Origin of the sequence: Halomonas sp. SS10-MC5, from assembly GCF_015992245.1 — a bacterium.
GTDB lineage: Bacteria > Pseudomonadota > Gammaproteobacteria > Pseudomonadales > Halomonadaceae > Halomonas > Halomonas sulfidoxydans.
Map to the genome: position 1 here is coordinate 2,255,487 of NZ_CP065435.1, position 55,162 is coordinate 2,310,648.

Consider the following 55,162-nt stretch of genomic DNA (forward strand, 5'->3'; position numbering starts at 1 on the left):
CCGATCACGGTGTCGTACAGCGGCTGGTTGCGGGCGAAGGGCGACTCCGCCTTGCCCAGCACGTAGGGCGCACGGGACATCGACTCCACGCCCCCGGCCAGGAACAGCTCGCCTTCACCGAGGCGGGTGGCGCGGGCCGCGTCGATCACCGCGGCGAGACCGCTGCCGCACAGCCGGTTGACCGTCTGCGCCGCCACCTCGACCGGCAACCCGGCCAGCAGCCCCGCGTGGCGCGCCACGTTGCGCGAGTCTTCACCGGCCTGGTTGGTGCAGCCGGCGAGTACCTCCTCATAAGCCTCGGCGGCGAAGGCGTTGCGCTCGACCAGCGCCTTGAGCACCAGGCCGAGCAGGTCGTCGGGGCGCACCGCGGCGAGGCTGCCGCCATGGCGGCCGAAGGGCGTGCGCAGCCCGTCGAAGATATAGGCGTCTTGCATGGCAAAGCTCCTTTGAGGCATCAGGCCGCGGTCAGCGGTAGGCCAAGGGTGGCGCGACGGCGCAGCCACGGGCTGGCGCGGTAGCGCGGATCGCCGGTGGCGGCCAGCAGGTTGTCGAGGATGGTGAGGATGCGGCGGCTGCCGTAATGGTCGCCCATGGCGAGAGGTCCATGGGGGTAGCCCAGGCCTAGCTCCACGGCACGATCGATGGTGGGCGGTTCGGCCACGCCCTGCTGGGCGATCTCGCTGCCCACGTTGACGATGCATGCCACCACCCGCTGCAGCACGAAGCCGTTGCTGTCGCCGATGGCGCTGACCGCGGTGCCGTCGTGGCCCAGCAGGGCCATCGCGGCATTGCGGTAATCCGTCTGGGTGGCCGGCGTGGTCATCAGGGTGCGGCGACGATCGAGGCCGGCCAGCAGATCCACGGCCACGCAGCGTTCTGCGGGCAGGCCCAGGCGTAGGGAGCAGGCAGTGGCATCCTCGCCCAGCGGGGCGACCAGGCAGAGCGCCTCGGCCGAGGGTGTCTCGCCGCTCTCCAGCGGCCAACCCGCTTCGTTTATCAGCTCGCTGAGCTGCCGGCGGGCCTCGTCGTCCTCGGCGCCGATCCATACCGGACGTGGCGCGGCCTGGGGCAGCGGCGGCTCATCGGGCAGCTGTGGCTTGCCTTCCACGTAGCGGTAGAAACCTTCGCCGCTCTTGCGCCCGAGCAGGCCGGCCGTCAGCCGCTGGCGGGTCAGCGGCGAGGGGCGGAAGCGCGGCTCTTCGTAGTACTGGTGGTAGATCGATTCCATCACCGCGTGGGAGACGTCGAGCCCGGTAAGATCGAGCAGGGTGAACGGCCCCATGCGGAAGCCGCCCTGGTCCACCAGGATGCGGTCGATGGTGGCGTGGTCGGTGACGCTCTCGCCAAGGATGCGCAGCGCCTCGGTGCCGAAGGCGCGTCCGGCGTGGTTGACCAGGAAACCCGGGGTGTCGGTGGCCCGGGCGGTGAAGTGTCCCATGGCCTGGCCCAGCGCCTCGACCCGTTCGGTCACTTCGGCGTCGGTGCGCAGCCCGGGGATGACCTCGACGATCTTCATCAGCGGTACCGGATTGAAGAAGTGAAAGCCGATGACGCGCTCGGGCCGACGGCAGGACGACGCAATGGCGGTCACCGACAGCGACGAGGTGTTGGTGGCCAGTACCGCCTGGTCGCTCAGGATGCCCTCGAGCTCGGCGAACAGCGCCTGCTTGGCGTCGAGCTTCTCGACGATGGCCTCTACCACGATGTCGCAGCCGGCCAGGTCGTCCAGTGTCGCCGCTTCTCTCAGGCTGGCCCGATAGCGCTCGGCCTCGGTTTCGCTGAGACGCTGTTTCTGCACGCCGCGCGACCACATGCCGCCGATGAAATCCCGCGCCTCACTGACGGCGCCTTCGCGCAGATCGTGGAGATAGACGGTCAGTCCGGCCTGGGCGGCGATCTGGGCAATGCCACGCCCCATGGCACCGGTACCGACGATACCCAGCGTCTGGAGAGAGGGGGTTGGCGTGTCGTTCGGCATGAGTCTATCCTCTTTATCACTTTTATTTCGCTTGGCGGAATGCTGTTCCGTATATTGACTGCCATCCTAGGCTATGCAACATTGCCTGACAACTTAATGCGGTTTTCCATTCTGCTATGCGAAATTAAGGCAGGTGAGACCTGTCATTTCAAGGGCTTCGTTGCTCTTGGTCATTCCGTAGCTCTTAACCAAAGTATCTGACAGCCAGCCGCCACCTGCGTGAGGACATGCCATGATTCGCGACCCCGAACTGCTCGATCAGCTCATCGATACCATTTCCCGCTTCGTGCGCGAGCGCTTGATTCCCAACGAGGCACGCCTGGCGGAAGAGGACGCGGTGCCGCAGGAACTGCTCGAGGAGATGAAAGAGATCGGCCTGTTCGGCCTGTCGATCCCCGAGGAGTACGGCGGGCTGGAGCTGACCATGGAGGAGGAGGCACTGGTGGCGATGGAGCTCGGCAAGACCTCGCCGGCCTTCCGCTCGGTGTTCGGTACCAACAACGGCATCGGCGCCCAGGGGATCCTGATCGATGGCACTCCGGAACAGAAGGCGAAGTACGTACCGCGCCTGGCCACCGGCGAACTGCTCAGTGCCTTCTGTCTCACCGAGCCCGATTCCGGCTCCGACGCGGCGAGTCTGCGGACCACCGCGATACGCGACGGCGACCACTACGTGCTCAACGGCACCAAGCGCTTCATCACCAACGGCCCCGAGGCCGATGTCTTCACCGTGATGGCACGTACCGATCCGAGCCACAAGGGCGCCGGAGGTATCACTGCCTTCATCGTCGAGGGCGACACGCCGGGGCTCAAGCGCGGACCGGCCGACAACAAGATGGGCCAGAAAGGGGCGCATACCTGCGACATCATCTTCGAGGACTGCCGGGTGCCGGCCGAGAATATCATCGGCGGTCGCGAGGGGCAGGGCTTCAAGACTGCGATGAAGGTGCTCGACCGTGGGCGCCTGCACATTTCGGCAGTGTGCGTGGGAGTGGCCGAACGCCTCGTCGAGGAGTCGCTCCACTACGCCATCGAACGCAAGCAGTTCGGCGTGCCGCTGGCCGAGCATCAGCTGGTGCAGGCGATGCTCGCCGACAGCAAGACCGAGGCCTACGCCGGCCGCACCATGGTGCTCGATGCGGCCCGGCGCAAGGATGCCGGCGAGAACGTTTCCACCCTGGCGTCGTGCTGCAAGCTGTTCTGCGCCGAGATGGTGGGCCGGGTAGCCGATCGCGCGGTTCAGGTCCACGGTGGCGCCGGCTACATGGCGGAATATGCGGTGGAACGTTTCTATCGCGACGTGCGGCTGTTCCGCATCTACGAGGGCACCACCCAGATCCAGCAGCTGGTGATCGCACGCAACATGGTGCGGGAGGTGACCTGATGGCGCTCGATGGCGAGCGGGGGGCTCACGCAACTGAGCGCCAATCCCTCTCGGTACCCCGCCAGGCACCCGATGAGACGATCTTCGGTCGCCAGGCGAGCGAGCTGGTGGCCGAGCTGCCCGAGCGCTTGAGTACCCGCGTGCTGGAGAACGCCGAGCGGCTGGCCGAATGGCCGGCGCTGGTCGACGGCGAAGTGCGCTGGCGCTATGCCGAGCTGGGCGGCGAGATACGCGCCGCCGCCGAGTGGCTCGATGCGCTGGGCATTCGCCCCGGCGATCGCATCATGACCGTGAGCGAGAACTGTCGGGCGCTGGTCGTGCTGCTGCTGGCGGCGAGCGAACGTGATGTCTGGGTGGCCATCGTCAACTCGCGGCTCTCGGCCCAGGAGATCGATGCCATTCGCGACAACTGCCAGCCGCGGCGGATCTTCTATACCAGCGAGGCGTCTCCCGACGCCGAAGCCCACGGTCGGCGCCACGGCGCCGAGCCGTTCGCGCACCCCTCACTGGGTCGGCTCGGGCTGTCACCGCTGGCCGAGGTCGAACCGGAGCCGGTCGCGACCGATGGCGCCGACCAGGTCGCCGCGATGATCTACACCTCGGGCACCACCGGCACGCCCAAGGGCGTGATGCTGACGCATCGCGGCATTCTCTACATCGCTGCGCTCTCCGGCGGCATGCGCCACCTGTGCGAAGGCGAGCGGGTCTACGGCGTGCTGCCGATGTCCCACGTGTTCGGCCTGTCGTCGGTGTGCATGGGCTCGCTCTACAACGGTGCCTGCCTCTACTGCGTGCCGCGCTTCGATGCTCCCGCCATGCTGGCGGCCCTGGAACAGGAGCGCATCACCGTGCTGCAGGGCGTACCGGCCATGTTCGCGCGCATGCTCGAGACGCTGCGTCGCGAGGGGCGCTCGCTCGCGGCCCCTGCGCTGCGCTACATCTCTGCCGGCGGTTCGCCGCTCGACGGCGACCTCAAGCGCCGGGTACAGGCGCTGTTCGGACTCACGCTGCACAACGGCTACGGCCTCACCGAGGCGAGTCCGACCATCAGCCAGACCCGCATCGACGACAGCTTCGACAGCAACACCGTGGGGCGCGTGCTGCCGCTGCTGGAGTATCGCCTCGAGCCGCTGGGCGATGCCGGCGAGGACGAGCCCGACCATGCCGGCGCCGGCGAGCTGTGGGTGCGCGGTCCCAACGTGATGAAGGGCTACTTCCGCCAGCCGGCGGCTACCCGTGCCTGCCTGACCGAGGACGGCTGGCTCAATACCGGCGATATCGCCCGCTTCGACGACGACGATCAGCTCTACATCGTCGGCCGCAGTAAGGAGCTGATCATCCGCTCCGGCTTCAACATCTATCCGCCCGACGTCGAGGCGGTGATCAACGAGCACCCCGACGTGACCCTCTCGGCGGTGGTGGGGCGCCAGGTGGAAGGCAACGAGGAGGTGGTCGCCTTCATCCAGTGCGAACCCGGTGCCAGGGCTGATGAAGAGGCGCTCAAGGCCTTCATCGCCGAGCGCCTGGCACCCTACAAGCGGCCGACGCGACTAGTACTGATGGACGCGCTGCCGGCCACCGCCAGCGGCAAGATCCTCAAGGGGCGTCTGCGCGAGCTGGCCAACCGAGAGGGGGCGGCATGAGCGAATCCAGCCAGTCGCCCCTGATGGGCTACCACGAGCTGCTCGGCCTGCGGGTGGTGGAGTGGTCGGAAGGGGTCGCCGTGGTCGAGCTGGTGGCCGATGAGCGCCACCTCAACCGCAGCGGCATCGTGCACGGCGGGGTGCTCACTTCGATGCTCGACAGCGCTCTGAGTCTCGCCGGGCTCTACTGCGAGCTGCCTGGCCGAGTAAGGCGCGGGATGACCCTGTCGCTCACGACCACCTTCGTCGGGCCTGCCGGTCCAGGCCTGCTGCGTGCCACCGGCAGGGTGCGCGGCGGCGGGCGCAAGGTCTACATGGCCAGTGGCGAGGTCACCGGCCGCGGGGGCGAGCTGGTGGCGATGGCCGAAGGTGCGTTTCGTCGGCGCGCTGGCAGCGAGTCGCCGGAGGGTGTCCCCGAGTGACACCGGCACGGCTGCGTGCCAGCCTGCTGGTGTTGGTGACCCTGGCGACCCTCGGCCACCTGGTATTCACCAGCGCCTGGCTGCAGGGCATCGCAGCATTGGCGCTGGCCCTCTATCTGGCCGGCGTGACCCGGCACCTGTCGTCCATGGCGCGCTGGCTGCTTGCCGCGGCCGCCGCGCTGAGCGTGGTCGTCCTATGGCGCAGCGATACTCCCGGTAGACTGCTGTTCGAGGCGGCCGGCCGCTTCGCCTTCTTTGCCACCTTCGTGGTGGCGCTCAGCCTGCTGCGCCTGCCCGCCTATCGCTCACGTCTGGTGCGGCGCTGCGGCGAGGCGATGCTGCTGCAGCCGCCGGGACGGCGCTACCCGATCCTCTCGGCCGGTTCGGCGCTGTTCGGCATCATCCTCAATATCGGCGTACTCAACCTGTTCGCCGGCATGATCGAGAAGAGCAATACCCTGGCGGCGGCCCAGGGCCGCGCCTGGGTGCGACAAGTACGCCAGCGACGGATGATGCTGGCCCTGCTGCGCGGCTTCTCGCTGGCCCCACTGATCTCGCCCATGGGCATCGGTGTAGCAGTGGTGCTCTCCAACCTGCCCGAGCTGCGTTGGCTCGACCTCGCCCCCTATGTGATCGGTGCCGCGCTGCTCATCTTCCTGGTGGGGTGGGGCGTCGATCATGTCACCGGCCCGCATCCCGCTCATGTCAGCGGTCCGGCCCCTGCCTCGCGACGCACGTCGCACCCGGCTCCCTCGGCGGCGCCGTTGGGGCAGTTCTGCCTGCTGCTGTTGGGTGTCGTCTCACTGGTGTTCCTGCTGGCCTGGGCGCTGCAGGTGCGGCTGCCCATCGCCGTGCTGATGGGCGCACCGCTTGCGGCGATCACCTGGCTCGCCTGGCAGAGGCGGCGGCTCGGCATGCTGGGCGCACCGGCGGCGCTGGCCAGCTTGCATCGTCAGTTGCCGTGGCTGCTGGCACCGAGTGCCAACGAGGTCGTGGTACTGGGGGCGGCAGGCTACCTGGGCCACCTGTGCGTGGCGCTGGTGCCGGTGGAGAGCCTCGGGCCGCTGCTGGCTTCGGTGCAGCCGCTGGGGGCGGCCAACGCCGTGCTGGCCATGTTGCTGGTGATGGGGCTGGCCCAGGTCGGCATCAATCCCATCGTCACCGTGACGCTGCTCGTGGGACTGGTGCCGACGCTGCCCATCGACGGGCTGCCGCCGGCACTGCTCGGGGCATCGCTGATGGTGGGCTGGGCGCTGGCGATGATGTCATCGCCGATGACGGCCTCGATGCTGATCCTGTCGCGCTTCACCGGGATCGCGTCGAGCCGCATCGGCTATCGCTGGAATGCGCGCTTCCTGCTCGCCTGTATCCCGCTGCTGGCCGGTTGGTTCCTGCTCGCGGCCTGGTAATGACTTGTGCTGCCTTTAGCCGTGCCGCTCTTCTACCGCCAAGCTGGCCTGTCGGTGTGGGCCGCCCAAATGGCGAGGGTAGCCCAGTGCCTCGATGGCGAGCAGGTCGATGTCGCTCGCGCGGTAGGCCCAGCCACGTTCGGCCAGCATCAGGCTCGCCGCTTCCATGGCGGCGTGAGGATTGGCGTCGTCGTCCCATGCGGCTTGCGCCAGGGTGGCGAGCAGGCTGCCCTGCCGGCTGACCGCCACTTCCTGGCGTAGCGCCTTGAGCAGATTGGCCACGGCCTGCTGGCGAGCGGCATCGGCGCGCAGTGCCACCAGCTCGGCCAGGCTGCCCTCGGCAGGTACGACCAGCGCCAGGTCGGCGTCGAGGCTGTCGAGATCGTGCGCCGCTTCCACATCGCGCAAGGCGATACGCAGGCAGTGGGCCGGGCAGGTCGCATCGGCTCCGGCAGCGATGAGACAGGCCTGGGTGGCGTCGTCTGCCCGCTCGTTGAGTTCGATACCGGCCCGCTCGGCCTTGTTCCTGAGTTTGTCGTACAGGGGATGTTCGCCGAGCAGGGCCAGGCGCGTCAGGGCGGAGGCCTCGCCCGCCTCTGGCACCTTGTGCGGCGCACGGGCGGCGAAGAAGGCGTGGATCAGGCCGGCGCGCTGGGGCGACTCCATGCAGGAAAGGAACAGCTCGCGCTCGCGGCGCAGCCCTTCGGCCAGGCTGCCCTCGCTGCTGGCGGCGATGGCCTCGAGGCAGCGGAAGGGGGAGTAGAGCTCCGGCACCTCGCTTTCCAGCTTGGCGCGGTAGCGTTCGATGACTTCGGGATCGGCCGCTGGCGGCGGCAGCTCGCCGGTGACTCGCGCCCTGCGCGTGCCTGACAGCACGTCGCGCGCCGCCGCCAGTCCCGCCTCCAAGGGGTCGTCGAGCTCGAGCACGGCGTCGACGATGCCCAGCGACAGGGCCTCGTCGGCGGGGGCGAAGCGTCCGCTGGTGATCAGGTCCAGGGCGGCTTCGACGCCGGCCAGTCGCGGCAGCCGCTGGGTACCGCCGGCACCGGGCAGCAGCCCCAGCTTGACCTCGGGCAGGCCCACCCTGGTGCCCGGCAGCGCCACGCGCAACTGGCAGCCCATCGCAACCTCCAGCCCGCCGCCCAGCGCCGTGCCGTGCAGCACGGCAACGATGGGCTTGGCGCTGGCCTCGAGATGGGCGATCACCTGCGGCAAGATCGGTGCCTGTGGGGGCTTGCCGAATTCGCGGATGTCGGCACCGGCGATGAAGGTGCGGCCGCGGGCGAGAAGCACCAGTACCTGAGCCTGGGGATCATCGTTGCCCTGACTGACGGCCTCCATCACTCCCTGTCGCACGGCCTGGCCCAGGGCGTTGACCGGCGGATTGTCGATGATGATCACGCCAATCTCGTCGTGGCGCTGGTAGGTGACGGGGGACGTCATGCGGTATGGCTCCCTATGTCAGGCATCGGTTCTAATGAATGGTACATGCACGCAACCTCAAGAATCGACGGGAGGTGCCATCTTCGCCATACGCGGTCCTGCGTGGCGCTGGCTCCAGCGCGCCAGCAGCACGGCAGGCAGCAGGGCGGCCATCGCACTGCCCAGCAGTTCGAACTGGCTGAGCGGCACCATGCCGCCGCCGGGCAGGGCGAACAGCAGGCCGGCCACCAGTACCAGGCCGCGGGCCGGGATTTCATGCAGGGCGCCGATGCCGAGCCTTCCCACGCCGATCAAATAGCCCTGCATGGCCGAGGCAAACAGCACGATGCCGATCACGGCCTGAACGAACACCAGGCCGATTTGCCATGCCTCTCCCTGCATGATCAAGGCGGGATTGAGCACGAACAGGAAGGGAATGAAATAGATCACGCTGCCCAGGCGCATGGCCTGGAGGCCCGTGGCCATGGGGCGAGCGCCGGCCACGGTGGCGGCGGCGAAGGCGCCCAGCGCCACCGGCGGGGTGATGAAGCTGAGCATGCCCCAATAGAGGATGAACATGTGCACCGCCATGGGATCGAGCCCACCCCCCTGGATCAGCGCCGGCGCCAGCGCCACGGCGAGGAAGATATAGGCCGCGGTGACGGTCATGCCGATACCGAGCACGAAGCTGGTCAGGGCGCCCATGATCAGCAGCAGCGGCACGCTGCCGCCGGCGATATGGATGAAGTCGTTGGCGATGGTGCCGGAGAGCCCGGTCATCGACAGCGCGCCGACCAGCATGCCGACGCCGGCCAGGATCGCGATCAGTTCGGCGAACAGCTTGGCCGCCGAGGAGAGCGATTCGCCCAGCTCGCGTAGCCCCCAGCGGTTGCGACGCGAGAACTGGTTGAGCACCAGCAGCAGTGCGGTGGCATAGAAGGGCGCCACGGCTTCGCGCTGCATCACCAGCAGCATCCACACCAGCAGGGCGAAGACGAAGATGAAGTACCAGCCTTGCTTGAGGGTCTGGGCGATCGAGGGCAGTTCCGCGGCGGGCAGGCCCTGGATGTCGTGGCGCGCCGCATAGGCATCGATCTGGATGAACAGACCGAGGAAATAGAGAATCGAGGGGATCACCGCAGCCAACGCCACGGCGGCATAGGGTACGTCGAGGAACATCGCCATGACGAAGGCGGTGGCGCCCATGACCGGCGGCATCAACACGCCGCCGGTGGAGGCGCAGGCCTCGACGCCGCCCGCGAACGAGCGGCCCATGCCGATGCGGCGCATGGCGGGGATCGACAGCACGCCGGTGGTCAGCACGTTGCTGATCACGCTGCCGCTCATCGAGCCCATCAGACCGCTGGAGAAGATCGACACCTTGGCCGGGCCGCCGCGCACGTGGCCCAGCAGGGCGAAGGCCAGGTCGATGAAGAACTTGCCGCCGCCGCTCTTCTGCAATACCACACCGAAGACGAGGAAGCCGATGACCAGACCGGCGAAGGCCTGCAGCGGTACGCCCATGATGCTCTCGGTGCTCATGGTGTGATACATGGCGGTTTCCTCCAGAGTGGAGGGAAACGCCTGGATCGGCCCGGGCACGATATCGGCTACCAGCGGGTAGAGCGAGAAGGTCGCCACGATCACCGCGATCGGCCAGCCGCCGGCACGCCGGGCGGCCTCGACAATCAGCAGCCACCAGGCATAGCTGGCCAGAATGGCCGTATCGGGGGCGGCAAAGGCCCAGCCGCGCTCGAGGATCGACTCGGCGTGATAGACGAAGTAGCCACCGACGATCAGGGTGACGGCGCTGAGCAGGTAGTCGTACCAGGGCACCGGGAGGTGCTGCCGCGAAGGCAAGGCCGGCCACAGCAGGTAGACCAGCGGCAGCAGCAGGGCCACCACGGCGTAGTAGAACTGCGTCTCCAGTCCGGTCACGAAGCGCAACCAGCCCAGGTTGAACAGGTAGTCCAGCGTCATGGCCATCAGCACGACCGTCACCGCGCCGGGTATCCAGCGCAGGGCGGTGGGCAGCGAGCGAACGTGGGTAATCTTTTCCTTGAGCTGGCGTGGCGACTCGGGGGGCGAAGTGGCGGTGGTCATGGCAGCATCCGTGAGGCGGCAAGGGGCGGCATGGCCGCCCCGGAATCAGTCGCTGGTGACGCGATCATTCGAAGACAGGATCGAAGCCGGCGTCGCGCAAGGCCGTGGCGCGCGCTTGCATCCAGGCGTCGCGGAACGCCTCTTCGTCCGAGGGCGCATCCTCGATGAAGGCGTTCCAGGTCTCGAGCAGCAGCTCCTGGCGTTCGACCAGCGAGTCCTGGTGTGCCTGCATGTCATCAGTCCATTCACCGATCTCCTTGTAGTACTCGACCACGGCGTCGTGGAACGGCAGCACCCAGGTCAGGTCCTGGTACTCCAGGGCGTAGCCCACCGCGCCGGGCGCGGCATCCTTGTAGTCGTCGTAGTTGTCCTGCAGCGCCTTGATCAGGCCGTAGGCGACGTTGTCATCGAGGTCCTGGTTGGCCACCACGATCGGGTACGGGTAGCTGGCGCTGGGCACGGGATTGTCGGCGCTGACGTCGCCGGCCCCGGCGGTGACCTCGTGGGGCTGGAAGTAGGGCGCTACCGCCAGCATGCGCTCCCAGCCCTCGGCGTCGTCGGGGTCGAGCACCGGCCAACTGATGCCGCGGGGGCTGCTGGCGAGCTGCTGGGCGGGCGGCGTGACGGTGGTGGTGAAGGAGGCATCGACGTCGCCGGCGATGATGCCGTCGAAGGAGCGCGCATAGCCGGGGTAGTCGACGCGCTCGACGTCGTCCCAGGTCAGCCCGCCGAAGGCCAGGTAGGCCTCGGTGCCCTTGTTGAGGGCGTCGTCACCACGGATATAGGCGATGCGCTTGCCGGCCAGGTCGGCCGGGGTTTCGACGTCGAGGTCGCCAGCCACCGCCAGCGACAGGCCGAAGGAGGCGGTGGAGGTCGTAAGCACCCGGATGGGCTGGGGGCCCCAGTCGCGGTCGGCGAACATCAATACACCCTCCGCGCCGTAGTAGCTGGCGATACCGCAGGCGCAGAGGTCGACGCGGCCCTGCTTGAGCGGCGTCATGCGCGAGACGTCATTGTCGCCGGGCAGGACGCGCACCGAGGTGCCGTAGTGGTTCTGCAGCATGTTGCCGATGGCCACGGCCTGGGCATAGCCGCTGGAATTGGTGCCGTAGGCGGTCCAGGCCATGGTGCGCGGCAATTCGACCTCGGCGGACTGGGCGACGCCGGCGCAGAGCAGCGAGAGCGGAAGGGCGATGAAGGCGAGCGGATGGGACAGCTGGCGCATGGGAGACTCCTGTGCCGTGGGCGATTGTTGTTTTGCTATGCGGTATTTAATTCCGAAACTGAGGTCGATACTAGAAAGGCACTGCGACGCTGTCAACGGATCCACGCCACTGCCTTTCCGCTAGGCGGAATGCCGCCGTGCGGTGTTTCGGGAAGGCTGGAAAAAGAAAGGCTTGGCAGGCTTTTTTTCGGACAGCGCAGCGCGCCCTACGACCAAGGTATAGGCGTGCAGACGGTGATCTGAGTGGGGGTGGCGGCGTTATTCCGATGGGCGCGACAGTTCCCGCCAGGCGGCGTAGCTACTGAGGAACACGCGTCCGGTCATGTCGTCGAGGAAATCGCTGCGCTTGAGCTGGTCCATCACCGGCCCCTTCACTTCGGCCAGGTGCAGGGTGACACGGGAGTCCTTGAGGCGAGCGTTGATGGCGTCCAGGCTCTCCAGCGCCGAGGCGTCGATCAGGTTGACCGCCGAGCAGATCAACACCACGTGCTCAAGTTCCGGTCGCGTCGCCACCAGGTCGTAGACGGTATCCTCCAGGTAGCGGGCATTGGCGAAGTAGAGGCTCTCGTCGATGCGCAGCAACGCCAGGTGACTGGCGGTCTCGGTGTCGTGCCGTTCGACGTTGCGGAAGTGCTCGGTACCGGCAATGCGCCCGACCAGAGCGCTGTGGGGGCGACTGGTGCGATAGAGGAACAGCGCGATGGAGAGCCCCACGCCGCCGAGGATACCGGCCTCGACCCCCTCGACCAGGGTCAGCAGGATGGTCGCGGCCATAGCCGAGAAGTCGCTGCGCGAGTAGCGCCAGGTCTGGCGGATCATGGACACGTCGACCAGCGTGATGATCGATACGGTGATGGTGGCGGCGAGGGTGGCGATGGGCAAATGGTGCAGTGCCGGGGTGAGGAACAGCGTCACCGCGCCGATGCCGAGCATGGCGAACATGCCGGCCAGCGGGGTTTGCGCCCCGGCGTCGTAGTTGATCACGGTGCGGGTCAGGCCGCCGCTGACCGGCATGCCGGCGGTGAAGGCCGCGGCGAGGTTGGTGCCACCCAAGGCGAGCAGCTCCTGGTTGGGCGAGATGCGCTCGCGCCGGCGTGCGGCGAGCATCTGGCCCATGGAGACGGACTCGACGAAGCCGACGATGCTGATCAACAGCGCCGGTACCAGCAGGGCCTGCCACGTTGCCGCATCGAAGCCGGGCAGGGTCAGCGGCGGCAGGCCCTGAGGGATGTCGCCGATCACCGCCACACCGCGCTGCTCCAGCCCCCAGTGCCAGGTCGCCAGTGTCGTGACCGCCACCGCCAAGACCGGGCCGGCCCGGGTCAGCAGGTCGGCCAGGGAGCGGGGCAGGCCGAGCCGGCGCAGGCTGGAGCGACCATACTGGCGCAGCCACAGCAGGAAGATGAGGGTTCCTGCGCCGATGACCAGGGTCGGCAGATGCAGGCCGGGCAGCTCCCGCACCAGCTCCACCACTCGCGGCAACAGGTCCCGCGCCGCGAGCTCGATCCCGAGCAGGTAACCCGCCTGGCTGGCGGCGATGAGAATGCCGGCGGCCGAGAGGAAACCGCCAATGACCGGATGGCTCAGGAAATTGGCGACGAAGCCCATGCGCAGCAGGCCCATGGCCACCAGGATGAGGCCCGACAGCAGCGACAGGATCAGCGCCGCCTCGACGTATTCCGGGGTGCCTGGCGCGGCTACCCCAGAGAGCGCCGCGCCAGTCATCAGCGCAATGATCGCCACCGGCCCCACGGCCAGCGTGCGACTGGTGCCGAGCAGGGTGTATGCCAGGCTCGGCAGCAGGCTGGCGTACAGGCCGACCACCGCCGGCAGGCCGGCCAGCACGGCGTAGGCCAGGGACTGGGGGATCACCATGACGGTGACGATGAGGCCTGCCAGCAGGTCGGCGCCGCCGAGGCGACGGTTGTAGTGGGGCAGCCAGGTAAGGACCGGAAGGTAGCGTCTGAGCATCCGTCTCTTCGTGTCAGGGTGGGGGGGGAATGCACAGACTAAACGATATTGGTGGATGGGTTGAGTCTTGGTTAGCATCGAGTGATATAGACGAAACCCCCTTTGACCATATAGGACACCTCATGAAGCCCGAAACCATCGCCCTGCACCACGGCTACGCCCCCGACGACCAGCACGCCGTGGCCGTGCCGATCCACCAGACCACCTCGTTCTCCTTCGACAGCGCCCAGCATGCCGCCGACCTCTTCGACCTCAAGGTCGAGGGCAACATCTACTCGCGCATCATGAATCCCACCTGCGCGGTGCTGGAGCAGCGCATCGCCGCGCTGGAGGGAGGCATCGCCGGCCTGGCGGTGGCCTCCGGCATGGCCGCGATCACCTACGCGATACAGACCATTGCCGAGGCTGGCGACAACATCGTTTCGATCAGCGAGCTGTACGGCGGCACCTACAATCTGTTCGCTCATACCCTGCCGCGGCAGGGCATCGAGGTGCGCTTCGCCGACAAGGACGATCTCGACGGCATCGAATCGCTGATCGATGCCCGCACCAAGGCGGTGTTCTGCGAAAGCGTGGGCAACCCCTCGGGCAGCGTGGTCGACATGGCCCGGCTGGCAGAGGTCGCCCACCGCCACGGCGTGCCGGTGATCGTCGACAACACCGTAGCCACGCCGTTCCTGTGGCGTCCGATCGAGCACGGGGCGGACATCGTCATTCACTCCGCCACCAAGTACATCGGCGGCCACGGCACCACCGTGGGGGGCGTCATCGTCGATTCCGGAAAGTTTCCGTGGGCTGACCATGCCCAGCGCTTCCCGCTGCTCAACGAGCCGGATGTCTCCTACCACGGGGTGAGCTATACCCGTGACGTGGGCGAGGCCGCCTTCATCGCTCGCGCGCGGGTGGTGCCGCTGCGCAACATGGGCGCAGCGCTCTCTGCCCAAGCGGCGTGGAATCTGCTGCAGGGGCTGGAGACGCTGGCGTTGCGCATCGAGCGCATCTGCGACAATGCCCAGCGCGTGGCCGAGTACCTGGAAGGGCATCCGGCGGTGACCTGGGTACAGTACGCCGGCCTGGCCGGCCACAAGGATCACGCCCTGGCCAAGCGCTACATGAACGGCCACGCCTCGGGCATCCTCAGCTTCGGCATCCAGGGTGGCCGCGAGGCGGGAGCCCGCTTCTACGATGCGCTGGGCATGATCCTGCGCCTGGTCAACATCGGCGACGCCAAGACCTGTTCGTCGATTCCGGCCTCGACCACCCACCGTCAGCTCAGCGACGACGAACTCGTCGCCGCCGGCGTGACGCCCGACATGGTGCGCCTCTCCATCGGCATCGAGCACGTCGACGACATCATCGCCGACCTGGAACAGGCGCTGGCCGCCAGCCAGGCTTGAGCCAGTCGGGCACGGGAGCGGGCCGTCTCGTACGAGGGGCCCGCAGCGGGTGCCAAAGCGTTGATATCGGCCGCGCGGAGCCCGACTTGAGTCGTGCTTTCGTCTGTCAGGCCAAAGTGGTGATGCGAATGCCGCTTACATGGCGTTAATCTCTGACAAATCCCAGTAACAAAGAGACGAGACGCCATGCGGATCCTGATGCTTCTACTGGCCGCGGTTTCGCTTGCCGGTGGACTTCTTCTTTCCTACCTGGAGGGGGCGGGCTGGCAGGCCTTCGCTGGGATCGGCCTCGGGCTGGTGAGCGGCCTTGCGCTGGCGCTGAGCGGCATGGCGGCGGTCTATCGCGCCGATGCCGACAGCCTCGCCAACGGCCGTATCGCATGGTTGCCCGTCACCCGCGACTACTTCTCGCTGCGTCGAATGGCCCATGGCCTTATTCGCCAGGCCAGCGCCACGGCTATCGCCTCTGCCGAAGTGTCCCACCACGCCGATCGCATGGACCAGCGCCTGGAACGGCAGGAGCAGACCGTGCGCGAGGCCTCGTCGAGCATGGCGGCGATCACTTCGGCGATCGAACAGGTGGCCGCCAGCGCTTCCAACGTGGCCACGCTCGCCAGTCGTTCGCGTGACGCCAGCCATGTGAGTCGCGAATCGCTGGGCCAGGTCATCGAGGAGATGCAGGCACTCGCCGAGCGCTCCGAAGAGGCGCTGGAGCTGCTCAACATGCTGAGCCAGAAGGCCGACAGCGTGCGCCACGTGACCTCGCTGATCGAGGAGATCGCCGAGCAGACCAACCTGCTCTCGCTCAACGCCTCGATCGAGGCCGCCCGGGCCGGCGAACATGGCCGCGGCTTCGCCGTGGTGGCCGGTGAGGTGCGCCAGCTTGCCGGCCGCACCGCCGATGCCACACGCAACGTCGAAGCCCTGGTCGGGGATATCGGCGACAGCAGCCATCGCGTGGTCGACACCATCGGCCACCTGATGCAGCGCGTTGGCGACCGTGCCAAGGAAATGAGCAAGGTGGGCGAGCAGCTCACCGAGATGACCGGCCACTTCGACCAGGTGGAGGGCGAGATTCGCTCCATCGCCGAGGCCATGGAGGACACCAACCGACACTCCCAGCGCGTGGCCGGTACCCTGGGTACGCTGGAAGAGGATGCCGAGCAGGGCAACCGCGACATGCATGGTCTGGCGAGCCAGGCGCGTGCCCTGATGGCGGGCGCCGAGGCGGTCGATGCGGCGCTCGCCCAGCAGCGCCTCGAAGGGCGCCACCAACAGGTCTTCGAAGCGGCGCGCCAGGCGGCGGCCAAGATCGGGGAGCTACTCGAATCGGCCATCAAGCGTGGCGAGCTGGACGAGCAGACCCTCTTCCATGCCCAGTACACGCCGATTCCCGGTACCAACCCCCAGCAGTATGAAACCGGATTCGTCGGCTACACGGACGAGAACTTTCCCTCCATCCAGGAACCGCTGCTCGAGCGGCTGGGTGTCGCTTACGCCATCGGCATCGACCGACGCGGCTACATCCCCACTCACAATGCGCAGAGCAGTCGCCCCCCCACCGGCGACTACGACCACGACCTCAAGTTCTGTCGCAACCGGCGAATCTACGAGGACACCACCGGCCAACGCTGCGGTACCCATGAGCAGACGCTGTTGCTGCAGACCTACAAGCGCGATACCGGCGAGGTGATGCACGATCTGTCGGTACCCATCTATGTCGGCGGCAAACACTGGGGCGGGTTCCGGGTCGGCTACAAGCCGGAAACCGCCTGAGCATACCCTCCTCGCAGTCAGGCTCGCTCTCCCTCCTGAAGGGTGCCGGCCGGCGCCAGGGGGGAGCGCGTACGACTGTTCCAGGCCGACCAGGAGTAGAGCGCCAGGCTGGCCCAGATCAGCAGGAAAGTGGCGAGCTGGACCAGCGACAGCGGCTCGCGGAACACCAGCAGGGCGATGAAGAACTGAATGGTGGGGTTGAGGTACATCAGGAAGCCCAGCGTGGCAAGGCGCAGGCGCCGAGCCGCGCCGGCGAAGGCCAGCAAGGGTAGGGCGGTGATGACGCCGCTGGCTACCAGTAGCAGCGTGATGCGAGGCCCGGTGAGGAAATGAGAGAGCTCGCCGGCGCTGAGCCAGGCGAGCGCCATCAGCCCCAGCGGCAGCAACAGCAGGGTTTCCACGAACAGTCCCGAGAGGCCGTCGAGGGGCACCTGCTTGCGCAGCAGGCCATAGGTGCCGAAGCTCAGCGCCAGGGTCAGGCTGATCCATGGCAGCTCGCCCAGCAGTACCAGCTGAATGGCTATGGCGATGCCCGCCAGCACGACGGCGACGCGCTGCAGCCCGGCCATGGCCTCGCGCAGTACCAGCATGCCCAGCGCAACGTTGACCAGCGGGGTGAGAAAATAGCCCAGGCTGGCCTGGAAGACCTGCCGGGTCTCCACCGCATAGATGTAGAGCCCCCAGTTGATGGCGATCAGCAGGGCGCAGCCGAGCACCCGTCCCAGGCGACGAGGTTCGGCGAGCGCCTTGCGGATGGGCCCCCATCGCTTGAGCAGCGTGACCAGCCCCACCAGGAACAGGCACGACCAGATGATGCGGTGGATCAGCACCTCGAAGGCCGGAACGCCATCGAACAGGGCAAAGAACAGCGGAAAGCAGCCCCACATGACGTAGGCGGCCAGGCCGAAGCCGACACCGCGTGCGGCTTCACTATCGCTCAGGGATTGCAGGGGCATGCCGGGGTCTCTGATGACGGAAAGCTACAATTTAGCAGCCTATTGAACTTGGCTCCATGATCCCGGGGTGTCTCGGCGAGGCAATGCCGCGGGCTGACGTCGCTGCCTGCCTGGGTTAGGCTGAAGCGATAGACGACACCGCAAGGGAGCCACCATGAGCGATTTGCGTACGACCCTGGTTCAGTGCGACCTGCGCTGGGAAGACCCCGAGGCCAACTGCCGCATGCTCGAGGAGCAGCTGGGAGAACTCGGTGGCGACGAGACCGATCTCATCGTGCTGCCCGAGATGTTCGCAACCGGCTTTACCATGAACTCCCGTGAAATGGCCGAGCCGATGGAGCAGAGCCGGGCCGTCGCCTGGCTGACAGAACAGGCTCGCGTGCGCAACTGCGTGATCACGGGCAGTGTCGCAATCGTCGAAGACGGCCACTACTACAATCGCCTCGTCTGGGCTCGGCCGGATGGCAGTCGGGTCTGTTACGACAAGCGCCACCTGTTCCGCATGGCCGGCGAGCATGAGCGCTACGCCATGGGCCACGACCGGGTGATCGTCACGCTCAAGGGCTTCCGTATCCTGCTCAGCGTCTGCTATGACCTGCGCTTCCCGGTGTGGCTGCGCCAGAGCCCGGGGCCGGGCGAACATTTCGAGTACGATGCGCTGCTGTGCGTGGCCAACTGGCCGGCGCCGCGACGGCATCCGTGGCGGATCCTGCTGCAGGCGCGGGCGATCGAGAATCTGTGTCCGGTCATCGGGGTCAATCGTGTCGGCGAGGACGCCAACGGCATGCACTATTCCGGCGATTCCATGCTGGTGGACTTCAAGGGCGAGGCGATCATCGACGAGCCGCGAGATACGGCCTTCATCAAGAGTGCGACACTTTCACGCGCGGACCTCGAGGCGTTTCGCGAGAAGTTTCCTGCCTGGCGCGATGCCGACCATTTCACGCTGGCCGACGGGGTAGGGTTCTGATGCGCCTGGACCGCTTCCTGGCGGAAACCACCGACCTGACCCGCAGCCTGGCCAAGAAGGCGCTGCATCGCGGCGAAGTCAGCGTCAACGGAACCGTGACCAAGCAGGCCGCCAGCCAGGTGGCCAGCACCGACCGCGTGGAGTGGGCCGGGCAACCGCTGACCCTCGTCGGCCTGCGCTATGTCATGCTGAACAAGCCGAGCGACGTAGAGTGCAGCGCCCGTCGCGGGCTCTATCCGCGCGCCGTCGACCTCATCGATCTGCCCAAGGCCGAACGCCTGCAGACGGTGGGGCGACTCGATGTCGATACCACCGGCCTGGTGCTGCTGACCGACGATGGGCAGTGGTCGCATCGGGTCAGCTCACCGCGCCGTCGCTGCGCCAAGGTCTATCGTGCCAGCCTGGCGGAGCCGCTTGCCGGCGATGCGCTGGCCGCCGCCGTGCGGCGCTTCGAGGAGGGCCTCCTGCTCGAGGGCGAAGAGAAACCGACGCTACCGGCAGCCCTGGTGATGCGAAGCCCCCACGAAGCCGAGCTGACTCTGCACGAGGGGCGCTACCATCAGGTCAAGCGCATGTTCGCCGCCATCGGCAACCGGGTCACGGCGCTGCATCGGGAATCGATAGGTCCGCTTTCGCTAGGCAATCTCGCCCTGGGGGAGTGGCGCGAGCTGAGCGACGACGAGGTGGCCGGGTTCGACTGAGTCAGGTGGAGGGGGCATAGGTTTCGCTACGGTCGCGGCCGCAATGCTTGGCCCGATAGAGAGCCATGTCAGCCAGGCGAACCAGCTCGGTCGGGTCGTCGGCATGGGTCGGGTAGCTGGCGATGCCGCAGGAGAGGCTGACGCAGCCGAGCGCTTCCCCGCCATGCAGGAAGGATTGCTCGCGCATCGAAGCCAGCAGTCGTTCGACGGCTTCACTGGCCTGCTGCGCCGTGGCGCCGGGCATGATCACGACGAACTCCTCGCCGCCCAGGCGGCACACCACGTCGGCCTCGCGGAAGTGCTCACCGATCAGCCGTGCCGTGGCTGTCAGCACCGCATCGCCGGCATCATGACCATAGAGGTCGTTGAAATGCTTGAAGTGATCGATATCGAGCATGACCAGCGTGAGCGCACCGCCGCGCCGGGCACTGGCCGCCTCGTGCGCGAAGACCTCGTCGAAATGGCGGCGATTCTTCAGGCCGGTCAGGGGGTCCTGGTAGGAGAACGCGCGTAGCTGCTCGACCATGTGCTGCAGGTCTTGGGTGCGATCGGCCACCTGCTGCTCGAGACGCTGGTTCAACCCGATCAGTTCGCGCTGGGTGAGGACGTAATGGCGCAGCGAGATTGCCACGATGGCGAGGCTGAAGCCCAGAGCCCCCAGGCTGACCGGGATGCGCTGCCATGGTAGCAGCCCATGGGCGACCGCCATGTCGAGCAGCAGCAGCAGGGCGAACAGGCCATAGGCGGCAATGACGAGCCGCTGCTCGCCGTTGAGCCGCTTCAGGTGCCCGGCAATCAGCGCGAACAGCACCGGCAGGCTGGTGGCCAGCAGGGCATCGAAGACCGGAAAGGTGCTGGAGAGATTGATGACGCCACTCAGCGCCAGCCCCAGTGCCAGGACCAGATATCCCAGGTGGAGCTGCCACAGCCGGCGAATCCAGCGCGAAAGACGATTCGTGAACCAGGGCTCGAGCAGCAGGCCGATGCCCACCGGAAGCGCGTAGTAACCTGCTGCCGCGAGGTAATCCCATAGCAGCGGTGTCGCCAGCAGCAGCTGGCTGGCCTGGGTTTCGGCCAGGATCATCACGCCCGAGGCGAGCGAGAAGAGTCCGATACCGGCAAAGGTCTGGCGTCGCTGATGAATCAGCGCGAAGCTGCCAGCCAACAGCGCCAGCAGCAGGCAGAAGGCGCTGACCACAAGGTCGGCCGCCGAGCGATTCAGGATCATGGCGAAGAACTCGGGGCGATCCATCAGGCGAACCTCGCCCCACAGGCCGATATCGGTGTAGTTCGAGTAGACCCGGAACGCCAGTTGCCGGCCGCCGAAGTCTTCGGGCAGGCTGATCACGTGCCACGGCCAGCCGATGAAGGGGCCTTGCCCCCGCGCATCGAAGTTGCCGTGCTGGTAGATCGGCTCGGTATCGAGGAAGGCCTGAGCGATCAGGTCGATGCTGTAAATGTAGAGTACCAGGTCTCGCCACTCACCATCAGGCAGGGTGATGCGAAACCAGGCGTGGTGATTGCCGTCCCGGCCGGGCGGGTTGGAAGGGAAGTCGATGGCCTGCCAGGCAGCTTCATCATCGGTGACAAGCCAGACAGGCGTACCGTCTTCGAGCGTGGGCGAATCCCCCCAGCGATACTCCCATCCGCTATCGAGATCCAGGGAGGACGTGGCCGCCGCCACGACAGGAAAGAAGAGCAGAACCAGTGGCGCGAACAACCGCAGCGGGAGGTCGAGGCAGCGCATGGGTGGCGTTTCCTGTGTTCCTGACGGCGCGAAGCCCCAGTATAAGGCATACCTGTCCAGTGAAGCGCGTTCGGCATACTTAGCCGAAGACAAGGCTTTATACCGTTATCATTTTTTCGCTAAATCACGGCTAATTCGCGAAAGTCATCATGTCATCAGACAGGTGGCGCCAGGCCTGCCGCCTGGACCAGCGCTCGCGTGTAGTCGCTGGTGGGCGCAGCGAGGAGGGTCTGGCATTCGCCCTGTTCCACCAGTTCGCCATCCTTCAACACCAGCACGCGGTGCGCCATCGCCCGCACTACGGCGAGGTCATGGCTGATGAAGAGGAAGCTCAACCCGCGGCGAGCCTGGAGATCGCGCAGCAGTTCGACCAGTTGCTTCTGCACGGTGCGATCCAGCGCCGAGGTGGGTTCGTCGAGCACCACGAGTGCCGGCTCGAGGATGAGCGCCCGGGCCACGGCGATGCGCTGCCGTTGGCCACCGGAGAACTCGTGGGGATAACGCGCCGCACAGTCGGCAGGCAGGCCGACTTCGCGAATGGCGGCGTGCACCCGCTCGTCCACCTCCTCATCGCTGAGCTCGGGATAGTGAAAGCGCAGGCCCTCGCTGATGATGTCCGAGACCGGCATGCGTGGCGAGAGCGAACCGTAGGGGTCCTGGAAGACCACCTGGATGCGCCGCCGCCGCTTGCGCAGCGCATTGCCGGTGAGCTGGTCGAGACGCTCGCCGTCCAGCTCGATCTCGCCACGACTCTCCACCAGCCTCAACAGTGCCATGGCCAGGGTGGTCTTGCCGGAGCCGGATTCCCCGACGATACCCAGGGTCTCGCCCGGTGCCAGGTGCAGGTCGATCGGCTTTACCGCCTCGAAGGCGGGAGGGCGCTTGGCGAACAGCCGCTTGGGACGCTGAAAACTCACCGTCACGCCGCGCGCCGCTAGCAATACCGCGCTGGAGGCGACGGGGGCCGGGCGTCCGGTCGGCTCGGCATCCAGCAGGCTTCGCGTATAGGTGCTGCGTGGCGCTGCAAAGACCTCGCCGACGGGACCCGTTTCCTGCTCGTGGCCGTCGTAGAGCACGCAGATGCGATCGGCGTGGCGTCGCACCAGGTTGAGGTCGTGGGTGATGAAGAGCATGCCCATGCCATGCCGGTCGCGCAGCTCGGCGAGCAGCGCCAGGATCTCCTGCTGCACGGTGACGTCGAGCGCCGTGGTCGGCTCGTCGGCAATCAGCAGCTCGGGATCGTTGGCGATGGCCATGGCGATCATCACCCGCTGACGCTGTCCACCCGAGAGCTGGTGCGGCCAGGCATCGAGCAGCTCGTCGGGGCGCGGCAGCTTGACCTGCTCCAGCAGCTTGCGGGTACGCCCACGGGCCTCACGCCCCGACAGGCCCTGATGCAGCCGCAGGGTTTCGCCGATCTGCTTGGCCACGGTGTGCAGAGGGTTGAGCGAGGTCATCGGCTCCTGGAAGACGAAGCCGACGCGCCCACCGCGAAGCGCCTGCCAGTCCCGCTTCCCCAGGGTGGTAAGGTCGGTGTCGCCCAGCCGACGGCCGCCGGACACCTGGGCGTTGGCTGGCAGCAGGTTCATGGCGCCGAGAGCCGACACGGACTTGCCCGAGCCCGACTCGCCGACCAGGGCAAGGGTTTCGCCGCGACGGACCTCGAGCGTCAGTTCGTTGAGGACCGGCTTGCCGTCGAAGGCAATCGACAGCCTGTCGAGTCGTAGCAGGGGTTGCGAGCGAGTGTCAGGCATTGGCTTGGGTCCTGGTCAACGGCGTAGCGCTGGCGGCATGCTGAATGTGGCGCGGATCGAAGGCGTCGCGCAGCCCCTCGCCGATGAAGACCAGCAGCGAAAGCATGAGCGACAGACTGACGAAGGCGGTGATGCCGAGCCAGGGCGCATGCAGGTTGTTCTTGCCCTGGGCCACGAGCTCGCCCAGCGAGGGCGAGCCTGGGGGTAGACCGAAGCCGAGGAAATCGAGCGCCGTCAGGGTGGTGATGGCGCCGGTGAACAGGAACGGGATGAAGGTCAGGGTGGCCACCATGGCGTTGGGCAGCACGTGACGCCACATGATCAGCCGTGACGGCAAACCCATGGCCTTGGCGGCACGCACGTACTCGAGGTTGCGGGCACGCAGGAATTCGGCGCGCACCACGTCCACCAGGCCGAGCCAGGAGAACAGCAGCATGATGCCGAGCAGCCACCAGAACCCCGGCTGGACGAAGCTGGCCAGGATGATCAGCAGGAACAGCACCGGCAGCCCCGACCAGATCTCGGTCAGGCGCTGGCCGATCAGGTCGGTCTTGCCGCCGAAATAGCCCTGCATGCCGCCGATAATCACCCCCATCACCAGCGAGCCCGCCGTCAGCACCAGGGCGAAGGCCACCGATAGGCGAAAGCCGTAGATCACGCGCGCCAGGACGTCGCGACCCTGGTCGTCGGTGCCCAGCCAATGTCGCGAATCGGGCGGGGAAGGCGAGGGGCGCATCATCTGCATGTCCAGGGTCTGGTAGGAGAACGGAATCAACGGCCAGACGGCCGAGGCATGCGCCTCGATCTGCTCGCGAATGAAAGGGTCGTGGTAGTCGGTACGCGTCGGCAGGAAGCCGCCGAACTCGGTTTCGGGATAGTCCACCAGCAGCGGCACGTACCACTGGCCGTCGTAGCGCATGACCAGGGGCTTGTCGTTGGCGATCAGCTCAGCGCCGAGGCTCACCACGAACAGGACAAGGAAGATCCACAGCGAGACCCGGGCACGGCGGTTGCGGCGGAAGACCTCGATGCGCCGGCGTGCGATCGGCGAGAGCTTGAAGGTGAACGCAAGTGACATCGGCTCAGGACTCCCGTGTCTCGAAATCGATGCGCGGATCCACCCACACGTAGGTGAGGTCGGACACCAGCTTGAGGATCAGCCCTATCAGGGTGTAGAGGAACAGCGTGCCGAAGATCACCGGATAGTCGCGCTGCATTACCGCTTCGAAGCCGAGCAGGCCGAGCCCCTCCAGCGAGAAGATCACCTCGATGAGCAGCGACCCGGTGAAGAAGATCGTCACCAGGGCGCCGGGCAGGCCGGCAATGATGATCAGCATCGCATTGCGAAACACGTGGCCGTAGAGGGTTCGGCGGTCGCTCGCGCCCTTGGCGCGCGCCGTCAGGACGTACTGCTTGTGGATCTCGTCGAGGAAGCTGTTCTTGGTCAGCATGGTCAGCGTGGCGAAGCTGCCGATGGTCATGGCGGTGACCGGCAGGGTGATGTGCCAGAAGTAGTCCTTGATCTTGCCCCAGGTGGAGAGCGCCTCGAAGTCGGGCGACGTGAGGCCGCGCAGGGGGAAGAGATCCCAGTAGCTGCCGCCGGCGAACAGCACGATCAGCAGGATGGCGAAGAGAAACCCGGGGATGGCATAGCCGACAATCACCAGCCCCGACGACCAGACGTCGAAACGCGAGCCATGATGGAGCGCCTTGCGAATCCCCAGCGGGATCGAGATCAGGTAGACCAGCAGGGTGGTCCACAACCCCAGCGAGACCGAGACCGGCAGGCGCTCGATCATCAGCTCGACGACGGGGCGGTCGCGGAAGAAGCTGTTGCCGAAATCGAAGGTGGCATAGTCGCGCATCATGCCGAGGAAACGCTCGTGGGCGGGCTTGTCGAAGCCGAACTGCTGCTCGAGCTGCTCGATGAAACGCGGGTCGATGCCGCGGGCGCCGCGGGACTCGTCGCGCACGACCACGTCGCCACCGCCGGCGTCCAGGCGCGTGCTGACCATGCTGTCGACGCCCTCGAAGCGGGCCAGCATCTGGTCGATGGGGCCGCCGGGGGCGGCCTGGACGATGATGAAGTTGAGCAGCATGATGCCCACCAGGGTGGGAATCATCAGCAGCAATCGGCGCAGGATGTAGCGGCTCACGTCAGGTCATCCTCATGGCGGTGGCCTAGCGGCGGCGCAGGCGCTGGTTGATCTCGGCTTCGCGCTCGGCATCGACCCACCAGGCAGCGAGGTCGAGCCCGTACTCGGGGAAGGGCTCGGGATAGCCGAACTTGTCCCAGACCGCGATCCGTGTCTCGCCGGAGTGGTACTGAGGAATGGTGATGAATTCCCAGCGCAGCACCCGGTCCAGCGCGCGGGCCACGGTATTGAGCTCTTCGCGGCTGTCGGCCCGGATAAGCTGCGCCACCAGGGTGTCCACGGCGGGATGCTCGAGCCCCATCAGGTTGCGGCTCTGGGGGCTGTCGGCGAATTCGCTGGTCCAGTACTCGCGCTGCTCGTTGCCCGGGTTGTTGGACTGAGGGAACTGGCCGACGATGATGTCGAAATCGAAACTGCGCAGGCGGTTGAGATACTGGTTGATGTCGACGATGCGCAGGGTACCGTGAATCCCCAGGCGTGACATGTTGCGCAGCATCGGCTGGACCACGCGCTCCATGCCGCTGTCGAAGAGCATCACTTCGACCGCGAGCGGGCGGCCGCTCTCGGCGTCGACCAGGGTGTCGTCACGCACCTCGTAGCCGGCCTCGATCAGCAGGTCGTAGGCCAGGCGCAGCCGTTCGCGCAGGTCGTCGGGATGGTCGATGGGCAGTGCTTCGTCGAAGACCCGCGCCGGCAGAACATCACGAAAGGGCTCTAGCAGCTCGAGCTCGGCATCGCTTGGCTTTCCCTCGGCGGCCATGTCCGAGTTCTGGAAATAGCTCTCGGTGCGCCGGTAGGTATCGTAGAAAATGTTGGCGTTGAGCCAGGGGAAGTCGAAGGTGAGGTTGAGCGCTTCACGCACCCGAGGGTCCTGGAACTTGTCCCGGCGGAGGTTGAAGACGAAGGCCTGCATTCGAGATGGCTGGCCATCCGGCACGGTGATGCGCTTGACCAGCCCCTCGCGATAGGCGGGGAAATCATAGCCGATGGCCCAGGTGGCGGCACGTGCATCGATACGGTAGTCCATCACGCCGGCCTTGAACGCCTCCCAGGCGATGTCGCGGTCGCGGTAGTAGTCGTAGATCAGGCGATCGATGTTGTGGCGACCCACGTTGACCGGCAAGTCTCGGCCCCAGTAGTCGTCGACGCGCTCGTACACGATGCGCCGGCCGGGGTCCACCTCGGCGATGCGATAGGGTCCCGAGCCGGGGTGCCGGGCGAGCGTGGGGCTCGAGAAGTCACGCTCTTCCCAGTAGTGCTTGGGCAGGATCGGCAGCTGGCCGACGATCAGCGGCAGCTCGCGGGAGTGGTTGGCGGCGAACTCGAAGCGCACGGTATGGGGGTCGAGCGCCTCGACGCTCTCCACGTCGGCATAGTAACCGCGGTAGAAGGGATTGCCCTCGTCACGCAGCAGATGAAAGCTATAGACCACGTCCTCGGCGGTTACCGGCTCGCCATCGTGAAAGCGCGCCGCGGGGTGCAGGTCGAACTCGATCCAGTAGCGATCCGGGTCCAGGCGAATGCCCTCGGCCAGCAGGCCGTAGGCACTGAACGGTTCGCCGGGGTTCTCCACCAGCAGCGTATCGTAGATCTCGCCGATGCCGATCGCCGGCGTGCCGCGAATGATGAAGGGATTGGTCGAATCGAAGCTGCTGCCCACGGCCGCCTGGGTCATGCTGCCGCCTTTGGGGGCATCCGGTACGACATGGGGAAAGTGGCTGAAGCCGCCGGGCAGGGCCGGCTCGTCGTAGAGCGCCAGGCCATGCACGGTGGGCACCTCGTCCGCCTCGGCGGCGAATGACGACGCTCCCCAGCCAAGCAACAGGCAACCGACGAGAGAGGCACGCAAGACGAACCGCATCAATGACATCCTTGGTGGAGGCTGGCCCGGCAGTCCGGGCGATACCGCCATAAGGTGTCAGGCCATCCGTCACTTGTAAACCTCGACGTGGCGGATGGTCCTCGCCTCATTCAACGTGCCGCTAGGCTGCGGCGGGGGATCTCGAGACGCTGACCGGCATGAATGACGTCGCCGGCGAGAGCATTGTGGCGGCGCAGTTCGGCCACGCTGATGCCGTGACGGCTGGCAATGGCGGAGAGGCTATCGCCACGCTGGACGAGGTAGCGCTCGCCGTCGGCGGGCGTCGACGACGCCGGCGCGCTCAGCTCCGCCAGTATCGTCTCTTCCGCTTCGACGGGCACCAGCACCACGTCGACCGTGGCAGGGCTGGCACTGCCATTGGTCAGCCCGGGATTCAGCGCCGCGAGCTCGTCCTGGTCCACACCGGCCACGCTGGCCAGCTGGGACAAGTTGATGGGCGCATTGACCGGCACCTTGGCAAAGGCAGGGGCATCATCGATCTCGGGCAGGGCGACGCCGTAGGCATCGGGATCGTCGATGATGGCGGCGATGGCATTGAGCTTGGGCAGGTAGTTCATCGTCTCGCCGGGCAACTGGAGGTGCCAGTAGCCATCGGGAGCCCCACTTGCCGCTGCCGCGTGTCGAGCCCGGTTGACCGTGCCGGCACCGGCATTGTAGGCCGCCAGCGAGAGCTCGATATCCCCTTCGTACCACTGCTCGGCCTGAAGCTCGATGTAGTCCAGCGCCGCCTGCGTCGAGGCGATGACGTCGAGGCGCGCGTCATAGCCGCGCTGACGGGACAGACCCAGGGCGTCGGCGGTGCCGGGCATGAACTGCCACAGCCCGGCGGCGCCACGATGGCTGCGGGCGAGTGGGTCGTAGGAGCTCTCCACGAAGGGGATCAGGCCGACTTCGCCGGGCAGGCCCCGCAGTTCGACCTGCTCGGTGATCCAGGCCATCCACGGCCGGGCGCGCTCGATGATTTCGGCGATATTGTGAGGATTGGAACGATAATGTTCGATCCACTGCTGCACGCGAGCGTCCTGGCGGCGATCGTGCCATTCCATGTTGTCGCGCAACCGCTCCCAAGCGTCCCCGGGTACGAAGTCGAGATTCAGGTCGTCCCAGAAATGGTGGGAGGGATGGATCGGCGCAGCTCCGGGATGCGGGCTTGCCAGCAGCGTCGGGCTGGTGGTCGACAGCGCACCGATCATGGCGATGCCGCCGGCAAGGGCCAAGGTCCACTGCCGCGTCGTTCGATAGGTCATGCGTTCTCCTTCAGGGCACGTGTCGCTCTGCTGCCCATGGGATGCGTCGATTCTCAGAAGTTGTCTTTCCAGGCCCGCAGCGTGGTGAAAGTGGCCTGGTCGGTATCGGTACTGCCATGCCGGGCAGCCGTGGCGCGCACATCGGGATCGGCACAACGCAAGAAGGGATTGATGCGCTTCTCCCGGGCCAGGTGGCTGGGCAGGGTGGGGCGGTCAAGATTGCGGGCACGCTGGGCCTCGACAAGCGCATCGGCAACGTCCCGGTTGTGCGGATCGGCCGCCTGGGCAAACCTGAGGTTGGCGAGGGTGTATTCGTGAGCAGCGAACACCAGCGTATCGTCCGGCAGGGCGGCCAGGGTCTGCAGCGAGCGGTACATCTCCTCGGGAGTACCCTCGAACAAGCGGCCGCAGCCGGCGGAGAACAGCGTATCGCCGCAGAACAGCAGCGGCGGAATGCCGGCGGTGAAGAAGGCAATGTGATCGCGGGTGTGTCCCGGCACCTCGTGCACATCGAAGCGTCGCCCCATGACCCGGCACGTGTCGCCCTTGCCGACACGCTCCGTCAGGCCTTCGATGCCTGGGTTGTCAGGTCCTATCACCTGGGGGGAGTAGCGCTCGATGAGTTGCGGCAGCCCCCCGGTATGATCGGGGTGATGGTGGGTAACGAGGATGGTCCCGAGGGTAAGACCCTCCTGCTCGAGCACACGGAGGACCGGTTCGGCGTCACCGGGATCCACGACACAGACTTCAGGGCTCGTATCCTGGCGCATGAGCCAGATATAGTTGTCGCTTAAAGCGGGAATCGGTGTCACGCTCAGCATAGGCGGTCTTTCCTTCGTCGCGTCGTCTACCGAAGTGAGTGGCGGTCGTTGGTCCGTTCCTCGCACCCGGCGTGCGGCCGAGCGCCACCGTGGGCGCTCACTCGACCGAGGGCCGTGCACGGCAAAAATGCCGGAAATGCCTGCAAAACCGGTGATCATGGAGGTAATGGTCAGCAATGTCAAACCCGCATGAAGCGCTCGCCCTGGCACGGCTGTATCGGGAAGGGCACCGCTACTGGTCCAGCGATGACGGCCAGGCGCATTGGCGCGCCGAACGGGCCTGCCTGGGACCGCTCTGCGAGAGCCTGCATGGCGGCCATAGTCTGGAGCTCGGCATGGGGCCCTCGCTTACCGATATGTCTCCCATTCGCCACAACATTCGCTGGGCACCGACGACCGAACTGTGCGAGGGCGCCTCCGCCCTGGTGTGTCCACTGGATGCGCTCGCGCTGCCCGATGAGTGCCTCCACCTGGTCATCGTTCATCATCTGCTGGAGGTCGTCGACGAGCCTCATCGATTGCTCCAGGAAGCCGCGCGGGTCACGGCGGACGATGGCTGCCTGGTCGTGCTTGGCTGGACGCCGATGGGCCTGGGCGGCCTCGCGCGCCTCACGCCGGGGCGCCGCCGCCGCATGCCCTGGCGCGGACATTGGCGCTCGCCATCCAAGCTCGGCGACTGGCTGGCGTTTGTCGACTTCCGCGTCGAGCGGGTAGACTACTGCGGCTTTCACCTGCCCGGCAGCCCGCCTGGCAATGCCGCGCTGGAAACGCTGGGGCGGCGCCATAACGTACCGCTGGGTGACAGCTACATCATTCACGCCCGCCGCCGAAGCCGGCTCGCCCAGAGGCAACGCCCCAGGTTGAGGCTGCAGGGTACCCTCGGCGGCGGTGCGCTGGGCCATGCCACGCGCGTCGGCAGTGCCGCGCCGGAACCGAGCAGAAGGACAGCCGAAGTTGAGTGCCAGTGATCCCGACAAACCGCTCCCCCGTGTCACCATACATACCGATGGCGCCTGCCGTGGCAACCCGGGGCCGGGCGGATGGGGGGCTGTGCTGAGCAGCGGCCGGCACGAAAAGACCCTGAACGGCTTCGAGGCGACCACCACCAACAACCGCATGGAGCTGATGGCCGCGATCATGGCGCTGCGAACGCTCAAGCAGGCCTGTGAAGTGGAGCTGTGGACCGATTCGGAGTACCTGCGCCGCGGCATCACCGAGTGGATTCACGGCTGGATGAAGCGCAACTGGAAGACGGCAGCCAAGCAGCCGGTCAAGAATGCCGAGCTATGGCGGGAGCTGCTGGAGGAGACCCAGCGCCACCGTATCCACTGGCACTGGGTCAAGGGGCACAGCGGCCACCCCGGCAATGAGCGAGCCGATGCGCTGGCCAATGCCGCCATCGACGCTCACTGGAGCCGAGGCATGTCGCAAACCACCCAATCTGAGTCCTAGATCATGCGTCAGATCGTTCTGGATACCGAAACCACCGGCATCGACCCCCGCGAGGGCCACCGCCTGATCGAGATCGGCGCCGTGGAACTCGTCAACCGGCGCCTGACCGGCAACACCTACCACCAGTACATCAACCCCCAGCGCGAGGTCGAGGCCGAGGCCATCGCGGTGCACGGCATCACCAACGAATTCCTTGTCGACAAGCCGCTCTTCGCCGAAGTGGCCGATACCTTCTGGGAGTTCATCCGCGGTGCGGAGCTGGTGATCCACAACGCCGCGTTCGACGTCGGCTTCATCGATCACGAATTCAGCCTGCTGCTGGGCGCTCGGGGCGAGCCACGCCTGGGCCCGGTGGCGGAGCACTGCCGAATCCTCGATACGCTGCAACTGGCCCGGGAGCGCCACCCGGGGCAGCGCAACAACCTCGATGCGCTGTGCAAGCGCTACGAGATCGACAACGGCCACCGCGTGCTGCACGGCGCCCTGCTCGACGCCGAGATCCTGGCCGACGTCTACCTGGCCATGACCGGCGGGCAGACGGCGCTGTCGCTGGATGCCGAGGAGCGCAGCGACAGGCAGGCCATGACCAGCGGCCTGTCGATCAGGCGCATGACGCTGCCTGCCGGCAGCCTGCGCGTGCTACGCCCCGGCGACGCTGAGCTCGCGGCACACCGGGCCAAGCTCGAGCAGATTCGCCAGGCGGCGGGCAGCTGCCAGTGGGATGCGCTGACGGAACAGCCCCGGGGGAGCGGCGATGCTGCGCCGTGAGCTGCCACTGACGGCCAGCCACGGCAGGCTCATCCGGGTCGCCGCGGGGCGCATCGCACCCGGAGCGGACGGCGGCCCCCTCCAGCAGGCGCAGCCCTGGCCAGATAGCGTGCAACCGCTGGCGTACTGGCACGACGAACCGATCGCGCTGTCGGTGGAAGAGCATGCCGGCGAGCACTGGCCCGATGGCCGTCAATGGCTCGCCCGCCTTCCCGAGTCCTGGTTTCCGCTGCTCTCCACAGCCCTGCAGGTCGCCGCCTGGCTTCGCGATCACCGCTTCTGCGGTCGCTGCGGCGCGCCAGCCGCTCGGCTCGACGCCGAGTTCGCCATGCATTGCGAGCAATGCGGGCATCGCAACTACCCGCGCATCTCGCCATGCATCATTACCCTGGTCACCCACGGCGACGCCATGCTGCTGGCCCGCAGCCCGCGCTTCCCACCGGGGCGCTACTCCACCTTGGCAGGCTTCATCGAACCGGGGGAGTCCGCCGAGGAGGCGGTTCATCGGGAGATTCACGAGGAGGTGGGCGTCAGCGTGGGGCGGATTCGCTACTACCGCAGCCAGGCCTGGCCGTTCCCCCACGCGCTGATGCTGGGCTTCTTTGCCGAGGCAGCCAGTCGTCGCATTCGCATCGACGGCATCGAGATTGCCGACGCCGCCTGGTTCCACCCCAAGCGGCTTCCGCAGCTGCCGCCTCCCTATTCCATCTCGCGGGCACTGATCGAGACCCACCTTGCCGAGGTGGCCGACGGCTTGAAATGAAACGGGTCGCCAGCCGGCGACCCGTCACCTTCCTTACCCCTTCGCTCAGCGATTCGGAAACAGGCTCGTCAGCTTGGTCGCCAGCATCACGTTGCCGGTGGCCTTGAGCTTGCCGGTCATGAACGCCGTCATGCCATTGACCTCCCCGGTCATGATGCCCTTCAACGTCTCGCTGCTCATGGAGAGCGATACGGAGGGATCGTCATGCTCGCCTTCCTCGATCGACAGGGTACCGTCCTTGACCACCAGGTAGTGGCTGCCATTGTCACTGAAGTGGAACTGGAAGACATCGTTCATGCCCTGGGCAGCCTGTGGGTCGAAGCGCTCTTGCAGTTTGTCTAGTGTCGAGGTGGACATGGAGATCCTTCCTTTGTGAGTGAAGAGGGTCGGGGTGCCCGTAGGGCAGAGGTTATTTCAAACGATTGTTTCAATCAAGTCCGTTGTCAGGAACGTGCCAGCGGGTCACGATGAGTGAAACTACGCGAAAACGGAGAGGCGACGTGAATGAATGGTTGATGGACATGGGGCGTTTCGTCGTGCAGGTGTCGGTTCTGACGCTGCTGGTCGTGGTGACGGTCGTGGTGATCGCCCGGATCAAGAGCGAGGCGGGTGAACGCGTACGCCTGCGGGTCGATGAGCTGAACAATCGTCTCGAATACCGGCGTCGCCGGCTTGCTCTGGCCGCCACCGAGCCGAGCGCTCGCAAGCGCTTGGCCAAGGCTTTCCGGCGCGACGACAAGAGCCGCTCCCGTGCTGGCCGCAGGCAAGCCGACGAGCCTCGCGGCACGGTGTGGGTACTGGACTTCCACGGCGACCTCCGGGCGACGGGAGCCGCCCGCTTCGCCGAAGAGATTTCCGCCGTCACCGCGGCGGCCAGCGAAGGGGACGAAGTCGTGATTCGCCTGGAGTCGGCGGGCGGCCTGGTGCACGCCTACGGCCTGGCGGCCGCCCAGGTCGATCGACTGCGCGAGGCGGGGCTCGACACCACGGTATGCGTGGACAAGGTGGCGGCCAGCGGCGGCTATCTCATGGCGTGTGCCGCGAATCAGCTGCGTGCCGCACCGTTTGCCGTTCTGGGCTCGATCGGCGTCGTGGCCCAACTGCCCAATGTCCACCGACTGCTCAAGCGCCACGACGTCGACGTCGAACTGCTCACGGCAGGCGAGTACAAGCGAACGCTGACCGTATTCGGCGAGAACACCGAAGAGGGACGGGAGAAGTTCCAGTCGGACCTCGAGCACATACATGAGCTGTTCAAGCGGCACGTGGCCGAGCGCCGCCCGACGCTGGACGTCGAAGCGGTGGCGACGGGGGAGGTGTGGTACGGGCGCGATGCGCTCGAGAAGGGCCTGGTGGACGCCTTGGGTACCAGTGAGGCCTATCTCCTGGCGCGCATGGAAGAGGCACGAGTCGTCAGCGTACGCCTGGAAGCCCGACATCCAATGGGAAAACGGCTCGGCCTGGCCGTCAGGGAAGGCATTGAGGCCGGCGTCGAACGGGTGCTGGAACGGCTCGATGCCAGCCGCTGGGAAAAGCGGTGAGTCATTCAGCCGGGCTCGTCACGCCTCCTGCAGCCTGACGAGCGCTCCGATCATCTCACGCGCCTGCTTTCCCTGCAGCGAATAGTAGATGGTCTGGGACGCGCGTCGCGTCGACACCAGGCCTTCGCGCCTGAGGATCGCCAGGTGCTGGGACAGCGCCGACTGGCTCAGCGCCAGCCGTTGGTTGAGCTCCGTCACCGACAGCTCGGAGCCATCCAGCAGACACAGGATGCGCAGTCGATTGTCGTTCGCCAGAGCCTTCAGAAGCGCAGTAGCCTGGTCGATGGCCGGATTGCCGGCCTGGAGAAGGCGGGATGCAGCGCTGTGCGAGGTGCTCATGGTGATCTCCCCCGTGTTGCTGCCCGGTCCACGCACTGGCTCCGGGCAGGCGGCTTCGGGCGGCTACCTCGCCCACGACAGAGAGCGCAAACCACCTGTCGCAGACGATGCGATCCGGCAGTGCCCAAGTTTGGTTATGGCATTGCTGATTTAGTCATCATTGATAGTGACTCCGCGACTGTCAAACGAAGAATCAACCCAACAGGACATTCAGGAGACGAGCTCGTCACATTGTCAACAATTATGTAGCGGAAATATGCCTTGAATCGCTTTTTCGGTTTGACTAGCCGATGGTATGAAGGAAATCTTGGAAAAAACCTCTAGAGTGTCAACAATCCAAGTTCACAGCGATGCCGGACAGGACCCTCATGACAACCTACAATGCCGAGTACCAGCGCTCCATCGACCAGCCTGAAGGCTTCTGGTCCGACCAGGCGAAACGTATCCCCTGGTTCACGCCACCGCGCACCATTCTCGAGTATGACGAGCAGGGCCATGCGAGATGGTACGTCGACGGCGAGATGAACCTCTGCCATGCCGCCCTGGACCATCACGTGGCCCAGGGGCGTGGTGACCAACCGGCTGTCTACTGGGATTCGCCCGTCACCGGCGCCAAGCGCACCCTGACCTATCGCGAGATGCGCGACGAGGTAGCACTGTTCGCCGGGGCCCTGAAGGACCTCGGCGTAGAAAAGGGCGACCGGGTCGTCATCTACATGCCCATGGTGCCGGAGGCGCTGGTGGCCATGTACGCTTGCGCGCGCCTGGGAGCAGTGCATTCCGTGGTCTTCGGCGGCTTCGCGCCGCACGAGCTCGCCGTGCGCATCGACGACGCCCGACCCAAGGTCGTGGTGGCGGCCTCCTGCGGCATCGAGATCGAGCGGGTGATTCCCTATCAGCCCAACATTCAGGCGGCTATCGAGCAGAGCGAGCACAAGCCCGACGCTTGCGTCTACCTGCAGCGTGAGCAGCAGCGTGCCGCACTCGGTCCGTGCGACCACGACTGGGCAGAGCTGCTGAAGCGTGCCACTCCGGCCGATTGCGTGCCGGTCAAGGGCAGCGACCCGCTCTACGTACTGTATACCTCGGGCACCACGGGCAAGCCCAAGGGCGTCGTACGTGATACGGCGGGCTATGCGGTGGCGTTGCACTACTCGATGGAGACCATTTACGACGTGGCGCCGGGCGACGTGTTCTTTTCCGCCTCCGATGTCGGCTGGGTGGTGGGGCATTCCTATATCGTCTATGCGCCGCTGCTGCGCGGCTGTACCACGGTCGTCTACGAGGGCAAGCCGGTCAGGACGCCGGACGCCGGGGCCTTCTGGCGCGTCATCAGCCAGTACCGGGTCAAGAGCTTCTTCACCGCGCCCACGGCCTTCCGGGCCATCAAGAAGGAAGACCCGGACGGCACGCTGCTGCAGCAGTACGATATCTCCTGTCTGAAGGCGCTCTACCTCGCCGGCGAGCGCCTCGACCCGCCGACCTTCCACTGGCTCGACGACTTGCTCGAAGTACCGGTGATCGACCACTGGTGGCAGACCGAGACCGGCTGGCCGATCGCGGCCAACCTGCAGGGGCTGGAGCCGCTGCCCACCAAGGCCGGCAGCGCCACCGTGCCGGTACCCGGCTTCAACGTGCAGATCCTCAACCGGGAGGGCGAGCAGGCCGGGGCGATGGAGCAGGGCAGCGTGGTCATCAAGCAGCCCATGCCGCCTGGCTGCCTGGTGGGGATATGGGGCGATCCACAGCGCTTCCATAGCGCCTACATGGCGGCGTATCCGGGTTACTACCTGACCGGTGACGGCGGCTACTTCGACGAGGATGGCTATCTGTTCATCATGGGCCGCACCGATGACGTCATCAACGTGGCGGGGCACCGTCTCTCGACCGGTGAGATGGAGGAAGTCGTCGGTGCGCACAAGGCCGTCGCCGAGTGTGCCGTGATCGGTATCCACGATGCCCTCAAGGGGCAGATCCCGGTCGGCCTGGTGATCCCCAAGGACGGCTTCGATGGCGACGAGGTTGCGCTCGAGAGCGAGCTCATCGCCCTGGTGCGCGACAGGATCGGCCCGGTCGCCTGCTTCAAGCAGGTTCTGGTGGTCAACCGGCTGCCCAAGACCCGCTCCGGCAAGATCCTGCGCAAGCTGTTGCGTAACATCGCCGATGGCAAGGAGTACGGCGTCCCCTCGACCATCGACGATCCCGCCAGCCTGCAGGACGTGCACGAGGCCATGAAGGCGCGTGACGTCGGCGCCGCCCATGAGGCCCGCCAGGTCTGACCTCCGTCACGGCCAGCCCATCGCGCCGCCCTGCAGGGCGGCGCAGCTGCCAGCGCCGGCATTGGCCAGCGCCGCACCTGCCACGTATAATCTCCGCCGCATTCCGGTAACCGTTCTCGACGGGTGCCGGCGAGGGTTCCCTCACCCCTCGTCCGTTCGACAGGCCACACCAAGGCCGCCAAAAAGGATTCATGCATGTTCGTACTGTCGCAAGCGCAGCAACGCCGCTGCCTGCTGCTGCTGGTGTCATTCCATATCCTGGTGATCGCGGCCAGCAATTATCTCGTGCAGTTGCCCTTCACGCTGTTCGGGTTTCATACCACCTGGGGGGCGTTCAGTTTTCCCTTCATTTTCCTCGCCACCGATCTCACGGTGAGGCTGTTCGGCAAGGAGCCGGCCCGGGCCATCATCATGCGGGTCATGCTCCCCGCGCTACTCGTCTCCTATGTCGTCTCGGTGGTCTTTCCCCGCGGCACCTTCATCGGCTTCGCCGCGCTCGGGGAGTGGAACCTGTTCGTGGCTCGCATCGCACTGGCGAGCTTCATGGCCTACGTGCTGGGCCAGCTTCTCGACGTTCAGGTCTTCGACCGCCTGCGCACCCTGCGCGCCTGGTGGATAGCGCCGGCGGTTTCCACCGTGCTGGGCAACCTCGCCGATACCGCGGCCTTCTTCGCCATGGCGTTCCATCGCAGCCCCGACCCCTTCATGGCCTCGAACTGGGTCGAGATCGCCACCGCCGACTACGTGATCAAGCTTGCCATCAGCCTGCTGTTCTTCCTGCCGCTGTATGGCGTGCTGCTGGCATGGCTGAGCCGGAGGCTGGTGTCGCTCACCGGACAGCAGGATCTCGCGCCGCAACATCTGTGATCGCCGAATCACGATGCATCGCCAAGACAACCTCGGGGAGGAGCAATGAGCGTCGAACTCAACTACCACGACACCGGAGGAGAGGGCACGCCGCTGGTCGTGGTCCACGGCCTGCTGGGCAGCGCCGACAACTGGCGTTCGCACGTCAGGCAGTGGCAGGCTCGCCGACGGGTGGTGGCTGTCGACCTGCGCAACCATGGCCGCTCGCCGCATGCCGAGGGCATGAGCTATCGCGAGATGGCGGCCGACGTGCTGGCCCTGATGGATCGCCTGCGCATCGACAAGGCGCACCTGCTCGGCCACTCCATGGGCGGCAAGGTCGTCATCAGCCTGGCGCGACAGGCGCCTGAGCGCGTGGCATCACTGATCGTGGCGGATATCGCGCCGCAGGCCTATGGCCATGACCACGACGCCGTCTTCGCCGGGCTCCGGCACCTCGAGCGAGGCAAGCCGGAGAATCGGCGTGAGGCCGACGCCTTGCTGGCCGAACATGTCGCCGAGCGTGCCACTCGGCTGTTCCTGGCCACCAACCTGGAGCGTGGGGAGCATGGCGGGCTGAGGCTGCGAGTCGGCCTCGACCAGATCGAGGCCGGCTATCGCGACATCATGCAGGCCCCGGCCGGTGAGGGCGCCTTCGAGGGGCCGACGCTGGTGCTGCGAGGCGGGAAGTCGCACTACGTCCCGGATACGGCGCTGGCGAACCTGCGCGAGGTGCTCCCCAACTCGCGCCTGGTGACCCTCGAGGAGGCTGGCCACTGGTTGCACGCCGAGCAACCCGAGGCGTTCCAGTCGGCGGTCGAGGAGTTCCTGGATTCATTGCCAGACTGAGGTGCTCAGGGAGCGGTCGTGCCGAGATCGACGGCGAGCCGCTCCAGCGGCGTTGCGGTCTCGACCACGCCCGCCTCGAGCAGGAACTGCTCGAACCGCAGGTAGCGCCCGCGATCCACGGCCGCAGGCTGCAACGCAAGGCGAGGAACGATATCGTTCCAGGCGTCGCGCCCGGTGTGGTCGGCAAGTGCGGGCTCGGCCGTCTCCAACAGCTGCCAGGCCTCATGCGGATGGTTGACAATCCACAGGGCGGCCTCCTCCAACGCCGAGACCAGTCGGCGCACGGCATCACGCTTGCCATTGAGCCGGTCACGATTGGCCATCAAAATCAGTCCATCGTGGGCAGGCAAGCCGTACGCCTCGCTCGGCAACGTTCGTGTCATCACGCCTTCGTCCGCCAGCTGTCGTGGCAGCAGGAAGCGATGATGCATCACCAACCCGTCGACTCGCTGCTCGCGCATGGCCGCCAGGGCAGAGTAGCCGACCTCCTCGAGCTCCACCAGCTCGAGCCCCATGGCCGTGCCCAGCAGCTCCGTGAGCATGCTGGCCAGCACCACATCACGGCCGTCGCCGTCGGTGACACCGATGCGCAGCCCCTCGAGAGGGATCTCACCGCTGTCGCTTCCGAGCGCATCGCTCACTAGCAGGCCGGAAACGGGAGCCGCGATCAGCGTGGCCACGCGCACCACCGGCATCCCCTTGTCGACCAGCAGGTGCAGTTGAGGTTGGCGCCCGAGTGCCAGGTCGGTGCGTCCCGCCGCCAGCAGCTTGGCAGGCACGCTGGGATCCGCTGGCGCGATCAGCGCCACATCCAGCCCGCGGCGTGCAAACATGCCTCGTTCACGTGCCACGAGCAGGGCGGCATGCTGGGGGTTGAGGTACCAGTCCAGGGTGACGGTGAGGCGGGTCGTAGGCGGTGGCACGATCGGTTCGGCAGGCACACTGACCATCGAGGGCACCTCCGCGGCAGGCTCGGCCCGAGGCTCCTGCTGGCCGGATGGCTCGTCCTCCAGCAGTGGCGCGAGGACACCCCGGCCCTCGACCGCCGGAGGCACCTCGACCACTGCCGCAGCTTCGCTTGGCGCCAGGGTCTCCGTGTCGCGCAGCTCGGGAGGAACCTTGACGATGCTCTCGAGCTCAAGCTCGAGCGGAGGGGCTGGCAGGGCGGCTTCCCGGTCGGCATCGGCCACGAGCTGAAGGGAAAGCGATACGGCCAGGATTGCGATCGTTCCAGCCAGGGCGCGAGCCATGCAGCGTCGATGGGGCTTGGCCATGGATGGACGTCTCCAGGCAATTCGTAAGCGTCGGTAAGCAGTTAGTTTATCGTTGTCGTGCCAGTCATGGCTAGCCGAGGCAGCGCCTGCCCCGCCTGGGCACTCGTGGCATAATGGGGCATCCCGGCTCGAGGTCATGCATGGACACCATCAATACGCTTTTCCTGCTTTCCGGCTTTCTGATCGCCCTCAGCGTCGTGGCCAGTCGTATCTCTTCCATGGTGGGGCTGCCCTTGCTGTTGATCTTCCTGGGCCTGGGGATGCTGGCGGGCGAGGAGGGGATCCTTGGCATCCAGTTCGACGACTACTCGCTGGCGTTTCTGATTGGTCACCTTGCGTTGGCCATGATCCTGCTGGATGGCGGGCTGCGCACCCGCCTCAAGACCTTTCGTGTCGGCTTCAAGCCCGCGCTGTCGCTGGCCACGCTCGGCGTGTTCGTCACCAGCGGCGTGGTGGGGGTATTCGCCATGTGGGTGTTCGACCTCACCCTGGTCCAGGGGCTGCTGGTGGGAGCCATCGTCGGCTCGACGGACGCCGCGGCGGTGTTCTCGATGCTCAGCGGGCGTGGCGTCCATCTCAACGAGCGCGTCAGTGCCACGCTCGAGATCGAATCCGGCACCAACGATCCGATGGCCATCTTCCTGACCCTGCTGCTGGTCGAACTGTTGGTGGGCGACATCCGCGGCCCGCTCGAGACCGCGATGTTCATGGTGCTGCAGTTCGGTCTCGCCACGTTGATCGGCCTGGGCGGCGGCTGGCTGAGCGCCAAGTTGCTGCGTTGGCTCGATCTCGCCCCCGGGCTGTACTCGCTGCTGGCCCTGGGCCTGGGCTTCTGTGTCTTCGGTGCCACCAGTTTTCTCGGCGGAAGCGGCTTCCTGGCGATCTACCTGACCGGGCTGATGATCGGTAACCAGCCGGGGCGTCACCTCAACTTCATCCTTCCCGTACATGACGGCCTGGCATGGCTGAGCCAGATCGGCCTGTTCTTGATCCTGGGCCTGCTGGTCAATCCATCCGGGCTGCTCGAGTTCGCCTTGCCGGCCGCGCTGGTGGCCCTGGCCTTGATCTTCGTCGCCCGACCGCTGGCGGTGCTGCTCACGGTGAAGCCCTTCTTCCGCTTTCGCTGGCGTGAGATCGGCTTCATCTCGTGGGTGGGATTGCGCGGGGCGGTCCCCATCGTGCTCGCCATCTTCCCCGTCATCGGCGGGGTGGAGAATGCCGCGCTCTATTTCAACGTCGCATTCGCCGTGGTGCTGTTGTCGCTGTTGATCCAGGGCGGCACCTTGCCGTTGATGGCGCGCTGGACGAAGGTGGAGGTTCCCCTGGGAGTCACCCCGGACCACCGTGGACCGCTAGGGATCCTGCCCGAGAACGACTACGAGATGTTCGTCTATAAGGTGGACAACCAGGACCTCGACGATGTCCCCATTCGCCTGCTGCGCTTCCCCTCCGGCGCGGTGATCTCGGCACTCTTCCGTCAGCATGCCATGCTGCATCCCAAGGGCAGCACCCGACTCAAGCCCGGCGACGTCATCTGCGTCATCGGGCGCAGCGAGGATCTGCCGGCCCTCAATCGGCTCTTCAGTGGGGATGCCAAGCTCAAGCGCGAGCGCGCCTTCTTCGGCACCTTCACCTTCGACGGCGATGCGTTGATGAAGGACATCGCCGGAGTCTACGGCCTGACCCTCAGCCCCGGGGAGAGCGAGATGACGCTCGCCGAGTTCGTTTCACTGCGCGTGGGCGGCCACCCCGTAGTGGGCGACGACATCGACTGGCATGGCATTCATTGGGTCATCAGCGAGATGGACGGCAACCGTGTGACTCGCGTCGGCCTGCGCCTCTATTGACTGCCCGCCGTGCAGCCTGATGACACCGCGATTGTCCTGCAGCCTGGCAGGGAGCGGTGTCGGCCGCCTCGCTTGTCGCCCCCGTCGAGGGCAGCTATCTTCCTCGATACCATCACGTTCAACAGGATTTGACGGAGGTAGTCATGACTCGAGGACTCGGAGGTCGCTCACCTGCCAACATCACGCACCATCTGCAGGGCGTGGATTTTCCCGCCCGGCGCGATGACCTGATCGCTCAGGCCCAGGCCAATGGCGCGGAGGACGAGGTCATGGAGGTCGTTCGGCGTTTGCCGGAACAGGAATACGAGAGCATGGCCGATGTCACCAAGGGCGTCGGTGAGGTCGAATAAGGCGCACTTCACTCCCGCAAGGAGAGCGGCATGCTCAAGTTTCTGGCAAGTACCGTCGGCATTATCTTTCTCATCGGGCTGGCCGTGGTCATTGGCCTGCTGATGCTCATCTTCTGACGTCACTCATTGCCAGGGCAGCGCCGCTGCCCTGGTACGGCAAGCCTGCACTCTTCGCAAGAACCTGCCTCCCTTCGCTAGTATGTGGGTACGCTAAAAGAAGTTGACGGGAGCTTGCGATGTTGCTTTCGCATCGACAGTGGTTCGTGCTGGTAGCAGGTCACGCGATCGGCACTTTCCTGTTCGTGATCCTGGGCTGGCCCCCCGATGCCAACCATGACCTCTTCCTGGCCTTTGGCGGCATGCTGGTGCCGACGCTGCTGGCCTTCTTCGGCGCGCTGCTGGGACGTATCCACAGCCGGCAGGGCGCAAGCGTGGGAATGGTCATCGGCTATGTCATCTTCTTCGCCCCGGCCGGCGTGGTGATGCTGGGCAGATGAGCGGCCAAGCAAAGCGCCCGGCCGAAGCCGGGCGCATGGATAAGGCGTGGGACGTTCAACCGGAGATGGCAAAACTCGCCGCGTTGAGCCAGAGGTGGGCGGCCACGCTGGCGGCATAGCCCACTGCAATGGCGGGTGCCCAGCGCAAGTGCCCAAGGAAGGTATAGCTGCCGCGCGCCTGGCCCATCAGCGCGACGCCGGCGGCGGAGCCGATCGACAGCAGGCTGCCGCCGACACCGGCCGTCAGGGTGATCAGCAGCCAATGTCCGTGCGACATGTCGGGCTCCATGGTGAGCACGGCAAACATCACCGGGATGTTGTCGACCACGGCGGAAACCACACCCAGCACGATATTGGCCCAGGTGGCGTCCCAGCCCGCGTAGAGCGCCTCGGAAAGCAGGCCGAGATAGCCCAGGAAGCCGAGACCGCCGACGGCGACTACCACGCCGTAGAAGAACAGCAGGGTATCCCACTCCGCGCGTGCCACGCGGTTGAAGACATCGAAGGGAACCACGCTGCCCAACTGACGCAGCTTGCGCTCGTCACCGCGACGGGTATAGCGGATGCGCTTCTTCTCCAGCGAACGCGGCAGCGTCATGCGCAGGAAGTAACCGAAGAACTGCAGGTAGCCAAGACCGGTCATCATCCCCAGCACCGGCGGCAGGTGCAGCAGGGTATGGCAGGCCACGGCGGTCGTGATGGTCAGCAGGAACAGCAGAATGATGCGGCGCGCGCCACGCTTGAGCCAGACATCCTCATAGACGCCTTCCGGCTTGCGGTTGTTGATGAAGAAGGTCATCAGCACGGCCGGGATGAGGAAATTCACCAGCGAAGGCACCAGCAAGGTGAAGAATTCGTAGAACTGGACAATTCCCGCCTGCCAGACCATCAGGGTGGTGATATCGCCGAAGGGGCTGAAGGCACCGCCGGCATTGGCGGCCACGACGATGTTGATGCAGGCCAGGTTGATGAAGCGCTTGTCACCCTCGGCCACTTTGGTGACGACAGCACACATCAGCATGGCCGTCGTGAGGTTGTCGGCGATGGGCGAGATGATGAAGGAGAGGGAGCCGGTCAGCCAGAACAGCTGCTTGTAGCTGAACCCCTTGCGAATCATCCAGGAGCGCAGGGCATCGAAGACGCGCCGCTCGTCCATGGCATTGATGTAGGTCATCGCCACCAGCAGGAACAGCATCAGCTCGGCGAATTCGAGCAGTGTCTCGCGAAAGGCGTGCTCGGCCTCGGTGGGCATGCCAGACTGCACGTAGACCCAGCCGATCATGACCCAGATCAGACCGGCCGCCACCAGCACCGGCTTGGACTTGCGCATGTGCAATTTTTCTTCGCCCATCACCAGCGCATAGGCGAGCACGAAGATGGCGACAGCCACATAACCGACGGTCGAATCGGTCAGATCAAGGCTGCCAGTCACCGCCAGAGCGGCAGGGCTGAACAGCAGGATGCCGAAAGCAAGCAATAGGGCACTCGGCCAACGGAGCGATTTCCGTAGCCTGGTTTGTGAACAGCAACCAGTTGGCATGGAGGGTAATCCTGTTTGTTAAGGTTTTCAGGGAGAGGTGAAAAAAGCGCCTGAATTTTATCATGCCCTGTTGCGGTGCAACAGTTATCCGGAAGGGGTAGAGGGGGTTTGGGACTAGACATTAGTCAATAAAAAACCCCTGACTCGGCAGGGGTTTTTTAAAGAATCAAGGTGGCGGAGGGACAGGGATTCGAACCCTGGAAGGGCGTTAACCCTTGCCGGTTTTCAAGACCGGTGCATTCAACCGCTCTGCCATCCCTCCGGCTCACGGGGGCGAATATTACCAGTTACGTTCATAAGGTCAAGTGGGATTCAGCAAAGTGCATCGAGGGGAGGGCGAAGGTGGCCGGAGATGACACGATGAAGGTGAGGCCGGCCCCGGCGGTTGCGGCAGCCGTGGTGGATCGGGGCAAGGTGTTGATGGTTCGCCGGCGTCACCCACCCAATGCCGATATGCTCGCGCTGCCGGGAGGGCGCGTCGAGCCGGGCGAGACGCTGTTCGAGGCCGCCGTGCGCGAGTTGTGCGAGGAGACCGGTGTCGACGCCGAAGCGCAGCGCGTGCTGACCGCCATCGATCAGATCCAGTGCGATGAGGCGGGTCGCTTGCTCAGCCACTTCGTCATCGTGGTAGTGGAATGCCGCTGGACGGGAGGGCGCGCGATGGCAGGTGACGACGCGAGCGATGCCCGCTGGCTGGATGCGGTACAGCTCAGGGAGGATGCCGAACTGTGCGCCAGCGCACGCCAGGTCGCGCTCGAGCTGCTGACAGTCGCGGAGTTTCGATGAAGAGGCGTTGAGTCTTGCAGAACTAAGGACTTGCGTCGGGAACCAAGCAACGGCATCCTTGGTCCACTGCAGAGATCAACCAAGATCAATCACAGGGAGCTCTGGATCAATGGCCTATCACGACACACATGTGGCACAGCACTCGTCGCAGGCCGTCAGTGCCAGCAAGGTGCTGCGCAATACCTATGCGCTGCTGGCGATGACGCTGCTGTTCTCCGCCATCACAGCGGGTGCCGCCATGGCCATGGGCGTCGAGCGGATGAACATCCTGGTCTTCTTCATCGGCGCATACGGCTTGATGTTCCTGGTGCACAAGACCGCCAACTCGGCCGCCGGCCTGCTGGCGACCTTCGCCTTCACCGGCTTCATGGGCTTTACCCTCGGCCCGATTCTCAGTGCCTACCTGGCGCTGCCCAACGGGGCCGCGCTGATCATGAACGCCCTGGCCATGACCGGGTTGACTTTCATCGGTCTCTCCGCGGTGGCGCTGATCACGAAGAAGGATTTCAGTTTCCTGGGCAACTTCCTGATGGCCGGTGCCATCGTGCTGATCCTGGCCATGGTGGCGGGCCTGGTCTTTCAAATCCCCACCCTGATGCTGATGGTGTCGGCTGGCTTCGTGCTGTTCGCCTCGGCCGCCATCCTCTTCCAGACCAGCGAAATCGTACATCGCGCCGGCGAGACCAATTACATCCTCGCCACCATCACCCTGTACGTCTCGATCTACAACCTCTTCGTCAGCCTGCTGTCTCTGCTCGGCATCATGAGCAACGACTGAAGCCAGCGGTCAACGGTTGCCAGGCCCCGCCACTGCGGGGCCTGCGTGTTTACGAAGACAGGAACAGCCCATGCGCTATGGTCTACTCGTCGAGGGAGCGCCCTACAGCAGCCAGGCATCCCACTCTGCGCTACGTTTTGCCATGGCGCTGATCGCCAGAGGACATCGGGTGGAAAGCGTCTTCTTCTACCATGATGGGGTCTACAATGCCTCTCGCCTTGCCGCACCGCCCCAGGACGAACCGCATCTTCACGATGCCTGGTGCTCACTCCATGCCGAGCACGCTACCCGGCTACAGGTCTGTATCGCCGCCGCCTTGCGCCGCGGGCTGCTCGATTCGCGCGAAGCCGATCGGCATGGCAAGTCGGGGCACAGCGTCGAACCTCCCTTCGAGCTGACGGGGCTTGGCCAACTGGTCGATCTGGGGCACTCGGTCGACCGGCTGGTGACCTTCGCCCCCTGAGGAGAACCAACGATGCCAACATGCCCCCCGGTCACCGGAGACGTGCTGGTCATCCTGCGGCATGCACCGCATGGCAGCAGTTGGCTGCGCGAAGGCCTCGACGCCGCGCTGGTGGCCGCCGCCTTCGGTCAGTCGGTAACCCTGCTGTTCCAGGGCGACGGCGTGCTGGCCCTGGCCAAGGGGCAGCAGGGCGGCCCGCTCGGCCAGAAGGGCACTGCAGCGACCCTCGATATGCTGGCCATGTACGATATCGAGTCGGTCCACTTCGATCCGGAGGCGCTCGAGCGCTTCGGGCTTGCCCAGCAGGATCTGCAGCTCCCTGCCACGGCAGTCGACGCCGGCTCGCTCCCGCCAATGATTGCCGGGCATCGGCTGGTCCTGACATTCTGATGACCTTGACGCCGGAACGAGGACGCCCATGATCCTGCATATTCTCAATCGACCGCCCAGTTCGAGCCTGGTCTACCGCGACGCGCTCGCTGCGATGGGGGGCACGGATCGACTGCTGCTGATCGAGGACGGCGTGCTGGGCGCCATGACGGCGCAGGTTCGCCACTTCCAGGCGATCGACGGGCGCCTTTTCGCGCTGCGCGAGGATCTCAGCGCGCGCGGTCTCGAGGGCCAGTGCGATGCCAGCGTCCAGGTCGTCGACGTGGATGGCTTCGTCACCCTGACCGAAGAGGCCGACAAGACAGTGAGCTGGTTCTGATGGCTTCCTCCGAGATCGATCGTTACCTGCAGGTCGGCGACGAGCGCATCGCCCTCGACCCCGAGGGCTATCTTGTCGACCTCTCGGCCTGGACCCCGGCCGTGGCCGAAGCCCTGGCCGCCGAGGAGGGGCGCGAGCTGACGACGGAGCACTGGGAGGTGATCGAGGTGCTGCGCCGCTTCTATGAGCGCTATGAAGCAGCGCCGGCCATGCGCCCGCTGGTCAAGGCGGTGAACCAGTCGCTGGGACCGGAGAAGGGGCGCTCGTTGCACCTGATGAAACTCTTTCCCGACAGCCCCGCCAAGGTGGCGGCACGCCTTGCCGGGCTGCCGAAGCCCGCCAACTGTCTCTGACGGCAGCAACATGAACTTCCTGGCCCATGCCTGGCTTGCCCGCGGCGGCAGCGACGACTTCCTCTACGGCAACCTGATCGCCGACGGCGTGAAGGGCCGCGACCTCACCGCCTGGCCCGCCGAAGTGGCCAACGGTATTCGCCACCACCGTCGCGTCGACGCCTTCGTCGACGCGCACCCGGTGGTGCTCGCGGCCCGCCGACGTGCGCCCCCAGAGTATCGGCGCTACGCAGGGATCGCCCTCGATCTGGTGTGGGACCATTTCGTGGCACAGGAACTCGCGCTGGATCAGCGGCCGTCTCGCCTGGTCCAGCGCAGCTACCGGGTGCTGAGTCACCGACCTGCGCCGGCGCGCCTGGAGCGGATGATTCCGGCCCTGGTCGCCCAGGACTGGCTGCACCGCTACGCCGACTTCGCCTTTACCTGCGATGCGGTGCGCGGGATCGGCCAGCGCCTCTCCGGCCCGAACCGCCTGGCGGCACTGGTGCCCTGGTTGGAGGAGGACTACGTCGCCCTGGAGTACGACTTCCGCCGGCTGTGGCCGGCAGTGGCGATGGCGCTCGAAGTAGCCCCCGGCAGCGAACGCCTCAGCCGCCCCTAAGCCACAGGCACTCGACCGTGTCGCCCACTTCGATACGTGAATCGGCCGGGATCGCGGCCAGCGCATCGGCTCTCACACAGGAGGAGAGCACCGCCGAGCCCTGATCCGCGAAGGCATGGGCCGTGATGCCGTGCTCGCTCATGCCCAGGCTGACCCGCATGTAGTGCCGCCGTGGCCCAGTGCGAGTGGCAAAGTCGGCGCGTGCGCTGAGCCTGGGCAGACTGGCAAGGCCGGGGCAGTCGAGCAGGGCGCCCATCAAGGGGCGCAGGAAGAGCCAGGCGGCGACGAAACCGGAGACGGGATTGCCGGGCAGGCCAACGAAGCGCACCTCGCGCCCGTCGCTGGCGGCAAGCCTGCCCAGTGCCAGCGGCTTGCCGGGCTTGAGCGCCAGGCGCCACAGGTCGAGCCGACCGATCGCCTCGATGGCGGACTTGACGTGATCTTCCTCGCCGACGCTAACACCACCGGTGCTCACCACCACATCGACCTGCTCGGCAGCCAGTGCCAGCATGGCGCGGGTGCCGGCGGCATCGTCGGGCATCGAGGCAATGAAGGTGACCTCGGCGCCGAAACTTTCCAGCAGCTCCTTCAGCATGGGGCGGTTGCTGTTGTAGATCTGACCCGGGAGAAGCGGCCGGCCCGGCTCGACGATCTCGTCGCCGCTGGCGAGCAGGGCGACGCGGGGGCGACGGCGTACCGCGACCTCGACGATGCCTTGGCTCGCCAGATGCCCCAGCGCGGCGGCATCCAGGCGATGGCCGGCCTCGAGCAGCACCGCGCCGGCGGCGACGTCGCTGCCGCGGTGGCGCACGTTATTGTTCGCAGGCACCTGGCCTGGTATCGCCACGACGTCACCAGCGAATTCGACCTTCTCCTGCATCACCACGCAGTCGGCGCCGGGGGGGAGCGGGGCGCCGGTGAAGATGCGTGCGCAGCTGCCCCGCTCCAGCGGCTGCGGCTCGCTTCCCGCGGCGATGCGCTGGGCGATGGGCAACCGCTTGCCGGCGTCCTCGTGGTGCAGGGCATAGCCGTCCATGGCGCTGTTGTCGAACGGTGGCACGTCGAGGCGGGCGATGACCTCTTCGGCCAGCACGCGACGCCCGGCCAGTTCGCAGGAAACGGTCTCCGCCTCGACGGGGGAGACCTCCTTCAACAGGGCGGCAAGCGCCGCCTCGACGGACTGTAGCTCAGACATGCTGGCCTCGTTCGGGGATGACCAGGTTGGCGAAGTTGCACGGTTTGTGGCGGCTGTCGAGCTGTTCGAGCAGCAGCCCATCCCAGGCCGTGCGACAGGCGCCGCTCGAGCCCGGCAGGCAGAAGATCGCGGTGGCGTTGGCCAGGCCACCGAGACAGCGGCTCTGGATAGTCGAGCTGCCGATCTCCTGCCAGGAGAGCTGGCGGAACTGCTCGCCGAAGCCCTCGATGCGCTTGTCGAGCAGTACCGCCACCGCTTCGGGCGTGGAGTCGCGGCCGGTGAAGCCGGTCCCGCCGGTGGTGAGGATCACCTGGATCCCAGGGTCTGCGATCCACTCGGAGACCACGGCACGAATGCGGTAGACGTCGTCGATGACGATGCGGCGGTCGGCCAGGCGATGCCCGGCCTCGGCGAGCCGCTCGGCGAGCAGGGCGCCACTGCGGTCGCTGTTGAAGTCGCGGGTATCGGAGATGGTCAGAACCGCGATGCTGAGCGGGATCATCGCCTCGCTCATGACCGGGGTTCCCGCTTGCGGGCCTGACGCGCCTCGAAGGCGGCCTGCTGCTCCGGCGTGGCCTCCTGCTGGTACTTCACCTTCCACTCGGCGTAGGGCATGCCGTAGACGTACTCGCGCGCGGCCTCATAGTCGAGCTCGGCGCCCTGTTCGTCGGCGGCGGCCACCAGCCACTTGGAAAGACAGTTGCGGCAGAAGTCGGCGAGAATCATCAGGTCGATGTTCTGCACGTCCTTGTTGGCATCCAGATGCTGGAGCAGGCGACGGAAGGCGGCCGCCTCCAGCTGGGTGCGTGTGGCGTCGTCGAGATGCTGCATGACGTTGGCTCCTGGTTCAGGTCGCCTCAGGATAACAAATGGCGGCGGGCCTGACGTCTACCGCTCAGGTCGTATCGCCGCGGGTGCAGACCGAGAGCACCACCGCATCGTCGTCGCTGACCGAGACCAGTGCATGGCCCATGTCGCTGTCGAAGTAGATGCTGTCGCCGCGCGACAGCAGCAGCGGCTCGTAGAACTCGGTGTAGAGCTGGATCTCGCCCTCCAGCACCATCAGAAACTCCTCGCCGTCATGGCGCACCCACTCGTTGAACTCGTCGAAGCTGCGTGCGCGGACGATGGTCTTGAACGGAATCATGCGCTTCTGGGCCAGCTCACAGCTGAGCAGCTCGTGCTCGTAGGTAGGCGTCGGGTGGCGCTGCCCTTCGCCCTGTCGGGTCAGATCGCGGCGCCCCATGGTGCGCGGCTGCACCTTGGGCGGCGTGAGCAACTGCGGCAGGTCGATGCCCAGGCCGTTGATCAGTTTCTGTACGGCGGTGAACGTCGGCGAGATCTGGTCGTTCTCGATCTTGGACAGGGTGGAGCGGGCCAGGCCGGTGCGCTGGCTGACGTCCTCCAGGGTCCACTGGTTGGCCAGGCGGATTTCCTTGAGTCGTTCGCCGAGGCGCAACGGTTCGACGAAGGGTTTGCGTCCCGAGGCGATGCGTAGCGCGGCCTGCTGGTCGGTGTTGGCGGGCATGAATGAGTTCACTATCGGAAACAGAGTTTCCCGAAGCGTACCACAGATGTGCCGCTTGCACCGGTCGCATGGCGCCACCCCCATGCGCGTTCCCGACACAGCCGGGCGGCTCAGGTCTCGAAGGGCAAGCCTAGCAGGGCCTTGAGGTGGGCCTCGGCGCTGCGCCCCAGCGAATCCAGGTCGTAGCCGCCCTCGAGCACCGACACCAGGCGCCCCTCGGCATACAGCGCGGCGACATCCAGGGCCAGGCGAGTGACCCAGTAGTAATCCTCGTCCTCCAGGCACAATTCCGCCAAGGGGTCGTCGCGATGCGCGTCGAAGCCGGCCGAAACCAGCACCAGCTCGGGCTTGAAGGCGTGCAACGCCGGCAACCAGTCGTCCTCGATCGCGCGGCGGAAGGCGGCGCTGCCGGTGCCGGCCTCCAGCGGCGTGTTCACCACGTTCTGCCACTCGCTGCGCAGGTAGCGCCAGGGGTAGAAGGGGAACTGGAAGCTGGAGCAGATCAGGACATCCGGGTCGTCCTTGAAGATATCGATGGTGCCGTTGCACTGGTGCACATCGAAGTCGAGGATCGCAATGCGCCGCGCCCCGTAGCGGGCGCGGGCGTGAGCCGCGCCGACGGCGACGTTGTTGTAGAAGCAGAAGCCCATGGCATCGGTGGCCTCGGCGTGGTGGCCGGGGGGGCGCACGGCACAGAACACGTTGTCGGCCTGGCCGCGATAGACCTGGTCGACGCCGCGGATCACCGCGCCCGCGGCCACGCGGGCGGCGTCCAGGCTGTCCGGATTCATCAGCGTGTCACCGTCCAGGCTGACGATGCCCGACTCGGGAACACACTTGTCGAGCGCTTGGAGGTGACGCAGCGGATGCACCCGGGCGAGTTCCTCTTCGCTGGCGGGTCGCGCCTCCGATTGCATGGTCTGCTGCAGCAGGCCGCTGAGGGCCAGACGGGCGCGGATGGCCTCGAGGCGCAGGGGGCTTTCGGGGTGCTCCGGGCCCATATGGTGAAGGTCGCAGTCCGGGTGCGAGATGAACGCCGTGATCATATGGAACTCCAGAGTGACTGAAGTCACCTTAATGCGCGCAAGCCCTTGCACAACAGTGTCAATAAGTCGTACACAAGGAGGCATCCACTGCTCTGCTGAGGTGACGTCTTGAGCACCCGATTCCTGCGCCACTTCTTCGAACCTCGTACCATCGCGGTCATTGGCGCCTCGGAAAAGCCCCACTCCATCGGCGGCATCGTGATTCGCAACCTGCAGGAGGCCGGCTTCCCCGGGGCAGTGTGGGCCGTCAACCGCAAGGGCTACGAGACGGTTTTCGACCGGCCGTGCGTCTCGCGGGTGAGCGAGCTGCCCGAAACGCCCGATCTTGCCGTGGTCTGCACGCCCGCGGCGACCCTGCCCAAGGTGATTTCCCGGCTGGGGCGGATCGGCGTGAAGGCGGCCCTGGTGCTCTCCGGCGGCGCACATCTCGACGACCCGGAGGAAGGCCGCGGCTCGATCCGCGAGCGCATGCTGTCGGCGGCGCGCGAATCGGGTATCCGCGTGCTGGGGCCGGAGTGCATGGGACTGATCGTGCCGGGCCGACGCATCAACGCCTCCTACTCCAGCCAGCCGGTAAAGCCGGGCAAGGTCGCCTACCTCGGGCAATCGGGCATGCTCGGCAACGCCATGATCGACTGGGCGGCAGGCCGCGGCATCGGTTTCTCGCACCTGATCACGGTGGGCGACAGCGTCGACGTGATGCTTCCCGATCTGATCGACTACATCAACCAGTACGCGCCGACCCAGGCCATCCTGCTCCACCTGGAGCGCATCCAGGATTCCCTGCATTTCATGACCGCGCTGCGCGATGCCTCGCGCCATCGCCTGGTGCTGGCGATCAAGAGCGGCCGAACGCCGCAGTCCGATCTCTCCGGCATGCCGCCGACCCCGGGCATCGCCAATCGCGACGTGGTCTTCGAAGCCGCCTTCTCGCGTGCCGGCGTGGTGCGGGTCAACGATTCCGACGAACTGTTCGATGCGCTGATGACCCTGTCGCAGATGCGCCCGCTCAAGGGCGATCGCCTGGCCATCGTCTCCAACGGGCTGGGACCGGCCATGCTGGCCATCGACAAGCTGATCAGCGCGGGAGGCGCCCTGGCGAGCTTCAGCGCGGAGACGCGCCAAGCGCTGCGCGAGGGTGAGTTCGACATGAGCAAGCCCGGCGAGAACCCGGTGGACCTGGGGGGCGATGCCACGCCGGAGCGCTTCGTCGCGGCGCTGGAGATCGTCGCCGCGGACCCCGGCGTGGACGCCGTACTGGTGGTACACGCTCCCACGCGGCTGGCCCCGTCAAAGACCACCGCCCAGGCACTCATCGCCAATCGCAAGCGCTTCAGGCGCAACCTGCTGACCAGTTGGATGGGGCTGGAGGGCGCCCTCTATGCCCGCCACGAATGCAGCATGGCGGGCATCCCCACCTATGTCTCGCCGGAAAAAGCGGTCAAGGCGTTCATGCACATGGTCGATTACCAGCGCGTCCAGGCGCTGCTGCAGGAGACGCCACCGAGCCTGCCATTCAGCACCACCACGGACATTCGCGCCCGTTGCCATACCCTGATCGAGCAGGCCAGGGCAGAGGGGCGCGAGACCCTGTCCCACGCCGAGACCGCCCAGGTGCTCGAGGCCTACGGCATCCCCGTGGCCCCCAGCCGCTACGTGCACACGCCCGAGGAAGCCGCGGCGGCAGCCGAGGAACTCGAGGGTCCCTGGGCGTTGAAGGTGATTCACGATGGCAACTGCCGCCCGTTTCGCTATCGCAAGCATCCGCACCGCATCTCGGCGGGGCTGCTGCAGGACCTCCATGAGCCGAGCCAGGTCGCCGAGGGCCTCACCCGGCTGGGCGAGAAGGTGCACGAGAAATTCCCCCCGGTGAAGATACGCGAGTACTGCCTGCAGCCCATGCAACGCGGCAAGCAGTCGATGCAGCTCTGCGCCGGCATCACCCGCGATCCGGTGTTCGGGCCGCTGATCGTGTTCGGCATCGGTGGCTACAAGGTCAATATCCTGGCCGACCGGCAGGTCGCGCTACCGCCGCTCAACATGACCCTCGCCGCCGACGTGGTGGGGCGAACCCATGCTGCGAGGCTGATTCGCGAACACTCCGGTGAACCCGAGCGCGACCTCCAGCGGCTGTGCCAGCTACTGGTCAAGCTGTCGCAGATGGCGTCGGACCTGCTCGAGCTGCGCGGGCTGGAGCTCAACCCCCTGCTGCTCAATCGCGACGGCATGCTGGCGGTGGATTTCGCCCTCGACCTCGGCCCCCCGGCACGCTTCGCCATCATGCCGTACCCGGAGGAGCTGCGGGAGTGGGTGACGCTTAACAACGGCATGCGCGTCGAGGTGCGCCCCATCCGCGCCGAGGACGCCCCGCTGATCACCAGCTTTCACAGCCAGCTGTCGGAGGAGAGCATTCGCTTCCGCTACTTCCACAACAAGTCCGACCTCAGCCAGCGCGACCTGTCGATGCTGTCGCACATCAACTATGACCGCCAGATGGCCTTCATCGCCGAGCACCAGAAGGAGGATGGCGGCAAGGAGATGCTCGGCGTGGTACGGGTGTGGAACGACCCCGACAACATCCGCACCGAATTCTCCATCATCGTGCGTGACGATATGGCCGGGCAGGGGCTCGGCAGCCTGCTGATGAAGAAGATGATCGCCTACTGCAAGAGCGTGGGTACGCTGGAGATGATCGGCAAGATCATGGTCGACAACCACCCCATGCGAGCGCTGATGAAGCATCTCGGCTTCCGTTGCCGCTACAACATGGAAGAGCAAGTCGTGGATGCGGTACTGCGCCTCAACGAGCCGGAGAGCGAATGGCAGCGGCACCGGCTGGAAAGCCTGCCGGACTGACGCCATTCGGCGCCGACCTCAGCGTCGGCGCCTGCCGTTGGGGCGGGACCTCAGGGCGCCAGGCGGAAGGAGTGCCAGCTCTCGTCCCGATACTCGTAGCGAATGCGATCGTGAAGCCGGCTCGGCTGCCCCTGCCAGAACTCGATCATGTCGGGCACCACACGGTAGCCGCCCCAATGCACGGGGCGCGGGATCTCCTGCCCCTCGTAGGCCTGCTCGAAGCGGTGTTGACGCTCCTCGATCCAGTGCCGGTCGGGGATCACCACGCTCTGGGTCGCCACCCAGGCGCCGAGCTGGCTGGCACGGGGGCGACTGTTGAAGTAGGCGTCCGACTCCTCGTCGGAAACCAGTTCGACACGACCTTCGATGCGCACCTGCCGCCCCAGGGAAGGCCACCAGAACACCAGCGCGGCATGCGGCACGTTGCTCAGCTCGCTGCCCTTGTGACTGTGGTAGTTGGTGTAGAACACCACGCCACGCTCATCGTAGCCCTTGATCAGCACGATGCGCGCGTGAGGTAGCCCCTGGCTGTCGACGGTAGCCAGCGTCATCACGTTGCCATCCTCACCCTCGACTTCCAGTGCCAGCGTCAACCACTCATCGAACAGTACCATGGGCGCCGCGGGCACCATGCCTTCCTCGAGCCTGCCACCCTCGTAGTCGCGCCGTATGTCGGCGATGTTGCGTGTCATGGCGTACTCCTCGTCTTTCTGTTCATGGTCGCCGCTGAGAGACGTCAGCACAACACCCCGCGGCTTGACCGTTATCATGTTTTCGTCATCCGGACCGTGCCGGTAGCCCGCGTTTCACGCGTCGCGCGCCGCCTTGATCTGACGACTGCGAAAGCGGGCGTAGAACATGCAGCCGGTGAACAGCGCCAGGGCGACCAGGGCCTCGGCAACGCCGAGCGCCCCCTGCCCGGGCAGCGTGGCCACCATCACGCCTTGAACGAAGTACAGCAGGCTGACGAAGGCCAGCCAGGCATGGCCCCTGGCGCGCTTTCCCAGGATCGAAGGCAGGAACAGGATCAACGGCAGCGCGCGGATCAGGATCGGCGTCAGCGGATGGGTCCCGGCCTGCATCGCCAGGCCGCTCCAGACCAGCAGGACCAACAGCAATACATAGCTGGTGAGGACCAACTGGCGACTGCGCTCGGTGAGCATGTCCAGGCCATGGCGAGTCTCGAGTCCCTCGACCCAGCGCCTCATGAAGCTTTTTCCCTCAGGTGCCCGAGCGCCAGGGCCAGGCGCCCCAGACGCTCCCCCTGGGCACGCACCAGCCGCCGCTCGGCATCGGCCAACGGCTGGTCGCTACGCTGCCCGGCCAGATGGCTGGCCCCGTAGGGAGTGCCACCGACGGTAGTGGTCATCAGGTCGGTCTCGCTGTAGGGCAGGCCGGCATAGACCATGCCGTGGTGCAACAGCGGCAGCAGCATGGAGATCAGCGTGGTTTCCTGACCACCGTGCAGGCTGGAAGTGGAGGTGAACGCCGTCGCCGGCTTGTCCACCAGCACGCCGTTGAGCCACAGGGCGCTGGTG

The 55,162-nt window shown here is 66.1% G+C and carries 53 protein-coding genes and 1 tRNA gene (2 of these 54 only partly in view); 27 read left to right on the plus strand and 27 right to left on the minus strand.

The genetic code is table 11. The features are described from left to right. Together I4484_RS10595 and I4484_RS10600 are read right to left on the minus strand one after the other, a co-directional pair. On the minus strand, positions 1-434 hold the 5' portion of the coding sequence (locus tag I4484_RS10595) for a 3-oxoadipyl-CoA thiolase (protein WP_197447276.1). It extends 775 nt beyond the left edge of the window; 434 of the gene's 1,209 nt are visible here — the first part of the coding sequence; its start codon is at positions 432-434; the stop codon falls past the left edge of the window. 20 nt (positions 435-454) lie between these two features. Beyond that, positions 455-1,978 carry a 3-hydroxyacyl-CoA dehydrogenase gene (locus I4484_RS10600; protein WP_197447277.1) on the minus strand — a complete coding sequence of 508 codons (1,524 nt, stop codon included), beginning with the start codon at positions 1,976-1,978 and terminating at the stop codon, positions 455-457. A gap of 232 nt (positions 1,979-2,210) precedes the next feature. Between I4484_RS10600 and I4484_RS10605 the strand changes: the two genes are divergently transcribed. Genes I4484_RS10605 through I4484_RS10620 form a run of 4 tightly spaced genes read left to right on the plus strand, consistent with a single transcriptional unit; the run spans position 2,211 to position 6,836 of the window. Next, positions 2,211-3,362, plus strand: a complete 1,152-nt coding sequence (locus tag I4484_RS10605) for an acyl-CoA dehydrogenase family protein (protein WP_197447278.1) — start codon at positions 2,211-2,213, stop codon at positions 3,360-3,362. Then, a complete protein-coding gene (locus I4484_RS10610; RefSeq protein ID WP_197447279.1) occupies positions 3,362-5,005 on the plus strand; it encodes a class I adenylate-forming enzyme family protein in 1,644 nt (547 codons plus the stop codon). The genes I4484_RS10605 and I4484_RS10610 overlap by 1 nt, the downstream gene beginning before the upstream one ends. Beyond that, a complete protein-coding gene (locus tag I4484_RS10615) occupies positions 5,002-5,427 on the plus strand; it encodes a PaaI family thioesterase (RefSeq protein WP_197447280.1) in 426 nt (141 codons plus the stop codon). Before I4484_RS10610 ends, I4484_RS10615 begins: the two co-directional genes overlap by 4 nt. After that, complete coding sequence (locus I4484_RS10620) at positions 5,424-6,836, plus strand: hypothetical protein (protein ID WP_197447281.1); 1,413 nt, start codon at positions 5,424-5,426, stop codon at positions 6,834-6,836. Before I4484_RS10615 ends, I4484_RS10620 begins: the two co-directional genes overlap by 4 nt. Before the next feature lie 15 nt (positions 6,837-6,851). On the opposite strand, the gene I4484_RS10625 is transcribed toward I4484_RS10620, so the two are convergent. From I4484_RS10625 to I4484_RS10640, 4 genes are all read right to left on the minus strand, one after another. Continuing rightward, entirely contained in the window at positions 6,852-8,279 is a 1,428-nt protein-coding gene (locus I4484_RS10625) for an enoyl-CoA hydratase/isomerase family protein (RefSeq protein ID WP_197447282.1), read from the minus strand. Positions 8,280-8,336: 57 nt separating this feature from the next. Beyond that, on the minus strand, positions 8,337-10,361 hold the full coding sequence (locus I4484_RS10630) for a TRAP transporter fused permease subunit (protein ID WP_197447283.1): 2,025 nt from the start codon (positions 10,359-10,361) through the stop codon (positions 8,337-8,339). 64 nt (positions 10,362-10,425) lie between these two features. Beyond that, positions 10,426-11,586, minus strand: a complete 1,161-nt coding sequence (locus I4484_RS10635) for a TAXI family TRAP transporter solute-binding subunit (RefSeq protein WP_197447284.1) — start codon at positions 11,584-11,586, stop codon at positions 10,426-10,428. Positions 11,587-11,844: 258 nt separating this feature from the next. Then, complete coding sequence (locus I4484_RS10640; protein WP_197447285.1) at positions 11,845-13,557, minus strand: SulP family inorganic anion transporter; 1,713 nt, start codon at positions 13,555-13,557, stop codon at positions 11,845-11,847. 122 nt (positions 13,558-13,679) lie between these two features. On the opposite strand from I4484_RS10640, the gene I4484_RS10645 reads away from it, so the two are divergent. Next, positions 13,680-14,954 carry an O-acetylhomoserine aminocarboxypropyltransferase/cysteine synthase family protein gene (locus tag I4484_RS10645; protein WP_197447286.1) on the plus strand — a complete coding sequence of 425 codons (1,275 nt, stop codon included), beginning with the start codon at positions 13,680-13,682 and terminating at the stop codon, positions 14,952-14,954. 186 nt (positions 14,955-15,140) lie between these two features. Next, complete coding sequence (locus I4484_RS10650; RefSeq protein WP_234283491.1) at positions 15,141-16,730, plus strand: methyl-accepting chemotaxis protein; 1,590 nt, start codon at positions 15,141-15,143, stop codon at positions 16,728-16,730. A 17-nt stretch (positions 16,731-16,747) separates the two neighbouring features. On the opposite strand, the gene rarD is transcribed toward I4484_RS10650, so the two are convergent. Further along, on the minus strand, positions 16,748-17,686 hold the full coding sequence (gene rarD / locus I4484_RS10655; protein ID WP_197447287.1) for an EamA family transporter RarD: 939 nt from the start codon (positions 17,684-17,686) through the stop codon (positions 16,748-16,750). A 154-nt stretch (positions 17,687-17,840) separates the two neighbouring features. On the opposite strand from rarD, the gene I4484_RS10660 reads away from it, so the two are divergent. Next, entirely contained in the window at positions 17,841-18,656 is an 816-nt protein-coding gene (locus tag I4484_RS10660) for an amidohydrolase (protein ID WP_197447288.1), read from the plus strand. Beyond that, on the plus strand, positions 18,656-19,357 hold the full coding sequence (locus tag I4484_RS10665; protein ID WP_197447289.1) for a pseudouridine synthase: 702 nt from the start codon (positions 18,656-18,658) through the stop codon (positions 19,355-19,357). Before I4484_RS10660 ends, I4484_RS10665 begins: the two co-directional genes overlap by 1 nt. 1 nt (position 19,358) lies before the next feature. Here the strand turns inward: I4484_RS10665 and I4484_RS10670 are convergent, their stop codons facing one another. The 7 genes from I4484_RS10670 to gloB all read right to left on the minus strand — a co-directional run bounded on the left by I4484_RS10670 (position 19,359) and on the right by gloB (position 28,964). Further along, the gene (locus I4484_RS10670; protein WP_197447290.1) at positions 19,359-21,104 is read right to left on the minus strand and encodes a GGDEF domain-containing protein; all 1,746 of its coding nucleotides are present in this window, start codon (positions 21,102-21,104) and stop codon (positions 19,359-19,361) included. Positions 21,105-21,259: 155 nt separating this feature from the next. Continuing rightward, positions 21,260-22,858: an ABC transporter ATP-binding protein gene (locus tag I4484_RS10675; RefSeq protein WP_197447291.1), complete on the minus strand. Its 1,599-nt coding sequence runs from the start codon at positions 22,856-22,858 to the stop codon at positions 21,260-21,262. Continuing rightward, positions 22,851-23,936 carry an ABC transporter permease gene (locus I4484_RS10680; protein ID WP_197447292.1) on the minus strand — a complete coding sequence of 362 codons (1,086 nt, stop codon included), beginning with the start codon at positions 23,934-23,936 and terminating at the stop codon, positions 22,851-22,853. The genes I4484_RS10675 and I4484_RS10680 overlap by 8 nt, the downstream gene beginning before the upstream one ends. Before the next feature lie 4 nt (positions 23,937-23,940). Then, entirely contained in the window at positions 23,941-25,014 is a 1,074-nt protein-coding gene (locus I4484_RS10685) for a microcin C ABC transporter permease YejB (RefSeq protein WP_197447293.1), read from the minus strand. A gap of 25 nt (positions 25,015-25,039) precedes the next feature. Continuing rightward, positions 25,040-26,875 (minus strand): extracellular solute-binding protein, encoded by a 1,836-nt coding sequence (locus I4484_RS10690; protein WP_197447294.1) that lies wholly within the window; start codon positions 26,873-26,875, stop codon positions 25,040-25,042. Positions 26,876-26,985: 110 nt separating this feature from the next. Continuing rightward, entirely contained in the window at positions 26,986-28,143 is a 1,158-nt protein-coding gene (locus I4484_RS10695) for a transglycosylase SLT domain-containing protein (protein ID WP_197447295.1), read from the minus strand. Between the two features lie 53 nt (positions 28,144-28,196). Continuing rightward, on the minus strand, positions 28,197-28,964 hold the full coding sequence (gene gloB, locus I4484_RS10700) for a hydroxyacylglutathione hydrolase (protein ID WP_197447296.1): 768 nt from the start codon (positions 28,962-28,964) through the stop codon (positions 28,197-28,199). Between the two features lie 176 nt (positions 28,965-29,140). On the opposite strand from gloB, the gene I4484_RS10705 reads away from it, so the two are divergent. Genes I4484_RS10705 through nudC form a run of 4 tightly spaced genes read left to right on the plus strand, consistent with a single transcriptional unit; the run spans position 29,141 to position 31,947 of the window. Continuing rightward, entirely contained in the window at positions 29,141-29,932 is a 792-nt protein-coding gene (locus I4484_RS10705) for a class I SAM-dependent methyltransferase (protein ID WP_197447297.1), read from the plus strand. Next, positions 29,919-30,416: a ribonuclease HI gene (gene rnhA, locus I4484_RS10710; protein ID WP_197447298.1), complete on the plus strand. Its 498-nt coding sequence runs from the start codon at positions 29,919-29,921 to the stop codon at positions 30,414-30,416. The genes I4484_RS10705 and rnhA overlap by 14 nt, the downstream gene beginning before the upstream one ends. Before the next feature lie 3 nt (positions 30,417-30,419). Continuing rightward, entirely contained in the window at positions 30,420-31,184 is a 765-nt protein-coding gene (gene dnaQ, locus I4484_RS10715) for a DNA polymerase III subunit epsilon (protein WP_197447299.1), read from the plus strand. Next, complete coding sequence (gene nudC, locus I4484_RS10720) at positions 31,171-31,947, plus strand: NAD(+) diphosphatase (RefSeq protein WP_197447300.1); 777 nt, start codon at positions 31,171-31,173, stop codon at positions 31,945-31,947. The genes dnaQ and nudC overlap by 14 nt, the downstream gene beginning before the upstream one ends. 45 nt (positions 31,948-31,992) lie before the next feature. On the opposite strand, the gene I4484_RS10725 is transcribed toward nudC, so the two are convergent. Beyond that, positions 31,993-32,304, minus strand: coding sequence for an SCP2 sterol-binding domain-containing protein (locus tag I4484_RS10725; protein ID WP_197447301.1), 312 nt, complete (start codon positions 32,302-32,304; stop codon positions 31,993-31,995). 143 nt (positions 32,305-32,447) lie between these two features. On the opposite strand from I4484_RS10725, the gene sohB reads away from it, so the two are divergent. Next, positions 32,448-33,488 (plus strand): protease SohB, encoded by a 1,041-nt coding sequence (sohB, locus tag I4484_RS10730; RefSeq protein WP_197447302.1) that lies wholly within the window; start codon positions 32,448-32,450, stop codon positions 33,486-33,488. Positions 33,489-33,506: 18 nt separating this feature from the next. Here the strand turns inward: sohB and I4484_RS10735 are convergent, their stop codons facing one another. Next, on the minus strand, positions 33,507-33,827 hold the full coding sequence (locus I4484_RS10735; protein WP_111411897.1) for a helix-turn-helix transcriptional regulator: 321 nt from the start codon (positions 33,825-33,827) through the stop codon (positions 33,507-33,509). Between the two features lie 368 nt (positions 33,828-34,195). Here I4484_RS10735 and I4484_RS10740 point away from each other — a divergent pair, with 368 nt between their 5' ends. The 3 genes from I4484_RS10740 to I4484_RS10750 all read left to right on the plus strand — a co-directional run bounded on the left by I4484_RS10740 (position 34,196) and on the right by I4484_RS10750 (position 37,801). After that, positions 34,196-36,106 carry a propionyl-CoA synthetase gene (locus tag I4484_RS10740; RefSeq protein WP_197447303.1) on the plus strand — a complete coding sequence of 637 codons (1,911 nt, stop codon included), beginning with the start codon at positions 34,196-34,198 and terminating at the stop codon, positions 36,104-36,106. Positions 36,107-36,301: 195 nt separating this feature from the next. Further along, the gene (locus tag I4484_RS10745; RefSeq protein WP_197447304.1) at positions 36,302-36,973 is read left to right on the plus strand and encodes a 7-cyano-7-deazaguanine/7-aminomethyl-7-deazaguanine transporter; all 672 of its coding nucleotides are present in this window, start codon (positions 36,302-36,304) and stop codon (positions 36,971-36,973) included. Between the two features lie 45 nt (positions 36,974-37,018). Further along, the gene (locus I4484_RS10750; RefSeq protein ID WP_197447305.1) at positions 37,019-37,801 is read left to right on the plus strand and encodes an alpha/beta fold hydrolase; all 783 of its coding nucleotides are present in this window, start codon (positions 37,019-37,021) and stop codon (positions 37,799-37,801) included. Positions 37,802-37,806: 5 nt separating this feature from the next. Here I4484_RS10750 and I4484_RS10755 read toward each other — a convergent pair whose 3' ends face one another. After that, on the minus strand, positions 37,807-39,075 hold the full coding sequence (locus tag I4484_RS10755) for an ABC transporter substrate-binding protein (protein ID WP_197447306.1): 1,269 nt from the start codon (positions 39,073-39,075) through the stop codon (positions 37,807-37,809). Between the two features lie 140 nt (positions 39,076-39,215). On the opposite strand from I4484_RS10755, the gene I4484_RS10760 reads away from it, so the two are divergent. The 3 genes from I4484_RS10760 to I4484_RS10770 all read left to right on the plus strand — a co-directional run bounded on the left by I4484_RS10760 (position 39,216) and on the right by I4484_RS10770 (position 41,769). Beyond that, positions 39,216-40,922, plus strand: a complete 1,707-nt coding sequence (locus tag I4484_RS10760) for a potassium/proton antiporter (protein ID WP_197447307.1) — start codon at positions 39,216-39,218, stop codon at positions 40,920-40,922. Positions 40,923-41,065: 143 nt separating this feature from the next. After that, positions 41,066-41,272, plus strand: coding sequence for a DUF2795 domain-containing protein (locus I4484_RS10765; protein ID WP_197447308.1), 207 nt, complete (start codon positions 41,066-41,068; stop codon positions 41,270-41,272). A gap of 236 nt (positions 41,273-41,508) precedes the next feature. Next, a complete protein-coding gene (locus I4484_RS10770; RefSeq protein ID WP_197447309.1) occupies positions 41,509-41,769 on the plus strand; it encodes a hypothetical protein in 261 nt (86 codons plus the stop codon). 55 nt (positions 41,770-41,824) lie between these two features. On the opposite strand, the gene nhaD is transcribed toward I4484_RS10770, so the two are convergent. Together nhaD and I4484_RS10780 are read right to left on the minus strand one after the other, a co-directional pair. Next, positions 41,825-43,246 (minus strand): sodium:proton antiporter NhaD, encoded by a 1,422-nt coding sequence (nhaD, locus tag I4484_RS10775; RefSeq protein ID WP_234283490.1) that lies wholly within the window; start codon positions 43,244-43,246, stop codon positions 41,825-41,827. A 235-nt stretch (positions 43,247-43,481) separates the two neighbouring features. Continuing rightward, a tRNA-Ser gene (locus tag I4484_RS10780) sits at positions 43,482-43,571 on the minus strand. Positions 43,572-43,669: 98 nt separating this feature from the next. Between I4484_RS10780 and I4484_RS10785 the strand changes: the two genes are divergently transcribed. The 7 genes from I4484_RS10785 to I4484_RS10815 all read left to right on the plus strand — a co-directional run bounded on the left by I4484_RS10785 (position 43,670) and on the right by I4484_RS10815 (position 46,999). Then, positions 43,670-44,095, plus strand: coding sequence for an NUDIX hydrolase (locus I4484_RS10785; RefSeq protein WP_197447311.1), 426 nt, complete (start codon positions 43,670-43,672; stop codon positions 44,093-44,095). A gap of 109 nt (positions 44,096-44,204) precedes the next feature. After that, positions 44,205-44,873 (plus strand): Bax inhibitor-1/YccA family protein, encoded by a 669-nt coding sequence (locus I4484_RS10790; protein ID WP_197447312.1) that lies wholly within the window; start codon positions 44,205-44,207, stop codon positions 44,871-44,873. A gap of 70 nt (positions 44,874-44,943) precedes the next feature. After that, on the plus strand, positions 44,944-45,336 hold the full coding sequence (gene tusD, locus I4484_RS10795) for a sulfurtransferase complex subunit TusD (RefSeq protein WP_197447313.1): 393 nt from the start codon (positions 44,944-44,946) through the stop codon (positions 45,334-45,336). Positions 45,337-45,348: 12 nt separating this feature from the next. After that, positions 45,349-45,726 carry a sulfurtransferase complex subunit TusC gene (gene tusC / locus I4484_RS10800; protein ID WP_197447314.1) on the plus strand — a complete coding sequence of 126 codons (378 nt, stop codon included), beginning with the start codon at positions 45,349-45,351 and terminating at the stop codon, positions 45,724-45,726. Between the two features lie 28 nt (positions 45,727-45,754). Beyond that, positions 45,755-46,045 carry a sulfurtransferase complex subunit TusB gene (tusB, locus tag I4484_RS10805; RefSeq protein ID WP_197447315.1) on the plus strand — a complete coding sequence of 97 codons (291 nt, stop codon included), beginning with the start codon at positions 45,755-45,757 and terminating at the stop codon, positions 46,043-46,045. After that, positions 46,045-46,398: a TusE/DsrC/DsvC family sulfur relay protein gene (locus I4484_RS10810; RefSeq protein ID WP_197447316.1), complete on the plus strand. Its 354-nt coding sequence runs from the start codon at positions 46,045-46,047 to the stop codon at positions 46,396-46,398. The genes tusB and I4484_RS10810 overlap by 1 nt, the downstream gene beginning before the upstream one ends. Before the next feature lie 10 nt (positions 46,399-46,408). Beyond that, on the plus strand, positions 46,409-46,999 hold the full coding sequence (locus I4484_RS10815; RefSeq protein WP_197447317.1) for an ACP phosphodiesterase: 591 nt from the start codon (positions 46,409-46,411) through the stop codon (positions 46,997-46,999). On the opposite strand, the gene glp is transcribed toward I4484_RS10815, so the two are convergent. The 5 genes from glp to I4484_RS10840 all read right to left on the minus strand — a co-directional run bounded on the left by glp (position 46,986) and on the right by I4484_RS10840 (position 50,768). Further along, positions 46,986-48,194, minus strand: a complete 1,209-nt coding sequence (gene glp / locus I4484_RS10820) for a gephyrin-like molybdotransferase Glp (RefSeq protein WP_197447318.1) — start codon at positions 48,192-48,194, stop codon at positions 46,986-46,988. The two genes, I4484_RS10815 and glp, sit on opposite strands and share 14 nt — an antisense overlap. Then, positions 48,187-48,708: a molybdenum cofactor biosynthesis protein B gene (gene moaB / locus I4484_RS10825; RefSeq protein ID WP_197447319.1), complete on the minus strand. Its 522-nt coding sequence runs from the start codon at positions 48,706-48,708 to the stop codon at positions 48,187-48,189. The genes glp and moaB overlap by 8 nt, the downstream gene beginning before the upstream one ends. Continuing rightward, the gene (locus tag I4484_RS10830; protein WP_197447320.1) at positions 48,705-49,025 is read right to left on the minus strand and encodes a DUF1244 domain-containing protein; all 321 of its coding nucleotides are present in this window, start codon (positions 49,023-49,025) and stop codon (positions 48,705-48,707) included. The genes moaB and I4484_RS10830 overlap by 4 nt, the downstream gene beginning before the upstream one ends. A gap of 64 nt (positions 49,026-49,089) precedes the next feature. Further along, entirely contained in the window at positions 49,090-49,722 is a 633-nt protein-coding gene (locus I4484_RS10835; RefSeq protein WP_197447321.1) for a helix-turn-helix domain-containing protein, read from the minus strand. Positions 49,723-49,832: 110 nt separating this feature from the next. Continuing rightward, positions 49,833-50,768: a histone deacetylase family protein gene (locus tag I4484_RS10840; protein ID WP_197447322.1), complete on the minus strand. Its 936-nt coding sequence runs from the start codon at positions 50,766-50,768 to the stop codon at positions 49,833-49,835. Positions 50,769-50,876: 108 nt separating this feature from the next. Between I4484_RS10840 and I4484_RS10845 the strand changes: the two genes are divergently transcribed. After that, complete coding sequence (locus tag I4484_RS10845) at positions 50,877-53,624, plus strand: bifunctional acetate--CoA ligase family protein/GNAT family N-acetyltransferase (protein WP_197447323.1); 2,748 nt, start codon at positions 50,877-50,879, stop codon at positions 53,622-53,624. Positions 53,625-53,674: 50 nt separating this feature from the next. Here the strand turns inward: I4484_RS10845 and pdxH are convergent, their stop codons facing one another. From pdxH to wrbA, 3 genes are all read right to left on the minus strand, one after another. Further along, on the minus strand, positions 53,675-54,316 hold the full coding sequence (gene pdxH / locus I4484_RS10850; RefSeq protein WP_197447324.1) for a pyridoxamine 5'-phosphate oxidase: 642 nt from the start codon (positions 54,314-54,316) through the stop codon (positions 53,675-53,677). A gap of 114 nt (positions 54,317-54,430) precedes the next feature. Beyond that, positions 54,431-54,832, minus strand: coding sequence for a DUF2069 domain-containing protein (locus I4484_RS10855; protein WP_197447325.1), 402 nt, complete (start codon positions 54,830-54,832; stop codon positions 54,431-54,433). Then, a protein-coding gene (wrbA, locus tag I4484_RS10860; protein WP_197447326.1) for an NAD(P)H:quinone oxidoreductase crosses the window boundary here: on the minus strand, positions 54,829-55,162 show its 3' portion. The gene runs 290 nt beyond the window's last position; 334 of the gene's 624 nt are visible here — the last part of the coding sequence; its start codon lies beyond the right edge, outside the window — the gene reads right to left on this strand; it ends in the stop codon at positions 54,829-54,831. Before wrbA ends, I4484_RS10855 begins: the two co-directional genes overlap by 4 nt.

What these genes read in the sequence shown, in the direction of transcription:
- I4484_RS10600 (WP_197447277.1), bottom strand. Translation starts at nt 1,978, where the DNA reads ATGCCGAACGACACGCCAACCCCCTCTCTCCAGACGCTGGGTATCGTC.
- I4484_RS10605 (WP_197447278.1), top strand. Translation starts at nt 2,211, where the DNA reads ATGATTCGCGACCCCGAACTGCTCGATCAGCTCATCGATACCATTTCC.
- I4484_RS10610 (WP_197447279.1), top strand. Translation starts at nt 3,362, where the DNA reads ATGGCGCTCGATGGCGAGCGGGGGGCTCACGCAACTGAGCGCCAATCC.
- I4484_RS10615 (WP_197447280.1), top strand. Translation starts at nt 5,002, where the DNA reads ATGAGCGAATCCAGCCAGTCGCCCCTGATGGGCTACCACGAGCTGCTC.
- I4484_RS10625 (WP_197447282.1), bottom strand. Translation starts at nt 8,279, where the DNA reads ATGACGTCCCCCGTCACCTACCAGCGCCACGACGAGATTGGCGTGATC.
- I4484_RS10630 (WP_197447283.1), bottom strand. Translation starts at nt 10,361, where the DNA reads ATGACCACCGCCACTTCGCCCCCCGAGTCGCCACGCCAGCTCAAGGAA.
- I4484_RS10635 (WP_197447284.1), bottom strand. Translation starts at nt 11,586, where the DNA reads ATGCGCCAGCTGTCCCATCCGCTCGCCTTCATCGCCCTTCCGCTCTCG.
- I4484_RS10640 (WP_197447285.1), bottom strand. Translation starts at nt 13,557, where the DNA reads ATGCTCAGACGCTACCTTCCGGTCCTTACCTGGCTGCCCCACTACAAC.
- I4484_RS10645 (WP_197447286.1), top strand. Translation starts at nt 13,680, where the DNA reads ATGAAGCCCGAAACCATCGCCCTGCACCACGGCTACGCCCCCGACGAC.
- I4484_RS10650 (WP_234283491.1), top strand. Translation starts at nt 15,141, where the DNA reads ATGCGGATCCTGATGCTTCTACTGGCCGCGGTTTCGCTTGCCGGTGGA.
- rarD (WP_197447287.1), bottom strand. Translation starts at nt 17,686, where the DNA reads ATGCCCCTGCAATCCCTGAGCGATAGTGAAGCCGCACGCGGTGTCGGC.
- I4484_RS10660 (WP_197447288.1), top strand. Translation starts at nt 17,841, where the DNA reads ATGAGCGATTTGCGTACGACCCTGGTTCAGTGCGACCTGCGCTGGGAA.
- I4484_RS10665 (WP_197447289.1), top strand. Translation starts at nt 18,656, where the DNA reads ATGCGCCTGGACCGCTTCCTGGCGGAAACCACCGACCTGACCCGCAGC.
- I4484_RS10670 (WP_197447290.1), bottom strand. Translation starts at nt 21,104, where the DNA reads ATGCGCTGCCTCGACCTCCCGCTGCGGTTGTTCGCGCCACTGGTTCTG.
- I4484_RS10675 (WP_197447291.1), bottom strand. Translation starts at nt 22,858, where the DNA reads ATGCCTGACACTCGCTCGCAACCCCTGCTACGACTCGACAGGCTGTCG.
- I4484_RS10680 (WP_197447292.1), bottom strand. Translation starts at nt 23,936, where the DNA reads ATGTCACTTGCGTTCACCTTCAAGCTCTCGCCGATCGCACGCCGGCGC.
- I4484_RS10690 (WP_197447294.1), bottom strand. Translation starts at nt 26,875, where the DNA reads ATGCGGTTCGTCTTGCGTGCCTCTCTCGTCGGTTGCCTGTTGCTTGGC.
- I4484_RS10695 (WP_197447295.1), bottom strand. Translation starts at nt 28,143, where the DNA reads ATGACCTATCGAACGACGCGGCAGTGGACCTTGGCCCTTGCCGGCGGC.
- gloB (WP_197447296.1), bottom strand. Translation starts at nt 28,964, where the DNA reads ATGCTGAGCGTGACACCGATTCCCGCTTTAAGCGACAACTATATCTGG.
- I4484_RS10705 (WP_197447297.1), top strand. Translation starts at nt 29,141, where the DNA reads ATGTCAAACCCGCATGAAGCGCTCGCCCTGGCACGGCTGTATCGGGAA.
- dnaQ (WP_197447299.1), top strand. Translation starts at nt 30,420, where the DNA reads ATGCGTCAGATCGTTCTGGATACCGAAACCACCGGCATCGACCCCCGC.
- nudC (WP_197447300.1), top strand. Translation starts at nt 31,171, where the DNA reads ATGCTGCGCCGTGAGCTGCCACTGACGGCCAGCCACGGCAGGCTCATC.
- I4484_RS10725 (WP_197447301.1), bottom strand. Translation starts at nt 32,304, where the DNA reads ATGTCCACCTCGACACTAGACAAACTGCAAGAGCGCTTCGACCCACAG.
- I4484_RS10735 (WP_111411897.1), bottom strand. Translation starts at nt 33,827, where the DNA reads ATGAGCACCTCGCACAGCGCTGCATCCCGCCTTCTCCAGGCCGGCAAT.
- I4484_RS10740 (WP_197447303.1), top strand. Translation starts at nt 34,196, where the DNA reads ATGACAACCTACAATGCCGAGTACCAGCGCTCCATCGACCAGCCTGAA.
- I4484_RS10745 (WP_197447304.1), top strand. Translation starts at nt 36,302, where the DNA reads ATGTTCGTACTGTCGCAAGCGCAGCAACGCCGCTGCCTGCTGCTGCTG.
- I4484_RS10750 (WP_197447305.1), top strand. Translation starts at nt 37,019, where the DNA reads ATGAGCGTCGAACTCAACTACCACGACACCGGAGGAGAGGGCACGCCG.
- I4484_RS10755 (WP_197447306.1), bottom strand. Translation starts at nt 39,075, where the DNA reads ATGGCCAAGCCCCATCGACGCTGCATGGCTCGCGCCCTGGCTGGAACG.
- I4484_RS10760 (WP_197447307.1), top strand. Translation starts at nt 39,216, where the DNA reads ATGGACACCATCAATACGCTTTTCCTGCTTTCCGGCTTTCTGATCGCC.
- I4484_RS10765 (WP_197447308.1), top strand. Translation starts at nt 41,066, where the DNA reads ATGACTCGAGGACTCGGAGGTCGCTCACCTGCCAACATCACGCACCAT.
- I4484_RS10770 (WP_197447309.1), top strand. Translation starts at nt 41,509, where the DNA reads ATGTTGCTTTCGCATCGACAGTGGTTCGTGCTGGTAGCAGGTCACGCG.
- I4484_RS10785 (WP_197447311.1), top strand. Translation starts at nt 43,670, where the DNA reads ATGAAGGTGAGGCCGGCCCCGGCGGTTGCGGCAGCCGTGGTGGATCGG.
- I4484_RS10790 (WP_197447312.1), top strand. Translation starts at nt 44,205, where the DNA reads ATGGCCTATCACGACACACATGTGGCACAGCACTCGTCGCAGGCCGTC.
- tusD (WP_197447313.1), top strand. Translation starts at nt 44,944, where the DNA reads ATGCGCTATGGTCTACTCGTCGAGGGAGCGCCCTACAGCAGCCAGGCA.
- tusC (WP_197447314.1), top strand. Translation starts at nt 45,349, where the DNA reads ATGCCAACATGCCCCCCGGTCACCGGAGACGTGCTGGTCATCCTGCGG.
- tusB (WP_197447315.1), top strand. Translation starts at nt 45,755, where the DNA reads ATGATCCTGCATATTCTCAATCGACCGCCCAGTTCGAGCCTGGTCTAC.
- I4484_RS10810 (WP_197447316.1), top strand. Translation starts at nt 46,045, where the DNA reads ATGGCTTCCTCCGAGATCGATCGTTACCTGCAGGTCGGCGACGAGCGC.
- I4484_RS10815 (WP_197447317.1), top strand. Translation starts at nt 46,409, where the DNA reads ATGAACTTCCTGGCCCATGCCTGGCTTGCCCGCGGCGGCAGCGACGAC.
- glp (WP_197447318.1), bottom strand. Translation starts at nt 48,194, where the DNA reads ATGTCTGAGCTACAGTCCGTCGAGGCGGCGCTTGCCGCCCTGTTGAAG.
- moaB (WP_197447319.1), bottom strand. Translation starts at nt 48,708, where the DNA reads ATGAGCGAGGCGATGATCCCGCTCAGCATCGCGGTTCTGACCATCTCC.
- I4484_RS10830 (WP_197447320.1), bottom strand. Translation starts at nt 49,025, where the DNA reads ATGCAGCATCTCGACGACGCCACACGCACCCAGCTGGAGGCGGCCGCC.
- I4484_RS10835 (WP_197447321.1), bottom strand. Translation starts at nt 49,722, where the DNA reads ATGCCCGCCAACACCGACCAGCAGGCCGCGCTACGCATCGCCTCGGGA.
- I4484_RS10840 (WP_197447322.1), bottom strand. Translation starts at nt 50,768, where the DNA reads ATGATCACGGCGTTCATCTCGCACCCGGACTGCGACCTTCACCATATG.
- pdxH (WP_197447324.1), bottom strand. Translation starts at nt 54,316, where the DNA reads ATGACACGCAACATCGCCGACATACGGCGCGACTACGAGGGTGGCAGG.
- I4484_RS10855 (WP_197447325.1), bottom strand. Translation starts at nt 54,832, where the DNA reads ATGAGGCGCTGGGTCGAGGGACTCGAGACTCGCCATGGCCTGGACATG.